At 31.7% G+C, this 57,012-nt stretch carries 57 protein-coding genes, 6 tRNA genes, 2 rRNA genes, 3 pseudogenes and 1 riboswitch (1 of these 69 only partly in view); of the genes and pseudogenes, 45 read left to right on the top strand and 23 right to left on the bottom strand.

From position 1 onward, the window contains the following. Positions 1-150 (top strand): 23S ribosomal RNA (locus tag AJ884_RS06120); it begins 2,917 nt to the left of the window's first position. 295 nt (positions 151-445) lie between these two features. Further along, a 5S ribosomal RNA gene (gene rrf, locus AJ884_RS06115) occupies positions 446-562 on the top strand. A 180-nt stretch (positions 563-742) separates the two neighbouring features. On the opposite strand, the gene murD is transcribed toward rrf, so the two are convergent. Beyond that, positions 743-1,951, bottom strand: coding sequence for a UDP-N-acetylmuramoyl-L-alanine--D-glutamate ligase (murD, locus tag AJ884_RS06110; protein WP_070233364.1), 1,209 nt, complete (start codon positions 1,949-1,951; stop codon positions 743-745). Then, positions 1,951-3,012 carry a phospho-N-acetylmuramoyl-pentapeptide-transferase gene (gene mraY, locus AJ884_RS06105; RefSeq protein WP_070233365.1) on the bottom strand — a complete coding sequence of 354 codons (1,062 nt, stop codon included), beginning with the start codon at positions 3,010-3,012 and terminating at the stop codon, positions 1,951-1,953. The genes murD and mraY overlap by 1 nt, the downstream gene beginning before the upstream one ends. A gap of 79 nt (positions 3,013-3,091) precedes the next feature. On the opposite strand from mraY, the gene gpmI reads away from it, so the two are divergent. The 7 genes and pseudogenes from gpmI to sdhE all read left to right on the top strand — a co-directional run bounded on the left by gpmI (position 3,092) and on the right by sdhE (position 9,800). Next, positions 3,092-4,570 carry a 2,3-bisphosphoglycerate-independent phosphoglycerate mutase gene (gene gpmI, locus AJ884_RS06100; protein WP_070233366.1) on the top strand — a complete coding sequence of 493 codons (1,479 nt, stop codon included), beginning with the start codon at positions 3,092-3,094 and terminating at the stop codon, positions 4,568-4,570. After that, positions 4,554-4,653, top strand: a pseudogene (locus AJ884_RS10260) (3-ketoacyl-ACP reductase). The gene gpmI and the pseudogene AJ884_RS10260 overlap by 17 nt, the downstream one beginning before the upstream one ends. Beyond that, on the top strand, positions 4,643-5,386 hold the full coding sequence (gene fabG, locus AJ884_RS06095) for a 3-oxoacyl-ACP reductase FabG (RefSeq protein ID WP_002934631.1): 744 nt from the start codon (positions 4,643-4,645) through the stop codon (positions 5,384-5,386). Before AJ884_RS10260 ends, fabG begins: the two are co-directional and overlap by 11 nt. Positions 5,387-5,392: 6 nt before the next feature. Then, entirely contained in the window at positions 5,393-5,803 is a 411-nt protein-coding gene (locus AJ884_RS06090; protein ID WP_074470178.1) for a pyridoxamine 5'-phosphate oxidase family protein, read from the top strand. Between the two features lie 338 nt (positions 5,804-6,141). Beyond that, entirely contained in the window at positions 6,142-7,977 is a 1,836-nt protein-coding gene (gene sdhA, locus AJ884_RS06085; protein WP_002857383.1) for an 8-methylmenaquinol:fumarate reductase flavoprotein subunit, read from the top strand. After that, positions 7,974-8,939 (top strand): 8-methylmenaquinol:fumarate reductase iron-sulfur subunit, encoded by a 966-nt coding sequence (gene sdhB / locus AJ884_RS06080; protein WP_002854950.1) that lies wholly within the window; start codon positions 7,974-7,976, stop codon positions 8,937-8,939. The genes sdhA and sdhB overlap by 4 nt, the downstream gene beginning before the upstream one ends. A gap of 3 nt (positions 8,940-8,942) precedes the next feature. Further along, positions 8,943-9,800 (top strand): 8-methylmenaquinol:fumarate reductase membrane anchor subunit, encoded by an 858-nt coding sequence (sdhE, locus tag AJ884_RS06075; RefSeq protein ID WP_053872494.1) that lies wholly within the window; start codon positions 8,943-8,945, stop codon positions 9,798-9,800. 23 nt (positions 9,801-9,823) lie between these two features. On the opposite strand, the gene tenA is transcribed toward sdhE, so the two are convergent. Continuing rightward, the gene (gene tenA / locus AJ884_RS06070; protein WP_079860124.1) at positions 9,824-10,492 is read right to left on the bottom strand and encodes a thiaminase II; all 669 of its coding nucleotides are present in this window, start codon (positions 10,490-10,492) and stop codon (positions 9,824-9,826) included. Between the two features lie 109 nt (positions 10,493-10,601). On the opposite strand from tenA, the gene acpP reads away from it, so the two are divergent. The 5 genes from acpP to AJ884_RS06045 all read left to right on the top strand — a co-directional run bounded on the left by acpP (position 10,602) and on the right by AJ884_RS06045 (position 15,898). After that, positions 10,602-10,835, top strand: a complete 234-nt coding sequence (gene acpP / locus AJ884_RS06065) for an acyl carrier protein (protein WP_002854831.1) — start codon at positions 10,602-10,604, stop codon at positions 10,833-10,835. A gap of 25 nt (positions 10,836-10,860) precedes the next feature. Further along, complete coding sequence (locus AJ884_RS06060; RefSeq protein ID WP_002882383.1) at positions 10,861-12,075, top strand: beta-ketoacyl-ACP synthase II; 1,215 nt, start codon at positions 10,861-10,863, stop codon at positions 12,073-12,075. A gap of 1 nt (position 12,076) precedes the next feature. Continuing rightward, a complete protein-coding gene (locus tag AJ884_RS06055) occupies positions 12,077-13,015 on the top strand; it encodes an acetyl-CoA carboxylase carboxyltransferase subunit alpha (RefSeq protein ID WP_002854780.1) in 939 nt (312 codons plus the stop codon). A 152-nt stretch (positions 13,016-13,167) separates the two neighbouring features. Further along, on the top strand, positions 13,168-15,219 hold the full coding sequence (locus tag AJ884_RS06050) for a TonB-dependent receptor domain-containing protein (protein ID WP_070233436.1): 2,052 nt from the start codon (positions 13,168-13,170) through the stop codon (positions 15,217-15,219). Between the two features lie 82 nt (positions 15,220-15,301). Further along, a complete protein-coding gene (locus AJ884_RS06045) occupies positions 15,302-15,898 on the top strand; it encodes an NUDIX domain-containing protein (RefSeq protein WP_070233369.1) in 597 nt (198 codons plus the stop codon). A 31-nt stretch (positions 15,899-15,929) separates the two neighbouring features. On the opposite strand, the gene AJ884_RS10305 is transcribed toward AJ884_RS06045, so the two are convergent. The 4 genes and pseudogenes from AJ884_RS10305 to rpmB all read right to left on the bottom strand — a co-directional run bounded on the left by AJ884_RS10305 (position 15,930) and on the right by rpmB (position 17,631). Continuing rightward, positions 15,930-16,364, bottom strand: a complete 435-nt coding sequence (locus AJ884_RS10305; protein ID WP_373604568.1) for a CZB domain-containing protein — start codon at positions 16,362-16,364, stop codon at positions 15,930-15,932. Further along, a pseudogene (locus tag AJ884_RS10300) lies at positions 16,362-16,616 on the bottom strand (methyl-accepting chemotaxis protein); the annotation flags it as partial. The pseudogene AJ884_RS10300 and the gene AJ884_RS10305, both read right to left, overlap by 3 nt. Before the next feature lie 420 nt (positions 16,617-17,036). After that, the gene (locus AJ884_RS06035) at positions 17,037-17,252 is read right to left on the bottom strand and encodes a YdcH family protein (protein ID WP_002855201.1); all 216 of its coding nucleotides are present in this window, start codon (positions 17,250-17,252) and stop codon (positions 17,037-17,039) included. 184 nt (positions 17,253-17,436) lie between these two features. After that, positions 17,437-17,631: a 50S ribosomal protein L28 gene (rpmB, locus tag AJ884_RS06030; protein ID WP_002854974.1), complete on the bottom strand. Its 195-nt coding sequence runs from the start codon at positions 17,629-17,631 to the stop codon at positions 17,437-17,439. Positions 17,632-17,770: 139 nt separating this feature from the next. Here rpmB and rpe point away from each other — a divergent pair, with 139 nt between their 5' ends. The 3 genes from rpe to thiC all read left to right on the top strand — a co-directional run bounded on the left by rpe (position 17,771) and on the right by thiC (position 20,651). Beyond that, a complete protein-coding gene (gene rpe / locus AJ884_RS06025; protein WP_070233370.1) occupies positions 17,771-18,418 on the top strand; it encodes a ribulose-phosphate 3-epimerase in 648 nt (215 codons plus the stop codon). Then, on the top strand, positions 18,415-19,176 hold the full coding sequence (locus AJ884_RS06020; protein ID WP_070233371.1) for a 3'-5' exonuclease: 762 nt from the start codon (positions 18,415-18,417) through the stop codon (positions 19,174-19,176). The genes rpe and AJ884_RS06020 overlap by 4 nt, the downstream gene beginning before the upstream one ends. A 21-nt stretch (positions 19,177-19,197) precedes the next feature. Further along, a riboswitch (TPP riboswitch) is annotated at positions 19,198-19,302 on the top strand. Between the two features lie 56 nt (positions 19,303-19,358). After that, positions 19,359-20,651 carry a phosphomethylpyrimidine synthase ThiC gene (thiC, locus tag AJ884_RS06015; protein ID WP_070233372.1) on the top strand — a complete coding sequence of 431 codons (1,293 nt, stop codon included), beginning with the start codon at positions 19,359-19,361 and terminating at the stop codon, positions 20,649-20,651. Here thiC and AJ884_RS06010 read toward each other — a convergent pair. The 6 genes from AJ884_RS06010 to AJ884_RS05985 are packed head-to-tail and all read right to left on the bottom strand — an operon-like array spanning position 20,643 to position 24,789. Further along, the gene (locus AJ884_RS06010) at positions 20,643-21,161 is read right to left on the bottom strand and encodes a hypothetical protein (protein WP_044779804.1); all 519 of its coding nucleotides are present in this window, start codon (positions 21,159-21,161) and stop codon (positions 20,643-20,645) included. The two genes, thiC and AJ884_RS06010, sit on opposite strands and share 9 nt — an antisense overlap. Next, entirely contained in the window at positions 21,151-21,678 is a 528-nt protein-coding gene (locus tag AJ884_RS06005; protein ID WP_070233373.1) for a hypothetical protein, read from the bottom strand. Before AJ884_RS06005 ends, AJ884_RS06010 begins: the two co-directional genes overlap by 11 nt. Continuing rightward, entirely contained in the window at positions 21,675-22,634 is a 960-nt protein-coding gene (locus AJ884_RS06000; protein WP_044778822.1) for a hypothetical protein, read from the bottom strand. The genes AJ884_RS06005 and AJ884_RS06000 overlap by 4 nt, the downstream gene beginning before the upstream one ends. A gap of 1 nt (position 22,635) precedes the next feature. Continuing rightward, on the bottom strand, positions 22,636-23,265 hold the full coding sequence (locus AJ884_RS05995; protein ID WP_044778821.1) for a lysophospholipid acyltransferase family protein: 630 nt from the start codon (positions 23,263-23,265) through the stop codon (positions 22,636-22,638). Further along, the gene (gene miaB, locus AJ884_RS05990) at positions 23,249-24,550 is read right to left on the bottom strand and encodes a tRNA (N6-isopentenyl adenosine(37)-C2)-methylthiotransferase MiaB (RefSeq protein WP_044778820.1); all 1,302 of its coding nucleotides are present in this window, start codon (positions 24,548-24,550) and stop codon (positions 23,249-23,251) included. Before miaB ends, AJ884_RS05995 begins: the two co-directional genes overlap by 17 nt. Continuing rightward, positions 24,547-24,789 carry an HP0268 family nuclease gene (locus AJ884_RS05985; RefSeq protein ID WP_002851103.1) on the bottom strand — a complete coding sequence of 81 codons (243 nt, stop codon included), beginning with the start codon at positions 24,787-24,789 and terminating at the stop codon, positions 24,547-24,549. The genes miaB and AJ884_RS05985 overlap by 4 nt, the downstream gene beginning before the upstream one ends. Before the next feature lie 127 nt (positions 24,790-24,916). Between AJ884_RS05985 and nusA the strand changes: the two genes are divergently transcribed. Beyond that, entirely contained in the window at positions 24,917-26,005 is a 1,089-nt protein-coding gene (gene nusA / locus AJ884_RS05980; protein ID WP_002859895.1) for a transcription termination factor NusA, read from the top strand. 15 nt (positions 26,006-26,020) lie between these two features. Here nusA and AJ884_RS05975 read toward each other — a convergent pair whose 3' ends face one another. Continuing rightward, a complete protein-coding gene (locus tag AJ884_RS05975; protein WP_070233374.1) occupies positions 26,021-27,208 on the bottom strand; it encodes an MFS transporter in 1,188 nt (395 codons plus the stop codon). 73 nt (positions 27,209-27,281) lie between these two features. Between AJ884_RS05975 and AJ884_RS05970 the strand changes: the two genes are divergently transcribed. From AJ884_RS05970 to recG, 3 genes are read left to right on the top strand one after another with little or no spacing between them, the layout of a single operon-like run. Then, the gene (locus tag AJ884_RS05970) at positions 27,282-28,328 is read left to right on the top strand and encodes a dehypoxanthine futalosine cyclase (protein ID WP_070233375.1); all 1,047 of its coding nucleotides are present in this window, start codon (positions 27,282-27,284) and stop codon (positions 28,326-28,328) included. Next, positions 28,328-29,548: a M16 family metallopeptidase gene (locus AJ884_RS05965; protein WP_070233376.1), complete on the top strand. Its 1,221-nt coding sequence runs from the start codon at positions 28,328-28,330 to the stop codon at positions 29,546-29,548. The genes AJ884_RS05970 and AJ884_RS05965 overlap by 1 nt, the downstream gene beginning before the upstream one ends. Then, positions 29,538-31,361 carry an ATP-dependent DNA helicase RecG gene (gene recG, locus AJ884_RS05960; RefSeq protein ID WP_070233377.1) on the top strand — a complete coding sequence of 608 codons (1,824 nt, stop codon included), beginning with the start codon at positions 29,538-29,540 and terminating at the stop codon, positions 31,359-31,361. The genes AJ884_RS05965 and recG overlap by 11 nt, the downstream gene beginning before the upstream one ends. On the opposite strand, the gene ctb is transcribed toward recG, so the two are convergent. Then, a complete protein-coding gene (gene ctb / locus AJ884_RS05955; protein ID WP_002866981.1) occupies positions 31,358-31,741 on the bottom strand; it encodes a truncated hemoglobin Ctb in 384 nt (127 codons plus the stop codon). The two genes, recG and ctb, sit on opposite strands and share 4 nt — an antisense overlap. Positions 31,742-31,835: 94 nt before the next feature. On the opposite strand from ctb, the gene nssR reads away from it, so the two are divergent. From nssR to AJ884_RS05835, 24 genes and pseudogenes are all read left to right on the top strand, one after another. Further along, positions 31,836-32,432 carry a nitrosative stress-sensitive transcriptional regulator NssR gene (nssR, locus tag AJ884_RS05950; RefSeq protein WP_002871191.1) on the top strand — a complete coding sequence of 199 codons (597 nt, stop codon included), beginning with the start codon at positions 31,836-31,838 and terminating at the stop codon, positions 32,430-32,432. Between the two features lie 15 nt (positions 32,433-32,447). After that, a complete protein-coding gene (locus AJ884_RS05945; RefSeq protein WP_070233378.1) occupies positions 32,448-33,149 on the top strand; it encodes an amino acid ABC transporter permease in 702 nt (233 codons plus the stop codon). Continuing rightward, on the top strand, positions 33,142-33,798 hold the full coding sequence (locus AJ884_RS05940) for an amino acid ABC transporter permease (protein WP_070233379.1): 657 nt from the start codon (positions 33,142-33,144) through the stop codon (positions 33,796-33,798). Before AJ884_RS05945 ends, AJ884_RS05940 begins: the two co-directional genes overlap by 8 nt. Before the next feature lies 1 nt (position 33,799). Then, positions 33,800-34,560 (top strand): annotated as a pseudogene (locus tag AJ884_RS05935) (amino acid ABC transporter ATP-binding protein). Positions 34,561-34,651: 91 nt separating this feature from the next. Then, positions 34,652-34,727 (top strand) — tRNA-Thr (locus tag AJ884_RS05930). Between the two features lie 49 nt (positions 34,728-34,776). Next, positions 34,777-34,862, top strand: a tRNA-Tyr gene (locus tag AJ884_RS05925). 6 nt (positions 34,863-34,868) lie between these two features. Beyond that, positions 34,869-34,945: transfer RNA gene (locus tag AJ884_RS05920), tRNA-Gly, on the top strand. A gap of 103 nt (positions 34,946-35,048) precedes the next feature. Further along, positions 35,049-35,123, top strand: a tRNA-Thr gene (locus tag AJ884_RS05915). Between the two features lie 68 nt (positions 35,124-35,191). Next, entirely contained in the window at positions 35,192-36,391 is a 1,200-nt protein-coding gene (gene tuf, locus AJ884_RS05910; RefSeq protein WP_002855271.1) for an elongation factor Tu, read from the top strand. Between the two features lie 52 nt (positions 36,392-36,443). Then, positions 36,444-36,602 (top strand): 50S ribosomal protein L33, encoded by a 159-nt coding sequence (gene rpmG, locus AJ884_RS05905; RefSeq protein WP_002793551.1) that lies wholly within the window; start codon positions 36,444-36,446, stop codon positions 36,600-36,602. A gap of 12 nt (positions 36,603-36,614) precedes the next feature. Continuing rightward, positions 36,615-36,690: transfer RNA gene (locus tag AJ884_RS05900), tRNA-Trp, on the top strand. Between the two features lie 18 nt (positions 36,691-36,708). Further along, on the top strand, positions 36,709-36,888 hold the full coding sequence (gene secE / locus AJ884_RS05895; protein ID WP_002854985.1) for a preprotein translocase subunit SecE: 180 nt from the start codon (positions 36,709-36,711) through the stop codon (positions 36,886-36,888). 9 nt (positions 36,889-36,897) lie between these two features. After that, complete coding sequence (gene nusG / locus AJ884_RS05890; RefSeq protein ID WP_002851098.1) at positions 36,898-37,431, top strand: transcription termination/antitermination protein NusG; 534 nt, start codon at positions 36,898-36,900, stop codon at positions 37,429-37,431. A gap of 25 nt (positions 37,432-37,456) precedes the next feature. Further along, the gene (gene rplK / locus AJ884_RS05885; RefSeq protein ID WP_002779452.1) at positions 37,457-37,882 is read left to right on the top strand and encodes a 50S ribosomal protein L11; all 426 of its coding nucleotides are present in this window, start codon (positions 37,457-37,459) and stop codon (positions 37,880-37,882) included. 54 nt (positions 37,883-37,936) lie between these two features. After that, on the top strand, positions 37,937-38,638 hold the full coding sequence (gene rplA / locus AJ884_RS05880) for a 50S ribosomal protein L1 (RefSeq protein ID WP_070233380.1): 702 nt from the start codon (positions 37,937-37,939) through the stop codon (positions 38,636-38,638). A gap of 151 nt (positions 38,639-38,789) precedes the next feature. Beyond that, positions 38,790-39,269: a 50S ribosomal protein L10 gene (rplJ, locus tag AJ884_RS05875; RefSeq protein ID WP_002858610.1), complete on the top strand. Its 480-nt coding sequence runs from the start codon at positions 38,790-38,792 to the stop codon at positions 39,267-39,269. 20 nt (positions 39,270-39,289) lie between these two features. Next, entirely contained in the window at positions 39,290-39,667 is a 378-nt protein-coding gene (gene rplL / locus AJ884_RS05870; RefSeq protein ID WP_002854820.1) for a 50S ribosomal protein L7/L12, read from the top strand. Positions 39,668-39,775: 108 nt separating this feature from the next. Continuing rightward, positions 39,776-43,912 (top strand): DNA-directed RNA polymerase subunit beta, encoded by a 4,137-nt coding sequence (gene rpoB, locus AJ884_RS05865; protein ID WP_072225851.1) that lies wholly within the window; start codon positions 39,776-39,778, stop codon positions 43,910-43,912. Continuing rightward, positions 43,905-48,458, top strand: a complete 4,554-nt coding sequence (rpoC, locus tag AJ884_RS05860) for a DNA-directed RNA polymerase subunit beta' (protein WP_070233381.1) — start codon at positions 43,905-43,907, stop codon at positions 48,456-48,458. Before rpoB ends, rpoC begins: the two co-directional genes overlap by 8 nt. A gap of 119 nt (positions 48,459-48,577) precedes the next feature. Next, the gene (rpsL, locus tag AJ884_RS05855; protein ID WP_002782934.1) at positions 48,578-48,964 is read left to right on the top strand and encodes a 30S ribosomal protein S12; all 387 of its coding nucleotides are present in this window, start codon (positions 48,578-48,580) and stop codon (positions 48,962-48,964) included. A 69-nt stretch (positions 48,965-49,033) separates the two neighbouring features. Then, positions 49,034-49,504 (top strand): 30S ribosomal protein S7, encoded by a 471-nt coding sequence (gene rpsG, locus AJ884_RS05850; protein WP_002779471.1) that lies wholly within the window; start codon positions 49,034-49,036, stop codon positions 49,502-49,504. 12 nt (positions 49,505-49,516) lie between these two features. After that, positions 49,517-51,592, top strand: a complete 2,076-nt coding sequence (fusA, locus tag AJ884_RS05845; RefSeq protein ID WP_002779472.1) for an elongation factor G — start codon at positions 49,517-49,519, stop codon at positions 51,590-51,592. A 28-nt stretch (positions 51,593-51,620) separates the two neighbouring features. Continuing rightward, a tRNA-Arg gene (locus AJ884_RS05840) sits at positions 51,621-51,697 on the top strand. Positions 51,698-51,877: 180 nt separating this feature from the next. Further along, positions 51,878-53,080, top strand: coding sequence for a tyrosine-type recombinase/integrase (locus AJ884_RS05835; protein WP_002875038.1), 1,203 nt, complete (start codon positions 51,878-51,880; stop codon positions 53,078-53,080). On the opposite strand, the gene AJ884_RS05830 is transcribed toward AJ884_RS05835, so the two are convergent. The 8 genes from AJ884_RS05830 to AJ884_RS05800 form a co-directional block, all read right to left on the bottom strand. Then, on the bottom strand, positions 53,077-53,247 hold the full coding sequence (locus AJ884_RS05830; RefSeq protein ID WP_002864902.1) for a helix-turn-helix transcriptional regulator: 171 nt from the start codon (positions 53,245-53,247) through the stop codon (positions 53,077-53,079). The genes AJ884_RS05835 and AJ884_RS05830 overlap by 4 nt on opposite strands. Beyond that, a complete protein-coding gene (locus AJ884_RS05825) occupies positions 53,240-53,782 on the bottom strand; it encodes a pentapeptide repeat-containing protein (RefSeq protein ID WP_070286506.1) in 543 nt (180 codons plus the stop codon). The genes AJ884_RS05830 and AJ884_RS05825 overlap by 8 nt, the downstream gene beginning before the upstream one ends. A 1-nt stretch (position 53,783) precedes the next feature. Next, on the bottom strand, positions 53,784-54,494 hold the full coding sequence (locus AJ884_RS05820) for a Rha family transcriptional regulator (protein WP_070286505.1): 711 nt from the start codon (positions 54,492-54,494) through the stop codon (positions 53,784-53,786). 130 nt (positions 54,495-54,624) lie between these two features. Next, a complete protein-coding gene (locus tag AJ884_RS09640; protein ID WP_002810092.1) occupies positions 54,625-54,786 on the bottom strand; it encodes a YlcI/YnfO family protein in 162 nt (53 codons plus the stop codon). A 13-nt stretch (positions 54,787-54,799) separates the two neighbouring features. Then, entirely contained in the window at positions 54,800-55,069 is a 270-nt protein-coding gene (locus AJ884_RS05815; RefSeq protein ID WP_002861638.1) for a hypothetical protein, read from the bottom strand. Beyond that, positions 55,062-55,385 (bottom strand): hypothetical protein, encoded by a 324-nt coding sequence (locus AJ884_RS05810; protein WP_002861639.1) that lies wholly within the window; start codon positions 55,383-55,385, stop codon positions 55,062-55,064. Before AJ884_RS05810 ends, AJ884_RS05815 begins: the two co-directional genes overlap by 8 nt. Before the next feature lie 50 nt (positions 55,386-55,435). After that, entirely contained in the window at positions 55,436-56,275 is an 840-nt protein-coding gene (locus AJ884_RS05805; protein ID WP_002861640.1) for a hypothetical protein, read from the bottom strand. A gap of 53 nt (positions 56,276-56,328) precedes the next feature. Then, positions 56,329-57,012, bottom strand: a 684-nt coding sequence (locus AJ884_RS05800) for a DNA-methyltransferase (protein WP_070286504.1), incomplete at its 5' end; no start/stop codon positions are given.

Genomic DNA, 57,012 nt, shown 5'->3' with positions numbered 1-57,012 from the left:
GATAAACGCTGAAAGCATCTAAGCGTGAAGCCAACTCTAAGATGAATCTTCTCTAAGCTCTCTAGAAGACTACTAGTTTGATAGGCTGGGTGTGTAATGGATGAAAGTCCTTTAGCTGACCAGTACTAATAGAGCGTTTGGCTTATCTTTAATAAAGCATCACTTCCTTGTTAAGGTTTTTATAAAGCTTTGAATGTTTTATATGAAATATTTATATAAACATTATGTTTTTAAGCTAATAAAATCTTTCAAGTAAAGTTTATATTAGAACTTGCTCTTAACATTGTTTTTTAAGTATTCTATATAAAAACTTATCAAAGATAAAAGATAAGTAAAGAAGAAAGAAAAACAAAAGAAGAAAGAGAATAAAGAAAAAAGTAAAGAAATAAAAAGATTAAGCTTTATTTTTTAAATTCAATCTTTCAAAGAATATTTAAATAACAATGTCCGTGATTATACAGATGTGGAAACGCCTTGCTCCATCCCGAACCAAGAAGCTAAGCACATCGTGGGTGATGATACTACGCCTTACTGGCAGGGGGAAAGTAGCTCATTGCGGACTTGTTAAATGTCTTCATTGCTTACTTTATATATAAATCCTATGTTTATTTTTATTGTTGTTTTAGATGGTGCTTAGAATCGTGTTTAAAAAAGAGTTTGTTGCTGGTTAAGGTTTTTAAGAGAATAGGGTGTTTTTAGGAGTTTGGAAGGTTTAGTATATTTGTATGGATTGTAAAATAAATTAAATTTTATTCACACATTCTTTAAAGACTTTTCCACGCTCTGCGTAAGAGTTGAACTGATCTAAACTTGCACAAGCGGGACTTAAAAGAGCCACTTCATTGTCTTTTAAGTGATTTGAAATTTCATTTACAGCTTTAGATAAAACTTCACATTTATAGGCTTTCAAATTCGCTTTTTTTGCATAATCAAGCATTTTTTCGGTACTAATACCTATAGCATAGAGTTCTATATCAAATCCTTTCATAAAATCAAATAAATTGCTAAGATCTACACCCTTATCATCTCCCCCTATGATGAGATGAATTTTTTTATCTTTATAGCGACTAAGTGCAGCCATTACCGCACTTTCATTTGTAGCTTTAGTGTCATTTACCCAAAGCCTATTTTGACTGTCTTTAAGCTCTTCGAGTTTATTTTTTTCCATTACAAAGCTATTTAAAAGCTCATAGCTTAAAGTATCAAGTAGAATTTTTTCTATAGCTAAAGCCATGATAGCATCGAGTAAAAAAGGACTTTTAAAGGAAATTTTTTCCGTATCAATGCCAAATTTAACAGCTAGATCTTTTTCATCTTCATAGCTTATTTTATGAGCTTTTGTTGGAGTATTTGCATAAATTTTAGGCAGTATTGCTACATCACATTCATTCATTCTTTTTAAAACGCTTAGCTTATCTTGAACATAATTATCAAAACTTCCATGCCAAGAAAGATGATCAGGACTTATAGGTAAAAGTGCATAAATTTCAGGTTTAGCTTTATGAGTGTAGTGTAGGGTGAAAGATGAAGTTTCAAGTATCCAAAGTTTTGCATAAGGATCAAGCTCTGCTAAAGGAGTTCCAACATTTCCACCCATAACAGCACCAATGTGTGATAATAAATGTGTAGCCATTTGAGTGGTAGTAGTTTTGCCATTGGTTCCGCTTATCCAAACGGATTTTGGCATGATATCATAAAAAAAGTCATATTCGCTTTGTAAATTTTTTGCTTTTTGAATGAGTTTGTGCTTTGGTGGAAAACCTGGACTAGGAATTTCAATATCGCTTAAATTATCATCAAAATCATTAGGATTTAAAAGTAAATTTCCTAGTGTATCTTTTTTTGTTTCTGTAAAATGATCATCATAGATATCAAAAGGCCCAAATTTATCTACCAAATTTTCAGCAATAGCACGTGTGGTTTTTCCGTATCCAAAAAGTGAAATTTTCATTATCTTAGCTTTATTGATGCAAGTGCAAGTAAATTTGAAAGTAGGGCTATCATCCAAAAACGCACTATAATTTTATTTTCTACCCAGCCAACTTTTTCAAAATGATGATGAATAGGTGCCATTTTAAAGACTCTTTTATTAAAAATTTTAAAACTTCCAACTTGTAAAATTACAGAAACAGTTTCAAGAACAAAAACAAAACCTATGAGTAAAAGTAAAATTTCATTTTTGCTAATGATAGCTAAAAATCCTATGAATCCACCTAAAGCTAAACTTCCGCTATCCCCCATAAAAACCTGCGCAGGATAACAGTTGTACCATAAAAATCCCATTAAAGCACCGATTAATGCAGCGCAAATAATCACCACTTCACCAAGTCCTTGAATTTTTGGCAAAAGTAAATATTCACTATAATTTAAATTTCCGCTCAAATATAAGAATATCCCTAAAGTAGATAAAGAAAAAATACTTGGAACTGTAGCTAAGCCATCAAGTCCATCGGTTAAATTTACAGCATTAGAGCTAGAAATTAAAACCAAAATCCAAAAAGCAATGGCAAAAATTTCCATATCAAAAAGAGGGTGTTTATAAAAAGGTATAAAAAGTTCCGTGCTAAGCTCTGAACTAAAATATAAAGGTAAGATGCAAATAAGTCCAGCGATGATTTGTGCTAAAAGCTTCATTCTTGGACTAAGTCCTGAATGATTATCTTTTTTTAGAACTTTGCCTAAATCATCTATGAGACCTATCAAACAAAAAAGTATCAAACAAAGTAAAGCACTTATAGCAAAAATATTATCAAATTTGATACAAAATAAACTTGCAATTACTGCAGAACTGATGAAAATAAGCCCACCCATGGTTGGAGTATGGCATTTGGTTTTATGAGTTTTTGGGGCGTATTCGTAAATAGGTTGACTAGCATTTTTAGCTTTTGCCCAAGTAATAAATTTAGGCATTAAAAATAAAGACAAACATAAAGCGATAAAAAATGCAAATCCTGCACGCACACTAATATAAGTAAAAAAAGCATAATGACTTAAATCTGAAAGATAATACAAAACCTAGCCTTCTTTTTGGTTTTTAAAAGTTTAATTTTAGTAAAATCTAACCAAAAAAATTCTTATAAAAGAGAGAAAAATGAAGCAAAAATGCGTTTTAATTATTACAGATGGAATAGGGTATAATAAGAATAGTAAGTTTAATGCTTTTGAAGCAGCTAAAAAACCAAGTTATGAAAAGCTTTTTAAGGAAGTCCCAAATTCTTTACTAAAAACGAGTGGTTTAGCTGTAGGTTTGCCAGAAGGGCAGATGGGAAATAGTGAAGTAGGGCATATGTGTATAGGAAGTGGGCGTGTTATTTATCAAAATTTAGTGCGTATTAATAAAACCATTGAAAACAAAGAACTTGAAAAAAATGAGAATTTACAAAAACTTTTAGCAAAATGTAAAAGAGTGCATATTATAGGGCTTTATAGCGATGGCGGGGTGCATTCTATGGATACGCATTTTAAAGCCATGCTTGAAATTTGTGCGAAAAATGGCAATGAAGTTTTTGCTCACGCAATCACTGATGGGCGTGATGTAAGTCCAAAAAGTGGCTTAAATTTCATAAAAGATTTAAAAGAATTTTGTGAAAATTTAGGCGTGCATTTTGCTACGCTTTGTGGGCGTTTTTATGCTATGGATAGAGATAAGCGTTGGGATAGGGTGAAAGAATATTATGAGTGCTTGTTAGGTAAGGCTTATAAAGTGCCAAATTTATTAGAATACCTACAAAAATCTTACGATGAAAATATTACTGATGAGTTTATTAAAGCAGCTCAAAATGAGAATTACAAGGGCATGAGAGAAGAAGATGGTATTATCTTTATCAACTTTAGAAATGATAGAATGAAACAACTTGTTGAAGTGTTAAATTCCAAGCATTTTAAAGAGTTTGAACGCGAAAAAATCTTTGAAAATTTACTTACTATGAGTGTTTATGATGATAAATTTAAACTCCCTATGCTTTTTGAAAAAGAAAAAATTGAAAATACTTTAGCTCAAGTGATTTCTAAAGCAGGGCTTAGTCAGCTTCATACCGCAGAAACCGAAAAATATGCTCATGTAACTTTCTTTTTTAATGGCGGGAAAGAAGAGCTTTTGGAAAATGAAACAAGGGTTTTAATCCCAAGTCCTAAGGTAAAAACTTATGATGAAAAACCCCAAATGAGTGCTTTTGAAGTGTGTGATGTAGTGAAAAAAGGCATAGAAAAGGGTGAGGATTTTATAGTGGTAAATTTTGCAAATGGAGATATGGTTGGACATACAGGTAATTTTAATGCTGCTATAAAGGCTGTTGAAGCGGTGGATATTTGTTTGGGCGAGATTGTAGAATGTGCAAAAAAGCATGATTATGCTTTTATCATTACAAGTGATCATGGAAATTGCGAGGCTATGCAAGATGAAAAAGGAAATTTGCTCACCAATCATACCACTTTTGATGTTTTTGTTTTTGTGCAAGCAAAGGGAGTTTCAAAGATTAAAGATAATATGGGGCTTAGTAATATCGCTGCAAGCGTGCTTAAAATTTTAGACTTAGAAATTCCAAAAGAAATGAATGAGGCTTTATTTTAGTTTGTTTGCCTTTTTTTATAAGAAATTTGTTAAGATTGCAATTTTTAAAATTAAACTTATTAAGGATAGATAATGAAATTTAGTGGAAAAAATGTTTTAATTACTGGAGCAAGTAAGGGAATAGGTGCTTCTATCGCAAAAACTTTGGCGGGTTTTGGACTTAAAGTTTGGATTAATTATCGTTCAAAACCTGAACTTGCAGATGCTTTAAAAGATGAAATTATTGCAAGTGGTGGCGTTGCTGCTGTGATTAAATTTGATGCAAGCAAAGAAGATGAGTTTGAAAATGGTGTAAAAACCATAGTGGAGAGCGATGGAGAGTTAAGTTATCTTGTAAATAACGCAGGCGTTACAAATGATAAACTTGCTTTAAGAATGAAATTAGAGGACTTTAGTGGCGTTGTGGATACGAATTTAAGCTCAGCTTTTTTAGGTTGTAGAGAAGCTTTAAAAACCATGAGTAAAAAACGCTTTGGTGCTGTTGTGAATATCGCTTCTATTGTCGGAGAAATGGGTAATGCTGGACAAGTAAATTATTCTGCTAGTAAAGGTGGAATGATAGCTATGACTAAATCTTTTGCTAAAGAAGGAGCAAGTAGAAATTTGCGTTTTAACTGCGTAACTCCAGGTTTTATAAAAAGCGATATGACTGAAGTTTTAAGCGATGAAATCAAACAAGCTTATCAAGATAATATCCCTTTAAAACGCTTTGCAGAACCTGAAGAAGTGGCTAATTGTGTAGCGTTTTTACTTAGTGATTATGCCTCTTATGTGACAGGTGATGTGCTTAAGATTAATGGTGGTTTATATATGTAAGGAAAAATGATGGATTTAAAAGAAATAGCACAATTTTTAGATGATAATGCACCGGCATTTTTAGCCACTTTAGGAACTTGTGGAAATCCTAGAGTGCGTCCTATACAAAGTCCATTGCTTATGGGAGATAAAATTTATTTTTGCACAGCAAATACAAAAGGACTTTTTAAACATATAAAAAATTATAATGGTATTGAATTTTGTTCTTGTGCAAAAGATGGGACTTTCTTAAGACTTAGAGCTAATGCGGTTTTTGAACCAAATTTAGAAGTTAAAAAAATGATGTTTAAAAAATATCCTTATCTTGTAAATCTTTATGAAACTCCGCAAAATCCAAAATTTGAAGTTTTTTATCTTGATAATCTAAGTGCTAGAATGCAATTTATGAATGGAGAATTTAAGCTTTTTAAGGCTTAATGATTTGATAATTTTATTAACTATATATTAATTAATATAAATATTATCTTAATTAATATTAACTTTTTGTTATTTTTTTAAGGTATAATCATTCCGTTTAATTTGCAAGGAATAGATTATGATATATTGCAAAAATTTTTTAATATTTATTTTATTATATTCATCTATCTTCTTTGATTACTTATCTTATGCTTTTTTATATTTACTAAATTATAAATTTGTTTTTAATCCATTTTATATTGAAAGGAGAGTTTGTTTTTGGATTTTTGGCATGCGGTTATGTAAGATTGACTTACATTAAAAAATTATTATTAATTTTTTTAAATAAGGAGAATGATATGGGTGAATTTTCTAGAAGAGATTTTATAAAAACAGCCTGTATTAGTGTAGGAGCTTTAGCTGCAAGTTCAAGTGGAGTTTATGCTTTAGATGATTCATCTAAGATGGATAAAGATACAAATTTACCTTCTTGCGATGTTTTGGTAATTGGATCAGGTGGAGCAGGTTTGCGTGCTGCAGCCGCAGTGAGAAAAGAAAATCCAAAATTAAGCGTTGTAGTAGCTACAAAGATGATGCCATCGCGTAACGCAACTTGTATGGCAGAGGGTGGAATTAATGGAGTTACTGATTTTTCTAATGGAGATTCTTATAAATTACATGCTTATGATACTATTAAAGGTGGAGCTTACTTGGTAGATCAAGATGCAGCTTTAAAATTTTGTGAATTAGCTGGAAAGGCTATTTTTAATATGGATTTTATAGGAACCTTGTTTTCAAGAAATGAGCAAGGTGGAGTAGCTCAGCGTTTAATGGGAGGAGCTTCTAAAAAACGCTGTAACTATTCTGCAGATAAAACAGGTCATATTTTAATGCATTCTTGTTTAGATGATGCTATTAGTAGCGGTGTGAAATTTTTAATGGATCATGAGCTTTTGGATATAGGTGTTGTGGATGGAAAATGTGAAGGTGTCGTTTTAAGAGATATACAAAGCGGTGGAATTTATCCTGTGTTATGTAAAGCTTTGGTAATTGCTACAGGGGGATACACAAGGATATTTTATAATAGAACTTCAACTCCTTTTATTGCCACAGGAGATGGTGTGGCAGCTGCTCTTAGAGCAGGACTTGGTTTTGAAGATCCTGAGATGATACAATTTCACCCAACAGGAGTTGCAAATGGTGGAACTCTTATTACAGAAGCGGCGCGCGGTGAAGGGGGATATCTTTTAAATAATCGTGGTGAGCGTTTTATGAAAAATTACCATGAAAAAATGGAGCTTGCACCGCGAGATGTGGTTGCGCGTGCTATAGAAACAGAAATTCGTGAAGGTAGAGGTTATGGTGAGGGACTTGGAGCTTATGTTTTGTGCGATGTACGCCACTTAGGAAAAGAAAAAATTTTAAAAGATTTACCAAAAATTCGTCACACTGCAATGCTTTTTGAAAATATTGATTTAGTAGATACTCCTGTACCTATCCGTCCAACGGCGCATTATTCTATGGGTGGAATTGAAGTGGCTAAATTTGAAGATATGAGTACTAAAATTGCTGGAATTTATGTAGGTGGAGAAGCTTCTTGTATTTCTATACATGGAGCTAATAGACTAGGGGGAAATTCTTTAGCCGATGCAGTTGTAACGGGGCATTTAGCAGGTATTGGTGCGACAAATTATGCCAAAGATGCAAGTTTTGGAAAAGGGGCAAAAACTCATGAACTTGCTCAAAAATGGCAGGCTAGATTTAAAGAAATTACAAATAATGGCGGAAATGGTCAAGAAATGTATGAATTGCGAGAAGAGCTAGGAAGTCAAAATTGGGATAATATGGGGATTTTTAGAACTCAAGAAAAACTCGATCTTCTAGCAAAAAATTTAGAAGATATACAAGCAAGATATGAAAAAATTCGTATTCCAAATCCTAATGAAGTGATGAATACTGCTTTTACAGATTATGTAGAGCTTGGTAATTTGATTTTACTTTCTCGCTGTGCTTGTTTAGCAGCTAGAAATAGACTTGAAAGTCGTGGGGCTCATACTAGAGAAGATTATCCAAAGCGAGATGATAAAAATTTCTTAAAACATAGCATTGTAAATTTAGAAAATGATGAATTAAAGCTTAGTTATAAAGATGTCGTGGTAACTGAGTTTTCACTTGATGGAAGGAGAGTACAATGAAAATCATCATAGATCGTTTTAATGGCAAGGAAAAATATGAACAAAGTTATGATATTGATGATAAGGATATACAGGGAAAAACTCTACTCTCTCTTTTGCTTTTTATTAAAAAAACAAAAGATATTACTCTAAATTTTACCGCATCTTGTCAATCTGCGATTTGTGGGGCTTGTGCAGTTCGTGTGAATGGGCATTCTTATCTTGCTTGTGATACTAAAATGCAAGATTTGTTAAAAGAATATGATAATCCTTCAAGTATACGCATTTCTCCGCTTGGAAATTTTAGAGTAATTTCTGATTTAATTGTGGATTGGGAGCCTTCTATAGAAAATTTAAGAAAAATTCGTCCTGCCATGGTGGCAAAAAATGAATTTTCAGCGGAAAAGGGCTGTAAACAAAGTCAAGAAGAATTTGATCGTATTAGCAAGCAATGGGATTGTATTTTATGTGGTAGCTGTGCTTCAGAGTGTAATAAATTAGAAGCAGATAGTAGCGATTATATGCAACCTTTTGTTTTTACTCATGCTTGGCGTGCAGCGGCAGACTCTCGAGGTAAGGATCCTATGTTGCATGTAAAACCTAGTGTAATGAATGGACTTTGGCTTTGTGTTCATTGTCAAGAGTGCGCTGATCGTTGTCCAAAGGGTATAAGTTCAGTAAGTGATATAGCAAATTTAAGAGTGATGGCGATTAAAAAAGGTTTAAATGAAGGCTTAGGGCCTGATCATGCTGAAGCTTTTTATAAAGATTTAGTTGAAGGTTCAGGACGTTTGAATGAAATTTATCTTGCTTTGCGTTCTGAGGGTGTTATAGGTTCTATGGGCAAAACAGATATAGCTTTTAAACTTATGCGCGCAGGAAAAATGAATCCTATGCATGTTTTTGGCGAGGATGAAATAGAAGGGCATAAAGATTTGGTTAAAATGATAAAGGCGGCACAAGAAGCTGCTGTTAAGGAGTAAAATATGCAAAAAGAATACGCTTTTTTTCCAGGTTGTGTTTTATCTCAAGCTGCAAAAGAATCTAAAATTTCACTTGAAGCTATTGCACCTATTTTGGGTTGGAAATTAAATGAAATTAAGGGATGGAGTTGTTGTGGGGCTTCTCAAGCGCAGTGTGTTGATCCTATTGCGACTTTGGTAGCTAATGCAAGAAATATTGCTTTAGCAGAAGAGATGAAAATGCCAATGCTTACAACTTGTAGTACTTGTATGCTAACTTTAACTAAAGCAAAAAATACTCTTGATAAGGGTGCAAAAGAACGCATAAATACTTTTTTAGCACAAGGTGGAATGAAATATCAAGGTTCAACACCTATTACAAGTCTTTTGTGGGAGCTTTATGAGGATTTGGATAATTTAAAAAGCAAGGTGAAAAAGCCGCTTTCAAATTTAAAAGTAGCTTTATTTTATGGTTGTCATAGTTTGAGACCTGAAGATGCTTTCGGTAAAAAAGAAAGTTCAACCAATCCAAAAAGTTTTGAAAGTGTAGTAGAAGTTTTAGGGGCTAAAATAGTTCCTTTTGAAAAACGCCTTGATTGTTGTGGTTTTCATGCTTCTTATCCTGCAGAAAAATCTGTGAAAAAAATGTCTAGTCAAATTGTCAATAATGCAAGTGAAAATCAAGCTGATTGTGTTGTAACACCTTGCCCACTTTGTCAAATGCAGCTTGATATCTATCAAGAAAGATTTCAAGATTATACTAATTCTAAAGCAAGATTGCCTATTATTCATTTATCACAATTAGTAGGACTTGCATTAGGACTTTCTAAAGAAATGGTTGGTTTAGATTATAATATTATTGATGCAAGTAAAATTGCATAAAAACATGGGCAAAAAGCCCATGTTTAAAGATTTAATTCCATTCTTAAAGAATGCTCCCAAAAAGCCACTTCTAAGCGTGTTACAGTATGAAAAATTTCGCTGAGTTTTTGGAATTTTTGTGCACTAACACTTGAAGTATAAGAATTAACAAAATCTTCAAATTCTTTAGCTTCATTTTGAAAATTTTCACTTCCATAGGTCAAAATCCATTCCTTGTAAGGATGATCTTTTAAATTTTCATTTTTTAAACGATTTATAATTTCAGCACCTATTTTTGCATAGCCTATAGCGCAAGCACTAAGAGCAACTAATATATCTAAAAAATCTCCATTTTCACCTACGCTTAACATATAACGCGAATAGGCTATATTGACTAAACTTTCATCTTTTATATCGAGTTCATCTGCATTAATGCCAAGAGATAAAATTGCACGATGAAGCTCCATTTCTCCTTCAACTATATAATTTTGAAATTTTATAGCAAAACGAAGTTCTTTTGCGGTATTTGAGTTAAGTGCTAATCTTGCATAACATTTTGCGTAATTAAGCAAATAAATATAATCTTGCTTGAGATAAAAAAGAAAATTTTCTTGCTTTAGGCTTTTATCTTCCAATTTTTTAACAAAATCATGATGTAGATAAGCATTCCAAATTTTTTGATTTTCTTTGATTAAATTAGAGAAAAGCATCATTTTTCCTTTATGTTTTAATATTTTATTTTCAAGTATAATGAAAAACTATAAATATTTTAAGCTTTTTATAGTAAAATACGCTTTATTTTAATTTTTTGAAGGAGAACAAATGGCAACATTTGATGATGTAAAAGCGGTAGTAGTAGAGCAATTAAGTATTGATGCAGATGCAGTTAAAATGGAATCAAAAATTATTGAAGATTTAGGTGCTGATTCTTTAGATGTTGTAGAGCTTATTATGGCTTTAGAAGAAAAATTTGAAGTAGAAATTCCAGATAGTGATGCTGAAAAATTAATTAAAATTGAAGATGTTGTAAATTATATTGACAATCTAAAAAAATAATTTTTTTCTTGCAAGGAGCTTATTCTTGAAAAGAGTTGTAGTTACAGGTATTGGTATGATCAATGCCCTTGGTTTAGATAAAGAAAGTTCATTTAAAGCAATTTGCAATGGAGAAAGCGGAGTAAATAAAATTACTCTTTTTGATGCCACAGACTTTCCTGTTCAAATTGCAGCTGAAGTTAAAAATTTTGATCCATTAGAGGTTGTTGATGGCAAAGAAGTAAAAAAAATTGACCGTTTCATACAACTTGGAATTAAAGCAGCAAGAGAAGCAATGCAGGATGCTGGATTTAGTGAAGAATTAGACAAAGAAGAATTTGGCATTGTTTCGGCTGCTGGTATCGGAGGTTTGCCTAATATAGAAAAAAATTCCATTATTTGTTCCGAGCGAGGTCCGCGTAAAATTTCCCCTTTTTTCATACCTTCAGCACTTGTAAATATGTTAGGAGGTTTGATTTCTATAGAGCATGGACTTAAAGGGCCAAATATTTCTTGTGTTACAGCTTGTGCAGCAGGAACTCATGCTATAGGAGAAGCTTATAAAAGTATAGCTTTGGGAAATGCTAAAAAGATGTTAGTCATAGGTGCAGAAGCTGCGATTTGTCCTGTGGGTATAGGTGGTTTTGCTTCAATGAAAGCTTTATCAACTAGAAATGAAGATCCACAGCATGCTTCAAGACCATTTGACAAAGAAAGAGATGGTTTTGTCATGGGAGAAGGTGCTGGAGCTTTAGTTTTTGAGGAATATGAAGAGGCTAAAAAACGCGGTGCTACAATTTATGCTGAATTAATTGGATTTGGAGAAAGTGCAGATGCGCATCATATTACTTCACCAACTTTAGATGGGCCTTTAAGAGCTATGAAAAAAGCTTTAAATATGGCAGGGAATCCAAAGGTAGATTATATCAATGCACATGGAACTTCAACCCCTGTAAATGACAAAAATGAAACAGCAGCAATTAAAGAGCTTTTTGGCAATAATATCCCGCTTATAAGTTCCACCAAAGGACAAACAGGTCATTGCTTGGGTGCTGCAGGTGCAATTGAAGCAGTTGTTAGTGTTATGGCTTTAAGAGATGGGGTAGTTCCACCTACAATCAATCAGCTTGTAAAAGATGATGAATGTGATCTTGATTATGTTCCAAATATATCAAGAAAAGTAGATTTAAAAGTGGTGATGAGTAATTCTTTTGGTTTTGGTGGCACAAATGGCTGTGTTGTATTTAAAAAAGTAGATTAATATGGCTTCTTATTTAGATTTTGAAAAAAATATTCAGCAAATTGATGAGGACATTATCAATGCTCAGATTAAAGGAGATACTGAAGCTGTATCGATTTTAAAGAAAAATCTTGAAAAAGAAATTTCTAAAACTTATAAGAATTTAAGCGATTTTCAACGTTTGCAATTAGCGCGTCATCCAGATCGCCCTTATGCTCTTGACTATATTGAACTTATTTTAAATGACGCTCACGAAATACATGGTGATCGTGCCTTTAGAGATGATCCTGCTATTGTTTGTTTTATGGGTTATTTAGGAGAGAAAAAAATAATTGTAATTGGTGAGCAAAAAGGACGTGGAACAAAAGATAAAATCGCTAGAAATTTTGGGATGCCACATCCTGAAGGATATCGTAAAGCCTTAAGAGTAGCAAGACTTGCAGAGAAATTTCAAATTCCTATTTTATTTTTAATAGATACTCCAGGTGCTTATCCTGGAATAGGTGCTGAAGAAAGAGGGCAAAGTGAAGCTATCGCTAGAAATTTATATGAATTAAGTGATTTGAAAATACCGACCATTGCTATAGTTATCGGAGAAGGTGGTAGTGGCGGGGCGTTAGCTATAGGGGTTGCAGATAGACTTGCAATGATGAAAAATTCTGTTTTTTCAGTAATTTCTCCTGAAGGTTGTGCTGCAATACTTTGGAATGATCCTGCAAAAAGTGAAGCTGCAACCAAGGCTATGAAGGTAACGGCTGATGATTTAAAATCTCAAGGTTTAATTGATGATGTTATAGATGAGCCTACAAATGGTGCACATCGTAATAAAGAAGCTGCAGCAGTAGCTATTGCTGATTATGTAAAAAAATCTCTAAATGAACTTGAAAATATTGACGTACGAGAACTTTCTGCAAATCGTATGCAGAAAATTTTAAAGCTTGGAGCCTATCAAGAGGCTTAGGCTTTTACTTCGCTTTTTTAAATAATTTTATTATTTATAATTGTTATCAAAATTAAGTTAATTAAAAGTATTCTTTTTTTATACTTCAAAAATGATTTTAAATATCAAAATAATTATTTTTTAAAGGAATTAATTTGACTCAAATTAAAAATATGAAATTTAAAAAAAGTTTACTGTGTTTTTTAATTTTATCTGGAGCTTTGTTAAAAGCAGAAGAAAAATATCAACTTAATGATGTTGTGGTTAGTGCTAGTGGTTTTGAACAAGATTTGGTTGATGCGCCTGCTAGTATTTCTATCATTACAAAAGAAGAGCTTGAAAAAAAGCCAATTAAGGATATAGGGGAGGCTATAGGAGATATTCCAGGTGTAGATGTGACTATGAATAAAACAGGCACTTATGATTTTAGCATACGAGGTTTTGGTAGTTCTTATACTCTAGTTTTAATTGATGGAAAACGTCAAAGTGTTGCAAATGGGTTTTATGATAATGGTTTTAGTGGCAGTGAGTCAGGATATCTACCACCTTTGTCTATGATAGAGCGTATTGAGGTTATACGTGGTCCAGCTTCTACACTTTATGGCAGTGATGCTGTAGGTGGTGTGATAAATATTATCACTAAGAAAAATCCTGATAAGACTGAGGCAAATATAGAATTTAACACTCTTTTACAACAGCACTCTAATCACTATGGCAATGCTGGGGGATTTAATGCTTATGTGGCAACTCCTTTGATTGAAGATACATTATCAATTTCTGCAAGGTTGAAGTATTATGATAAGGCAACTTCTGATTTAAAATGGCCTACACCGGTTTGGAATAGTAGTCAACAAAGACCTGATAATTATCAAATTGCTAGTCATAGTCCAGGTGCTTTTACTAGTTTAGGTTTTGGTTCTAGGCTTAATTGGACAGTAAATGATAAAAATAATATATATTTTGATATAGAACGATATATTAATGAAATTTCAGTGAATTCTACAAGTAGTAGGGCTATTAAAAGCGAAAGACAACTTTTTAAGGATAATATTGTTTTAAATCATGATGGTAACTATGATTTTGGTTCAACTAACTCATATTTACAATATGGTAGTACTAAGGATAAAGAATTACATAGTCAAATTTGGGTAGGAGAAGGTAAGGTTGTTTTACCTTGGAATTTAGGTCAGTACGGTAATTTAGTAAATACCTTTGGTGTAAGGATTGATTATGAGATGTTAAAAAATGATCAAGCAAGCGCAGGTAGTCAAATAAGAGGTAAAAATCTTGATCAAACCACGGTTGCGCTTTATGGGGAAAATGAGTATTTTATAACAGATGATTTGATTTTTACTACAGGTTTACGTTATATTTATAGCGATTTGTTTGATTCTGAATTTACGCCTAGGGTTTATTTGGTTTATCGCTTAAATGATAATATAGCCTTTAAAGGAGGTGTTTCAAAAGGCTATAAAACTCCTGCTGCTAAGGAGTTGACAAATGGATATTATAATTATAGCAATGACAATGCTTATTTTGGAAACCCTGACTTAAAACCAGAAGAAAGTATAAATTATGAATTGGGTGTTGATTTTAGGATATTTGATTTTGCACATTATTCTATCACAGGATTTATTACTGATTTTACAAATCAAATCAGTAGTGAAGATTTAACAGGTCTATTAAATGGTATTAATTGCGATGATAATACTTGTACGCGTCCTATTAATCTTGGAAAAACACAGACTAAAGGTGTAGAATTTGCATTTAATACCAAAACTTACAATGGCTTTAGCCTAAATTCAAGTTATACTTTTATGGATAATCACTACAAAGATGGTCAAAAAAATTGGTTTGGTGGTGATAGAATAGAAAATTTACCAAGGCATATAGCAATGTTAAAATTAAACTATGAGCGAGGTAAATTTAGTTCCTATATAAAAACACGAGCAAGACTTGATACTATAGCTAAAGCAAAAGGTGGCGGTAATGGTAGTCTGCCATGGCAAAAATATAAGCCTTTTTATATAGTAGATTTAGTGATAAATTATAAAATTAATAAGCAATCTAGCTTAAGTTTTGCAGTACAAAATCTTTTTGATAAAAATTTCTTTGATCCGCAAGTTACTAAATGGGATGGGGCTAATCCTGCTGGATATGCAAATCGTTATCAAGACTATACAGAAGGAAGGAGTTTTTGGTTGAGTTATAAATATGATTTTTAATTTTTTAAGGCTTTAATCATCTTTATATTTTCAAAAAAGCAAAAATAAAGTACAATGTGAAAAATAAATAAAAGGTTTTATTATGGCGTTTAAAAATTTAAAAGAACTTTCTTTTGAAAAATCAAATTATATTAAGCCTAAGAGATTTGCTTATGAAAGTAATGGTAAGTTTTGTACTTGGGATTTTATAGAATCTAAAGATAGTGTTTCAGTGCTTTTGTATCATAAAGAATTAGAAAGTTTTATTTTTGTACGCCAATTTCGCATACCACTTTGGTATCATCAAATGCATGATAAAGATTATGTAAAAGATGATAATATGGGCTATACTATAGAGCTTTGTTCAGGACTTGTAGATAAAAAATTATCTTTAGAGGAAATAGCAAAAGAAGAATGTATAGAAGAACTAGGGTATGCTCCTAGAAATTTAGAAAAAATAGGAGATTTTTATATAGGGTTTGGTTCAGGTGTAAGCAAGCAAAGCTTTTATTTCGCAGAAGTTGATGAAAAAGATAAAATTTCTTCTGGAGGTGGAGTTGGTGATGAAGAGATTGAAGCTGTTTATGTTAAGGTGCAGGATTTTGAAAAAAAATGTAAAAATATGATAAGAACGCCTTTGCTTGATTTTGCTTATATGTGGTTTTTAAAGGAAAAGTGGGGAAAATTAAAGATTATTTAGGTTAAACCTTAAAAAGGTTCAACCTAGGATTTTAATGATCTGACTCATCAAGCATTTCTTTAAATACATTGAAAAGATCAAGCGATGCATTTTCAGCAACTTCACATTTATTAATTATGCTGTGTTGAGTAATATCTTTGCTAATATCTTCTGTATTTGCTATTGTTATAGCATTATTCATATTTTCATGAACTTTTTCATGTGGCTCGTTAATTTTTAAGAAGCTTTTATTTTGTCCAAATCTTTCTTTTCCTGTGCTAGCAAGCCATTTTCCTAAGCGACAAGATGTATGATCGGCTAATTGCTTTCCTGATTTGGAAAAAATTTCTTTATAAGCATTTAGTTTAAAAGCTATATGATCTAATTTTGCTAAAGATACGAAAGCTTCTGAAGCGATACCAACTGCATTTGAATTGGTAGAATGCGCTTCATTTACTAAGTGAGTAAATTTTTCGGAAAAACTCATAATATGAGCATTAGAATCTATAGAAATTTTTTCAACTTGCTCACTTTGAGTATACATTTCATTTGCATTTTGCTTTAGAAGGTTGATATTCATTTCAACTTCTGTGGTTGCTTTTTGTGTTTTTTCAGCTAGTTTTCTTACTTCATCGGCAACAACAGCAAAACCACGCCCATGTTCACCTGCGCGTGCAGCTTCTATAGCAGCGTTAAGAGCTAAAAGATTGGTTTGATCGGAAACATCTTTAATTAGATTAATTACATTAGTAATTTCATCCACACTTCTATGTAATGTTCCTGCAACATCTCTTGTTTTATTGGCTGATTCTGTAATATCCCCTAAGGAAGCATTGATAGAATTAGCAATATGGTTAAGTTCATCCATTTCAGCAAGAGAAGTTTTAGAATAGCTAGAGATAACTTCTGCCTTATTTACATTTTCTAACATATCGCCTTGAACAATAGTAATATTTTTTAAAACCCCAGTTAATAAAACATTTAAAAGATCTGTTTTAAGTTTAGACTCTAAAGCCGCTTGTTCTAATGATGTAATTTTATTTTTTAATTCTAAATTTTCCGATTGAAATTTTTCAATTTTATGTGCAAGATTTTTATTTTCTTCTTCAAGTTTTTGAAGATCAGAATGGTTTATTTTACTTCCAAACATTGTTTTGCCTTATTTTTTATAATTTGCTAGATATTGGCTAAGTTCATCTTTTACATGAAGCTTTTCTTTTTTTAAGGTTGAAATTTCCATGCTGCTAAGAGAAGTTCTACCTTCTTCTGCATCTTTAATCATGTCATCAAGTTCATTATGACGATCAAATAGTTTATCAAAATGAGCATCTTTACCTTTTAGCTCTGACATTAATTCTCTATATTCATGTAGCATAAACTCTCCTTGTATTAGTGAAATTTAAAATTCATTTAATAAGGTATTTTACACTATTAAAAGATATTTTTGGCTTAAAAAATAATAAACTTAATAATAATTTTTAAATGTGTGTTATATAAGTGATTTATTAAATTTTATTTTTAAATTTGAAATATTAAAATTGAGGAATAAATCCTCAAAATTATTTAGAATTTTGTTTTTTTAGAGTTCTCAGAGTAGAAGCTGCAATTCTCATTTTTCTCGTGGTGCCATCTTCTAAAGTTACACGAACTGTTCTGAGATTAGGTAAAAAGCGTCTTTTTGTTTTATTGTTAGCATGGCTGACATTATTACCCACCATTGGACCCTTGCCTGTGATTTGACATACTCTTGCCATTTTCTTGTCCTTATGAAAATTTTTAAATGGAGATTTTATCAAAATTAAGCTTAAAATATTCCATAATTTATAGTTTTTTTAATATATAAGTCGATAAAATATTATTTATCACATTTATATATAGTTTAAGGTTTTGATCATGTATGTAGCTCCAAGTTTATTGTCTGCAAATTTTTTGAAATTAGAAGAAGAAGTTAAAGCTATTGAAGCTGCAGGTGCGGATCTTTTGCATATTGATGTAATGGATGGACACTTTGTTCCAAATTTGACTTTCGGACCTTGCGTGATTGAAAAAATTTCAACTATTAGTAAGTTGCCATTAGATGTGCATTTGATGGTTAAAGATGTAAGTAAATTTATAGATCTTTTTATCCCTTTGAAACCAAAATTTATTTCTTTTCATATGGAAAGCGAAGTTCATCCTATAAGACTTTGTGAATATATAAGAAGTCAAGGAATCCATCCTGCTATTGTTTTAAATCCACACACTTCTATTGATTCTATTAAACACATGCTAGAATTTGTAGATATGGTACTTTTAATGAGTGTTAATCCTGGGTTTGGTGGGCAAAAATTTTTACCTTTAGTACATGAAAAAATCAAAGAATTGCGCCAAATGATTGATAAAAAAAATGCTAAAGTTTTTATAGAGGTTGATGGTGGTGTTAATGGTTTAAATGCTAGCGATTTAGAAGAGTCCGGAGCTGATATTTTGGTGGCTGGAAGTTATATTTTTTCTTCTAATGATTATAAAACTGCAATTTCATCTTTAAAGCTTGAATTTTGAGTTTACAGCAAATTGATCAGATTATTTCTATATTAAATAAGCAAAGCAAGCCTTATGATTGGGTGATGCAAGAGTTTGCCAAAGTTGAAGAATTAAAAAATTTTAATTTAGATTTAGAAACTTTTGAGCTTTTGGGTTTGGGCTTAACTTTGAATAAAGATAATATTTTTACCCTTAAAACACGCACAACAAAAATTAAAGATGAAATTTTTTGTATAGTAGATATAGAAAGTACTGGTGGGGTAAGTAAGGGAGAAATTTTAGAAATTGGAGCGGTTAAAATTCAAAACTCTAAAGAAATTGGACGCTTTCAAAGTTTTATTAAAGTAAAAGAAATTCCAGAAAATATAACCGAACTTACGGGTATTATTTATGAGATGGTGGAAAATGCTCCAAGTTTAGCAAAGGTTTTAAGTGATTTTAGGCTTTTTTTAAAAGACAGTATTTTTGTAGCGCATAATGTGCGTTTTGATTATAGTTTTATTTCTAAGGCTTTAAATGAGTGTGGTTTTGGCATTTTGCTTAATCGTCGTATTTGCACTATAGAATTTGCACAATGTTGTATAGAAAGTCCAAAATATAAACTAGAGGTTTTGAAAGAATTTCTTGGCGTGGAAAATACGCATCATAGGGCCTTAGATGATGCTTTGGCAGCTACTGAAATTTTTAAATATTGCCTTGGAAAACTTCCTTATCATATAAAAACTACAGAAGAACTTATAAATTTTACAAAAACTGCACGCATAAAGCAAAAATAAATATTTAAAGTGTATAATTAAAACATAAATGACGGGAGCTTGTGTAACAGGCTGAGAGTAAGCTAAAAGCTTAGACCGAACCGGATCTGGATAATGCCAGCGTCGGGAAGATTTATAAATTTCAATACTTTAAAAATTTATACTCACCCTTCATTTATCCAAATTTTTTAAAGGATAAATTTATGAAAACTCAAATGAATTATGCCAAAGAAGGTGTTTTTACTAAAGAAATGCAGATTGTTGCACAAAAAGAAAATTTAAGTAAAGATTTTTTGCTTGAAAATATTGCTTGCGGTAAAATTATTATCCCTGCAAATATTAATCATAATAGTCTTGATCCAAATGGTATAGGTTTTGGATTGCGTACTAAGGTTAATGTAAATTTAGGAGTTTCAAATGATTGTGTTGATTATAGCGAGGAAATGAAAAAAGTAGAGCTTGCTCATAAATTTGACATAGAAGCGATTATGGACTTAAGCAATTATGGCAAAACAAGTCGTTTTAGAGATGAGCTTGTTAATGTTTCAAAAGCTATGATAGGAACAGTTCCTGTATATGATGCAGTAGGATTTTTAGAAAAAGATTTAAAACAAATTAATGCCAAAGACTTTTTAGATGTTGTATATCATCATGCTAAAAGTGGGGTTGATTTTATGACAATTCATGCAGGTATTAATTCTCGCGCAGCGCATATTTTTAAACAAAGTAAAAGACTTACAAATATAGTTTCAAGAGGAGGCTCTGTGCTTTATGCTTGGATGATGATGAAAGATGCTGAAAATCCTTTTTTTGAGTATTATGATGATTTGCTTGACATTTGTTTAAAATACGATGTAACTTTATCTTTGGGCGATGCTTTGCGTCCTGGCTCTACTCACGATGCAAGTGATGGGGCGCAAATTTCAGAACTTATAGAATTATCATTCCTTACTCAAAGGGCTTGGGATGTTGGGGTTCAAGTAATGATAGAAGGTCCAGGGCATATGGCTATTAATGAAATAGAGGCAAATATGCAATTAGAAAAGCGTTTATGCAAAGGAGCGCCTTTTTATGTCTTAGGACCTTTGGTAACAGATATTGGCGCAGGGTATGATCATATTAGTGGTGCTATTGGAGGAGCTGTGGCTGCAGCTAGCGGTGCTGATATGCTGTGTTATGTAACACCTGCTGAACACTTAAGACTTCCAAATTTAGAAGATGTTAGAGAGGGTATAGTTGCGACTAAAATTGCAGCTCATGCGGGAGATATAGCTAAACTTCCAAAAGAAAGAGCAAGAGATGATGAGATGAGTAAGGCTAGGCAAGAGATAGATTGGGAGAAAATGTTTAAACTTGCTATTGATGGAGAAAAGGCCAAAAAAATGTTTAATGAGCGTCGTCCTGATGATTTAAACTCATGTTCCATGTGTGGAAAAATGTGTGCAATGAATACTATGAATCAAATTTTAAAAGGCGAAGATGTGAGTTTAGCTTGAATAAACTTTGAGAGTAAGATCTATAGAGATACCTTGCTCTCCTGCTTTAAGATTAAGTGGATAATCAAGCTTGATTAAGTTATTATAGTTTTTTAGAGCATCAATAAAATCATAAAGCCTTCTAGGATTGTTCATTGTCGCTTTAATGGCTAAGCGGTTTTTTAGATATTTTTCTTGTTTTTCGGGCTTAGTTTCTTGAATTTTTACATTTTGAAAATATTTTTGTAAAAAAGTATCAAAATTTCCTATATTAAAATTTTGCTCAAATTGCTCTAAACTTTTGTTGTTTTCGCTTCTTAGAGTTGATATTTTATCTTCACTAAAGTCAAATTTTGATTTAGCGGCTTTTAAGATAGCAAGTTGTGAGTTTTCTCTAAGATTTGCTTGTTTGTAATTTTTTAATGTCGGTAAAAGTAAAAATAAGATCAAGGCTGTGCAAACGCTTATAAAACTTAACGCGCAAATGATAAGCTTTAATAAATCAATTTCTTCTAGGCTTTTATCTTTCATCTGCAACTCCTGGAATTTGTTTACTAATACTAACAAAACGATACCACCCATTATCTAAGCGATAATAGGTTGTATAGCTTTGATCAAAGATGCTTTTTAAAGGGGTTTCTAAAAGTAGAGTAAACATTTCTCTTGTAGGAGTGACTCCGATAAGTTTTAAGGAATATTCGTCTTGTTCAACACTTTCAAGAGTAATATTATCAGTTTTTACAATAATATCAAATAGATTTCTTAAGCTTTCTTTAATAATTTGATTTTGAGTGTTAAAATTTTTCGCTATTTGGCTTTGATCAAATAAAATTTCATAAAGCATTTCATTTTGCTTAGTTTGATTTTGAAGCACTATAACTTGTTGTTTTTCATCATCGATAGAGCTATTGATTAATGCAATTTTTATTGTATATGTAAAATATACTAGCAAGATAAATAATATACTAAAACCAAAAAGTCCTAGCCAAATTTTATCAAAGAGTGTGAAAATAGGTTTTTTTCTTGGCTGTATGAAGCTATAACTCATTTAAGCTCCTTTCGCATCAATTCTATCATAAGATCTAAGGTGTTGATTTGTTTTGTTTTTATCTCTAAAAAAGTTTCACTTTCTAAAAAATCAATAGCACTTATGTTAATATCTGATTCGCTATATAATAAAATACCATTGATAAATACCCCAGCATATTTATCATCATTATAAAATTTTTCAATGCTCGTAATAATATAACGGCAAAGTTCCATATCATTGCTAAATTGATTTAATTCATCAAGATTAAAATTATCATTATTATCTAAAGTTTCAAGATTATTTTCTTGATCAAGTAGGTCAAATTTATTATTTAAGGCTTCATTGAAGTTATCTAAGGTAACTTCAGTATCATCGTTGTTGTTTTCAATTTCTTGATTATCTTCTGATGGAAGTTCAAGCTCTAAACCTAATTCTTGCTCAAATATTTTAAAATCACCGTATAAGATAGTATTGCCTTTAGCAACAATAATTGCCAAAAGATGTCCTTGCTTAAATCCATAAAGTAAGATTTGATCATCAGGCTGTTTTTCTTTTTGTATATTGTAGTAAAGAAGAGCAAAAGGGGAATATAAAAAATCTAAACCTCTATATTCTTCAAAAAGCTCGCTATAATATTCCACATGTTCGGTAGCTGTATAAACAAGGGCATTATTAAACAAAATATGCTGTAAGCTGATTTTTCCTATATTAAAGTGCTCACAATCTTGAATATTTGTACTAGGTATTAATCCTTGTTCTTTGGCGTCTAAAAATAAAGCAGTGTGGTAAAATAAGAAATGTTTGCTTAAATTTTTTATGTATTCTAATAAATTTTCACTTTTATCAAAAGTTTTTTCATTGCTACTGATTAGTTTACTTCCTCTATAAATAGAAGCTTTCACAATATTTTTTTTATCTTCTAAAATAATACTAATAAAAAGTTGTGGAAATATTTTTTTAAGTAAAAACAACATTTCATTCCTTAAATTGATCAGCTAAGCTAATTTTATCAAATTGTTCCATTAGAAATTCTTTAGCTTTTTCTTTATCTAAAGATAAAATATCCAAAGGTTCACTTAGACTATAAGTAATCTTACTAAAAGGTTTTGGCAAGATCATCTTATCCCAACTTTTAAATTCCCAAAAACGATTTGCTTCATAGTTTAAAATTCTTATCTTTAGTCCTTTTTTTTGAGCTAAAATGATGGAACCATCTGAAATACTATGATAAGGCCCTCGTGGACCATCGGGCGTGATAACTATATCGTCATTTTGTTCTAAAACTTTAAATGCAGCTCTAAGTGCACCGCTAGCACCCCTTGAAGTGCTTCCTCTTACGGTATCAAGACCGAAAAGCTTGATGATTTTTGCAATTTGTTCTCCATCTTTATGGTGAGAGATCATGACATAGGCTTTTTTATTTTTTTGTCTATAATGTCTAAACGCAAAAGGCATGAGTGCTAATTTTCCATGCCAAAAAAGTATCACACCAGCTTTACGGTCAACTTTTTCACCTTTATAGTGCTTTTTACAGCTTAAAAAAATAAGCCATTGCAAGATGAAAATTATATATGTTAAGCAATGGATTTTAAACGATTTCCCCATATAAAACCATACGCTTTGCATTAGTGATTTTTACTTCTTTAAATTGCCCTAAAAGTTCTTCGCTACCTTCAACTTGAACTAAAAAATTATTATCTGTTCTTCCAGCAATGCTATTGCCTGCTCTTAATTCTTCAAATAAAACTTTAAAAGTTTTATTTTCTTGTTTTTTTACAATTTCATCTAAAATTTCACTATGACGATTTTGTAAGGTGCTAAGTCTTCTTGAAGCTGTTTCTTCATCGATTTGATTAGGCATGGTTGCGGCTTTTGTTAAAGGGCGTTTGGAGTATTTAAAAGAAAAAATTTGTTCAAAACGCACTTTTTCCAAAACATCCATAGTTTCTTCAAAATCTTTTTCACTTTCCCCTGGAAAAGCTACAATAATGTCTGTAGAAATGCTAACATTTGGACAAAGTTCTCTAAGTTTTAAAGCTCTATTTAAATACCATTCTTTAGTATAGCCACGCTTCATAGCTTTTAAAATTTCACTTGAGCCGCTTTGTAAAGGCATGTGCATGGATTTGCAAACTTTTGGATTATTGGCAAAAACTTCTAAAAATTTATCATCCATATGCAAAGGATGTGGACTTGTAAAGCGAATGCGTTCCAAACCTTCTATAGTGCTAAGTTCTTCTAAAAGATCTGAAAAGTCCATTTTTTTATGTTCGTTTCTAAATCTTTTGCCGTAGTTATTGACATTTTGTCCTAGCAAGAAAATCTCTTTAGTGCCTTTTTCAACGGCTTTTTGAGCTTCTTTGTAGATGATGTTAAAAGGTATGGAAATTTCATCTCCTCTAGTATGTGGCACTATACAATAAGTGCAGTGTTTATCACAACCTATGGAGATATTAATATAGGATTTATAAATACTATTTCTAAAATCTGCAAAAGCAAATTCACTTTCATCATAGTCTATGTCCACCCCCATAAATTTTGGAGTTTTTATAGCTTGAGTGATTTTGGAAATATTTCTTGCCCCTAGAACAAAATCCACATAAGGAGCACGTTTGAAAATTTCATTTCCCAAATGTGATGCAGTGCATCCACAAACTCCTATTTTAGCACCTTCTTTTTTAACTTTTTCAAAGCCACCCACTTCTGAGAAAAGTTTATGCACAGGTTTTTCACGCACTGAACAAGTATTAATAAGAATAAGATCTGCTTCTTTGATATCTTCTGTTAGTGCGTAATTTTCTTTTTGTGTTAATTCTGCGATCATATGCTCAGAATCTCTGACATTCATCGCACAACCTAAAGTTTGGATAAAAAGTTTTTTAGCACTCAAAGAATATGTACCTCATACATAAAATCATTATCATCAAGTCCGTATTTTACGGTTCTATGATAAATGCTTACTCCTTTTTTTTCAAAATGATTTACAAGGGCAATGAGTTGTTTGTGTGTATTATCTTTATCAAAATAAAAAAACTTTTGTCCTTCTTTTTCTATAGCCTCTTCGATTTTTTCTAGGCTAATATTTTTAGGTTTTTCATTAATCAAAGTTCTTGCCAATTTTAATTCCATAGCTAAATCCTTAAGAATTTTCATTTTAATCTGTAATTTTAGCAAATTTTACTTTTAATTAAACTTATTAAGGATATAATTTTTACCTACATTATTTAAATTTCCCACAAAAAAGGTTTTATAAAATATGGAAAAGATAGCAGATATTATCGAATCTATTGCTAATGAAAAAAATTTAAACTTAGAGAATGTAAGAGAAAAGGTAGCTACCGCTTTAATCAATACTGCAAAAAGAATTTATGGACAAGAATATGAGTTTTTTGTGGATCCTAAAAATTTAAATCTTTATCAAAAAATTACCATAGTAGCAGATAATGACGAGAGATTACAAAATAAAAGTGAGAGTTTTATCGCGTTAAGTAAGGCAAAATCAGAAGCTCCAGATGTTGAAATAGGAGATGAATTAACCTATGAATGTTCTTTGGAAAATTTAGGAAGAACTGCGGTAAATACCTTGCATAAAGAACTTGAATATCATATACAAAAATTATTAGAACAAACTATTTTTGAAAAATATAAAAACAAAGTAGGGCAAATGGTTTTTGGTACAGTTGTTAGAGTGGATAATGAAGAAAATACTTTTATTGAAATAGATGAATTAAGAGCTTTTTTACCAAGAAAAAATCGCATTAAAGGGGAAAAGTTTAAAATAGGTGATGTGGTAAAAGCTGTGATACGCCGTGTTTATACAGATAAGGGTATTAAAATCGAGCTTAGTCGTACAAGTCCTAAATTTTTAGAATGTTTACTTGAAGCTGAGGTTCCAGAAATCAAAGATGGTTATGTCAATATTATAGGATGTGCTAGAATTCCAGGTGAAAGAGCAAAAATCATTCTTCAGGCCAATGGAGCAAATATCGATCCTGTAGGTGCTACAGTAGGTGTTAAAGGTGTAAGAATTAATGCAGTAAGCAAAGAGCTTCATAATGAAAATATTGATTGTATAGAATTTACAAATGAGAGTGAAATTTTAATTTCTCGTGCCTTGGCTCCTGCTATTGTAAATTCTGTGAAAATTGAAGATAAAAAAGCTATTGTAAGTTTAAATAGCGAACAAAAAAGTAAAGCTATAGGAAAAAATGGTATTAATATTCGCCTTGCTTCTATGTTAAGTGGTTATGAAATAGAGCTCAATGAATTAAGCTCATCGCAGCTAAATAATGCCATCAGCAATGAAGAAGCAATGAAAAATCTTCAAGATTTATTTAAAATTTAAAATATTTGTGAATTTTCACAAATATTTTTTATAAAACCACTTCCAATAAAATGCCGCAAAGATAAAAATCATACCCAATAAGCCTGTAATTAGTTCTAAACTCAAGCCTATTTCAAATAAAAAGCCCATAAGCATTGAAATAATAGCGCTAAAACTAAGATAAATCATATCTGTATAAGCGATCACTCTACCATGATATTCTTTGTCAGCATTTTTTTGTATCATAGTGTAGGTGTAAGCCCAAAGTGCTGAGGTAAAAAAACCTGCGCCAATTAAACCTAAAAAAGAAATATAAAAATTAAATTGAGTTAAAGCCCAAAGTATAATACCTAAGCCTTGACCAAGATACATGTAAAATAAATTTTTATCATTAATAAATTTGCTTAAAACCATAGGTCCTATAGCTAAAGAACAAGCACGTACTGCATTTAAAAACCCTATTACTAAAGCAGCAGATAAAACTTCTTTATATTGATGTTGCGCTAAAAGCGTAACCAAGGTTTCATAAGCAGTTAAACCTATAAAAGCGTGAAGCAAGATAAGATGAAAAATTATTTTATTATTTAAAACATAGAAAAATCCTTCTTTTATCATGGTAAAAAAGCGACTTTGTGTTTTTTGATGAAAATCAGGAATGCTTAATCTTACTAAAAAAGAAATGCCTATGAGTATAAGTACACAGTCAAATAAAAAAGCGGTTTTAACTCCTAGAAAATAAATAAAAATTCCCGCACTTGCCATACCTGCTGTATAAGAAATCGCCCAAATGACACTGTGCATTTCATTAGCGAGTTTAAGTTCTTGAGGGGTTAAAATTTTCGCCAATAAACTCATTTCAGCTTGAAAATAAATCGAAGCAACGCAAAGTCTTATGAAGATTAAAATAAACAAAAGCCAAAGTATGCTAAGACTTGTGACAAAAATAAGACAAAAAATAGAAATTAATTCTATGCTAATCATACTGAGTAAAAGTTTTTTAGGTTTATTTTTCTCTACTATGACGCCATTAATAGGAGCAAGTAAAACTCCAGGTAAAAAAGCAAGCATAGCACTTGTAGCTGTTGCCCAAGTAGGAGCATTAAGCTCAACCAAAAGGGTAAAAACCCCCGTTTGAGAAAACCATGCTCCAAAATATACTATAAACTGAACCGAAGCTAATATTCTGATATTTTTATTATTTTTTAATAGTTCAATGTAATTCATAAGCGAAACTATAGCATAATTTATATTTTAAATGCTATAATTATTTTAATTATGTAAAAAACAAGGAAAAATTTTGAAAAGACTGGATAAAAAAGAAGCTTTAGATTTATTACATCATGCGAGTTTAACTGAACTTGGAGAAATGGCTTATAAAAGAAAATTAGAACTTCATCCTGAAAAAATTACCACTTTTGTTGTGGATAGAAATATTAATTATACCAATGTTTGTTGTATTGATTGTTCTTTTTGTGCTTTTTATCGCCATCATAAAGAAGATGATGCTTATATTTTAAGCTTTGAAGAGATAGGCAAGAAGATAGAGGAGCTTGAAGCTATTGGGGGTACACAAATTCTTTTTCAAGGTGGGGTGCACCCAAAATTAAAAATAGAATGGTATGAAGAATTAGTTTCTTGGATAAAAGAACATTATCCAAATATCACTGTGCATGGTTTTTCAGCGGTTGAAATCGCTTATATTGCAAAAGCATCTAAAATTTCCATCACCGAAGTTTTAAAAAGATTACAAACTAAGGGTTTATTTTCTATACCGGGAGCAGGTGCTGAGGTGCTAAGCGATAGGGTGCGTGATATTATCGCACCCAATAAATGTGATACAGTTACTTGGTTAGAAGTACATCGCCAAGCTCATAAAATCGGCATGAAAAGTACAGCTACTATGATGTTTGGAACGGTTGAAAATGATGAAGAAATCATCGATCATTTTGAACATTTAAGAAAATTACAAGATGAAACAGGGGGATTTAGGGCTTTTATTTTATGGAGCTTTCAAAGTGATAATACTGCTTTAATCCAAAAACATCCAGAGATTATGAAACAAAGTTCTAACAAGTATTTAAGACTTTTAGCTTTAGCAAGACTTTATTTAGATAATTTTAAAAATTTACAAAGTTCTTGGGTAACTCAAGGCTCACTTATAGGCCAGCTTGCTTTAAAATTTGGGGCTAATGATTTAGGCTCAACCATGATGGAAGAAAATGTAGTAAGTGCTGCAGGAGCAAGTTATAGAATGAATCAAGATGAGATGATAAGGCTGATTAGAAGTTTAGGCGAAAATCCAGCTAAACGCAATACCGCTTATGAAATTTTAGAAAGGTTTTAATGCAGTATTTAGAGAGTAGGGGTGTTAAAATCCCTTTTATTTTTGAAAAAAATTCTGATTTTCCCATTGTTGTTTTAAAGCTTGTTTTTAGAAATTGCGCTAGAAGTTATGATGAAATAGCAGGCTTGGCTAAGATGTTTTCACGTATTTTAAATGAAGGCGTGGATGATAAATTTTTTAAGGATTTAGAATTTAGAGCGATAAATTTAGAGGCAAGTAGTGGTTTTGAAAGCTTGGAAATCAATCTTTCTTGCTTGAAAGAAAATTTTGATTTTGCTTTAAAGAGTTTAGAAAAATTGCTTTTAAAACCAAGAATGGAAGAAAAAATTTTGCAAAAATTAAAAATCAATGCTTTAGGTGAACTTGCGAGTAAAAATAGTGATTTTGATTATTTAGCAAAAAATTTACTCAATGCTCAAATTTTTAAATGTAAAGAATTTCAAAATCCAAATGATGGAGATGAAAAAAGTATAGAAACTTTGTCTTTAAAAGATTTACAAAATTTTTATAAAAATTTTATCCATCTTAGTGATTTGGTTGTGATTTTAGGAGGAGATTTAGAAGAAAAACAAGCCAAGGAAGATCTTTTAAAACTCTTATCAAAACTTCAAATAGGTAAGAAAAATACTCCAAAAAAATATGAGTTAAGCAAAAACATCAAAGATGAAATTTTGCTACGCCCAGAAAGTGAACAAGCTTATATTTATTTTGCTACGCCTTTTTTTGCCGATTTTAAAGATAAGGATTTATATCTTGCAAAAATTGCTTTATTTGTGCTAGGACAAGGGGGATTTGGTTCAAGGATTATGGAAGAAATTCGTGTTAAAAGAGGTCTTGCATACTCAGCTTATGCTATGCTTGATATGAATATGTCTTTTTCTAGAGTTTTTGGATATTTACAAACTAAAAATGAAAGCGCTAAAGAAGCTAAAAAAATTGTAAAAGAGCTTTTTGAAGATTTTATAAAAAATGGCATGACTCAAAACGAACTTGATCAAGCTAAAAATTTTCTCATAGGATCAACTCCTTTGCGTTATGAAAGCTTAAGCAAGCGTTTATCTATGGCCTTTAATGAATTTTATCAAGGTTTAAATTTGGGATATTATAAAGAAGAGTTAAAACTTATGGAAAAGGTTAAACTTGAAACCATCAATGCTTATATTAAAAAACATCAAGAGCTTTTAAATATAAGTTTTGCAAGCATACAAAATGAAAATTAAAGAAAGTGATTTTGAATTTTTTAAAAAATTAAAAATTAGAAGTGCTATTGATTTAGCGCTTCTTTTACCTAAAAAAATTGAAAATTTAAATCCAAGTAAAAATCCTAAAGAAAATGAAATTTGCACCCAAAAAATCACTATAAAAAGCGTTAGTTCAAGAAAAAATCAACTTTTTGGTTTGGGTTTTTGTGAAGAATGGCAAGAAAATATCTCTTTTGTATTTTTTCATCCTAGGGCTTGGCATTTTGGGATTTTTAAGGTAGGAAAAGAGCTTATTTTTAATGCTAAACTCTCGCGTTTTAATCACACTTGGCAATTTAACAATCCTAAAATTTTAACTTCTTTTGAGGGTTTTAGTCCAAAGTATCAAATTTTAGGTTTAAAAGATACAAAAATTGCTGCTTTTATACATAAATATCTTAACTATGAAAATTTAAAAGAAAGTGGCATAGAGGATAAATATATACATTTTCTTTTAAATCTGCATGCTTATGATGAAAAAAGTTTTTTTATGTTTGAAAATTTGCAAAATTTTAGCAAAGATTTAAAATACATAGAAATATATAATTTTTTAAAGCGTTTAAAAGCTAAAAAAACGCATTTTAAAGCTCATCAAATCAATGTTTTTAATATAGCCAATTGGCTTAAAGATTTGCCTTTTTCTCTTACTAAAGATCAGCTTAACGCCTTAAAAGATATAGAAAAAGATTTGCATTCAAAAGAAGCTAAAAGGCGTGTGATTATGGGTGATGTAGGGTGTGGTAAAACCTTGGTTTTGCTTGGTGCGGCTTTGATGGTTTATCCTAAGCAGGCTATTTTAATGGCACCTACTAGTATTTTAGCGTATCAGCTTTATGAAGAGGCTAGGAAATTTTTACCTGATTTTATGAATATTTTGTTTATTAAAGGGGGTAAAAAAGAAAAAGATTTAGAACAAAATATCCAAAAAGCAAATCTTATCATAGGCACTCACGCTTTAATTCATTTAGAAAGTCATAATGCCGTACTTGTAATGATAGATGAACAACATCGTTTTGGGTCAGCTCAGCGTGAAAAAATTCATTCTTTAAATAAGCAAGAATTTACCCCTCATTTTATACAGTTTTCGGCTACGCCTATTCCAAGAACTTTAAGCATGATACAATCTGAACTTTTAAATTTTAGTTTTATTAAGCAAATGCCTTTTAAGAAGGATATTGCAACTTATTGTATACAAAATGAAGGTTTTTCTAAGCTTAGCGAGAAGATCAAGGAAGAAATTGCTAAAAATCATCAAATTATCATTATTTATCCCTTAGTGAGTGCTAGTGATAATATTCCTTATCTTTCTTTGGAGCAGGCTAGGGGGTATTGGCAGAGTCATTATGAAAAAGTTTTTGTAACTCATGGAAAAGATAAACAAAAAGATGAAATTTTAGAGCGTTTTAGAGATGAGGGAAATATTTTATTAAGCACTACAGTGGTGGAAGTGGGCATTTCTTTGCCAAGATTGAGTATGATAGTGATTGTGGGAGCGGAACGTTTAGGACTTGCTACCTTGCATCAACTTCGTGGTCGTGTAGGTCGTATAGGGCTTAAAAGTACTTGCTATCTTTATACTAAGCTTAAAGAAATTCCGAGTCGTTTAAAAGAATTTGCTAGCACTTTAGATGGGTTTAAAATAGCAGAACTTGATCTTAAAAATCGTTTGAGTGGAGATTTGCTCGATGGTTTTATGCAACATGGAAATGAGTTTAAATTTTTTGATTTTTCTAAGGATGAGGAGATTTTACAAAAGGTAAAAAAAGATTTGGCAAAAAAATTGCCAAATTAATGTCCACCATATTTATAAAGCATATTTTGAAAATGTGAAGCTATCATTTGTGCACGCTGTAAAATAACTGCTTTCATTTCTTCATTATAAACCATATTTAAACTTTCTTCAAAAAGTCCTAGCCAAACTTCAAAAAATTCTTGAGGAAAAGGAGGTAAATCTAGATGCTTTTTTAAGGGTTGCCCATTATAATCACCTTCTCCTAAAAGCATGCCTGCCCAAAAATTTCCTATTTTTGCTTTATGTTCTTTCCATTCTTCATCACTTGTTCCAATAGCATTGTTAAAAATAGGGCCCAAATCCTTATCTTTTCTAACTTTTTCATAAAATATTTCCATGAGTTTTGCTATGCTTTCTTGATTAATTGTTTCAAATTTCATATAAGCCTTTCTTAAATGTTAATTTTATGGCGTTAATATAGCAAAAATAAGATAAATTAAATTTAACATAAGTTAAGAATGGAAAATGTATATAATGAAAGATTATTTAGAACTTTTATCTAGTGTAGGAAAATTAAAAAAATTTCAAAAAAATAGTATTTTATTTTATGAAGGCGAAGAGGCTAAAAAATTTTTTATTTTACTCAAGGGAAAAATACGCATTTATAAAAGTACAGCAAGTGATAAAGAAATTACTTTGCATTATTTTAATCCTCTAAATTTTATAGCAGAAATGCCTGCTTTTAAAAAATTAAATTATCCTGCTAATGCTATTTTTGAAGAAGATGGAGAAATTTTGGAAATTGATTTTATTAATTTTCAAAATTTATGCAGTGAAAATAAAGAATTCAATTTTTTACTCATCAGTTCACTTTTTGATAAAATTAAAATTTTAGAAAAGAAATTATCTCAAAATGCATTAGATTTAAGGACGAGATTATTAAAGTATCTTTTGGAAAATGAAAAAAATTTAGATACAATTTCGCAAAAACAAATTGCAATTGATTTAAATGTTAGAGCACAATCTTTATCTCGAGTGTTAAAAGAACTTAAAATTTCAGAACTTATTGATACAAAAAAAGGTAGAATTGAAATTTTAAATAAAGATATGATCATGAAAGAACTTTGGTAAAATTTAAGGTAGAGAATGGATTTTGATTTTATATTAGCTCAAGCTCCTGCTTTTTTAACAGCTGCTTGGCTTACGATAAAACTAAGCTTTTTTGGAATTATTTTTTCTTTGATAATAGGCTTGTTTTGTATTTTAATGAGTTATTTTAAAATAAAAATTTTAGAAAATATTTGCAAGCTTTATATAGAGTTTTCAAGAAATACGCCTTTATTAATTCAACTTTTTTTCTTATATTATGCTTTACCTAAATTTAATATACATTTAGAACAAATTCCACCGCTTAGTGTGATTTGTTTAAGCGTAGAAGAAACTTTAAGACCTTCTTTTGCTTGTGCTATAGTAGGACTTAGTTTTTTAGGGGGTTCTTATATGGCTGAGAGTTTAAGGGCGGGATTTGAAGCCATAAGAAAACAGCAGTTTGAAGCCGGACTTTCTTTGGGTTTTTCAAAATTTGGAAATTTGCGTTATGTGATTTTGCCGCAAGCTTTGGCTATTTCTATGCCAAGTATTAGTGCTAATATTATATTTTTAATCAAAGAAACTTCAGTGGTTAGTATTATTGCCTTGCCAGATTTGGTGAATTTAATGAAGAGTTTAAATTCTTTAACCTATAAGACAGATGAGCTATTGTTTTTGTTGTTTATGGGATATTTGTGTATTATTTTGCCTTTGTCTTTTATTTTGCTAAAGTTTGAAAAAAGGTTGTTTCATGCTTGAACTTTTAAATACCGATACGCTTTTAAGACTCTGGCAAGGGCTTTTTGTCACTCTTGAAATTTCATTTATCAGCATTATTATTACTTCGATAGGTGGGTTGTTTTTGGGAATTTTAATGAGTTTTAAAAATACCTATATCTATGCTTTTTGTCGTTTGGGTTTAGAATTTGTACGTGTTATGCCACTTTTAGTATGGCTTTTTGTGGTGTATTTTGGTTTTCCTAGATGGTTTGGGTGGGATTTGAGTTCTGTAAGTGCAGCTATTATTGTTTTTAGCATTTGGGGTTGTTTTGAGATGATGGATTTGGTGCGTGTTTCCTTGCAGAGTATTCCAAAGCATCAGTATGAAAGTGCATCATCTTTAGGTTTAAATACGGTGCAAAGTTTTGTTTATATTATTATTCCACAAGCTATGCGTCGTTTAACTCCTATGAGCATGAATTTACTTACTCGTATGATTAAAAGTACAACCTTTGCTTATTTAATCGGAGCGGTAGAGCTTGTCAAGATAGGGCAACAAATTATAGAATTTCATAATAAAAATGATTTTGCACCTTTTATTATTTATGGTTTGATTTTTTTTATCTTTTTTATACTTTGTTATCCTATCACTTTATATTCAAGAAAATTAGAGAAAAAATGGAGCTAAAATGAGCATACTAAAAATAGAAAATTTACAAAAGTATTATGGTTCGCATCACGCCTTAAAAGATATTAATTTAGAAGTTAAAGCCAAAGAAGTTGTGGTGATTTTAGGTCCTAGCGGATGTGGAAAATCTACGCTTTTGCGTTGTATTAATGGGCTTGAAGAGATTGCAAGTGGTAATATTTATGTTGATAATGAGAAAATAGATAAAGATTTTAAAGAATGGCCAAGAATGCGTCAAAAAGTTGGCATGGTTTTTCAATCTTATGAACTTTTTGAGCATTTAAGTGTTGAAGAAAATATACTTTTAGGACCCATGAAAGTACAAAAAAGAAAGAAAGATGAGGTTTTAAAAGAGGCTAAAATTTGGCTTGAAAAGGTGGGACTTTTGCATAAAATTCATGCTTATCCAAGAGAGCTTAGTGGAGGACAAAAGCAAAGAATTGCCATAGTAAGAAGTTTATGTATGAATCCTGAGTTAATGCTTTTTGATGAGGTTACAGCAGCACTGGATCCTGAGATTGTTAGAGAAGTTTTAGAAGTGATGTTAAATCTTGCAAAAGAGGGTATGACTATGCTTATTGTTACTCATGAAATGGGTTTTGCTAAAGCTGTAGCAGATAAAATTATTTTTATGGATGAAGGAAAAATCATCGAAGAAAATGATCCTAAAAGTTTTTTTGAAAATCCAAAAAGCGAAAGAGCAAAGAAATTTTTAAATTTGTTTGATTATCATAAATAGATAAAAATAATATTGGTTTATGATAATAAACTTTACAAGACTAAAATTTTATAGAAAAACTAAAAAAGTCTTGACAAAAATTTTTTTTTGAGTTATAATCTCACTTTTATTTTTGCTGGTTTAGCTCAGTTGGTAGAGCAGCTGCCTTGTAAGCAGCAGGTCGGGGGTTCAAGTCCCTTAACCAGCTCCATTTATTTTAGCAGTGTTTGACCAGAATATTGAAAAAGCAATATTTTTATGGTGAGTTACTCAAGTGGCCAACGAGGGCAGACTGTAAATCTGCTGGCTTTCGCCTTCCGTGGTTCGAATCCACGACTCACCACCATGCTTTGCGGGAGTAGCTCAGTTGGCTAGAGCATCAGCCTTCCAAGCTGAGGGTCGCGGGTTCGAGTCCCGTTTCCCGCTCCAATAATTTAAAAGAACTGGGAGCTGTATTTTAAAACCTTTAACTTACAGTATATATCCCATTAAGAGTTTTTGTTGTCTGTTATTGTGTATAATTTTTCTGAGCGCTCGTATGGCTCAGAGGTAGAGCACTCCCTTGGTAAGGGAGAGGTCGCGGGTTCAATTCCCGCTATGAGCTCCATGAATTGAAAAAATTATATAGATATAAGACTTGCTTTGCTCAATTTATTTTTTATACGGAGGAAAAAAATGGCTAAAGAAAAATTTTCACGTAATAAGCCACACGTAAATATTGGTACTATTGGTCACGTTGACCATGGTAAAACTACTTTAACAGCTGCTATTTCTGCTGTTCTTTCTAGAAGAGGTTTAGCAGAGCTTAAAGATTATGATAATATCGATAATGCTCCAGAAGAAAAAGAGCGTGGTATTACTATTGCTACTTCTCATATTGAATATGAAACAGACAATCGTCACTATGCACACGTTGACTGCCCAGGTCACGCAGATTATGTTAAAAACATGATTACAGGTGCTGCACAAATGGATGGAGCGATCTTGGTTGTTTCTGCTGCAGATGGCCCTATGCCACAAACTAGAGAGCACATTCTTCTTTCTCGTCAAGTAGGCGTTCCATATATTGTTGTTTTTATGAATAAAGCAGATATGGTTGATGATGCTGAACTTCTAGAGTTAGTTGAAATGGAAATTAGAGAATTATTAAGCTCTTATGATTTCCCAGGCGATGATACACCTATTATTTCTGGTTCTGCTTTAAAAGCTCTTGAAGAAGCTAAAGCTGGACAAGATGGTGAATGGTCAGCAAAAATTATGGATCTTATGGCTGCAGTTGATAGCTATATTCCAACTCCAACTCGTGATACTGAAAAAGACTTCTTGATGCCAATTGAAGACGTTTTCTCAATTTCAGGTCGTGGTACTGTTGTTACAGGTAGAATTGAAAAAGGTGTTGTAAAAGTAGGTGATACTATCGAAATCGTTGGTATTAAAGATACTCAAACAACAACTGTAACAGGTGTTGAAATGTTCAGAAAAGAAATGGATCAAGGTGAAGCAGGAGATAACGTAGGTGTTCTTCTTCGTGGTACTAAAAAAGAAGAAGTTATCCGTGGTATGGTTCTTGCTAAACCAAAATCAATTACTCCACACACTGATTTCGAAGCTGAAGTTTATATCTTAAATAAAGATGAAGGTGGTAGACATACTCCATTCTTTAACAACTATAGACCACAGTTTTATGTAAGAACAACTGATGTTACAGGTTCGATTAAATTAGCTGATGGTGTTGAAATGGTTATGCCAGGTGAAAATGTGAGAATTACTGTAAGCTTGATCGCTCCAGTAGCACTTGAAGAAGGAACTCGTTTTGCTATTCGTGAAGGTGGTAAAACTGTTGGTTCAGGTGTTGTTTCTAAAATTATTAAATAATTTAATAAAGCCAAGTTAAAAGCTTGGCTTTAATTTTTTAAGGAAAATTGAAATGAGAATTAAAGTTGGTTTAAAGTGTGAAGAATGTGGTGATATTAATTATAGCACCTATAAAAATAGTAAAAATACTACTGAAAAATTAGAATTAAAAAAATATTGCCCAAGATTAAAAAAACATACACTTCACAAAGAAGTTAAGCTAAAAAGTTAAGCTTGCGCCCTTAGGGCAATAGCTCCAACGGTAGAGCACCGGATTCCAAATCCGATGGTTGGGGGTTCGAATCCCTCTTGCCCTGCCATAATTAAGGTTTAAATAAATGGAAAAATTAATAACTTATTTTAAATTATCAAAAGCCGAATTAAGGAAAGTAATTTTTCCTTTAAAAGAACAGGTAAGAAATGCCTATATTACAGTTTTTGTGGTTGTTGCGGTAATTTCTTTGTTTTTGGCGTTAGTGGATTGGCTTATGTCCTCTATTGTTTCTGCGATCGTATAAGGAGAGTAAATGAGTACTCATAAATGGTATGCAATTCAAACTTATGCTGGCAGTGAAATGGCAGTTAAAAGAGCCATTGAAAATTTAGTAAAAGATAACGGAATTGAAGAACAACTTAAAGAAATTGTTGTTCCAACTGAAGATGTTATTGAATTTAAGAATGGAAAGGAGAAGATTAGCGAAAGAAGTTTGTATTCAGGATACGTTTTTGCACTTCTTGATTTAAATACAGAGCTTTGGCATCGCATTCAATCTCTTCCAAAGGTTGGTCGTTTTATTGGAGAATCCAAAAAGCCAACCCCTTTAACAGAAAAAGATATTAATTTGATTTTGGAAAAAGTTCACAATCGTGCAGCGCCTAAACCAAAGATTTCTTTTGAAGAAGGGGAAAATGTGAGAATCACAGAAGGGCCATTTGCAAACTTTACTGCAATTGTAGAAGAGTATGATATGGTTCGTGGTTTATTAAAATTAAATGTTTCTATTTTTGGACGCTCAACTCCAGTGGAGATCTTATATTCTCAAGTTGAGAAAATAATTTAATTTATATCAAGTAAGGAGATTTGTTATGGCTAAAAAAGTCGTAGGCGAAATTAAATTGCAAATTGCTGCCACAAAAGCAAACCCATCACCACCTGTTGGTCCTGCTTTGGGTCAGCAAGGTGTTAATATTATGGAGTTTTGTAAGGCTTTTAATGAAAGAACAAAAGATATGGCAGGTTTTAATATCCCTGTTGTCATCACTGTTTATGCAGATAAAAGTTTTACTTTTATTACAAAACAACCACCAGCTACGGATTTGATCAAAAAAGCAGCTGGAATTTCTAAAGGTACGGATAATCCACTTAAAAATAAGGTAGGCAAGTTAACCCGTGCTCAAGTTTTAGAAATAGTAGATAAGAAAATTGCAGATTTAAATACTAAAGATAGAGATCAAGCTGCTAAAATTATTGCAGGTTCAGCTCGTTCTATGGGTGTTGAAATCGTAGATTAATCCTTTCACCGCCAAGGTAAAAGGCGGTAGCACTTTAAAATGCGGAGAAAATAAATGGCTAAGATAGCAAAAAGATTAAAAGAATTATCACAAAAAATTGATTCAAATAAAGAGTATGCTTTAAGCAATGCAATTGATACAATAAAGACTTTAAAGTCTGCTAAATTTGATGAGACTGTAGAAATTGCTTTAAAACTCAATGTTGATCCAAGACATGCAGATCAAATGGTAAGAGGATCTGTTGTTTTACCTGCTGGAACGGGTAAAAAAGTTCGCGTTGCTGTAATTGCAAAAGACGCAAAAGCTGATGAGGCGAAAAATGCTGGTGCAGATATTGTGGGTAGCGATGATTTAGTAGAAGAAATTCAAAAAGGTAATATGAATTTTGATGTTTTGATTGCTACTCCAAATTTAATGGGACTTGTTGGTAAAGTTGGTAGAATTTTAGGGCCAAAAGGTTTAATGCCAAATCCTAAAACCGGAACAGTGACTATGGATGTTGCTCAAGCAGTTAATAATGCAAAAAGTGGTCAGGTAAATTTCCGTGTTGATAAGCAAGGAAATATCCATGCAGGTCTTGGTAAAGTAAGTTTTTCCAAAGAACAATTATGGGACAATGTTAGCACTTTTGTAAAGGCAATTAACAAACACAAACCTGCCGCAGCTAAAGGTAGATATATTAAAAATGCGGCTTTATCTTTGACAATGAGCCCTTCTGTAAAGCTTGAAACACAAGAATTGCTTGATATGAAATAAGAGTTGCTTTTTTGCAACTCTTTTGTTTTAAAATAAACATTTGAAAAAATTTTTGATTTTTTGAGATGTTTATTTTAGATTGAAGATAGTCGAGGCGTAAGCTTAATTGGATTTCCACTCTACTTGAAATCTCAATCGGAAAGGAGAAAATGTGACTAGAAGCGAAAAAGTTGAGATTATTGCTAAACTTGAAGAAGGTTTTAAAGCTAGTGAAGCTATTGTAGTTTGTAATTACAGAGGTCTTAGCACAAAAAAACTAGAAGAGCTTAGAAATAATGCAAGAGAAAACAATGTAAAAGTTCAAATTGTTAAAAATACTTTGGCTAACATTGCTCTTAACAATTCCGGTAAAACAGGTCTAGTTCTTAAAGATACAAATATTTATCTTTGGGGCGAAGATCAGCTAAGTGTTTCAAAAGTAGCTGCTAAATTTGAAGAAAATAACGATAAATTTGAAATCAAAACAGCTCATATTGAAGGCGAAGTTGCAGATGTTGCTAAGGTTAAAGCTCTTGCTAAAATGCCTTCACGCAATGAGTTGCTTGCTATGCTTTTGCAAGTTTGGAATGCGCCAATTACCAATTTCACAATAGGTTTAAATGCGCTTAAAAATAAAAAAGAATCTGAATAAATTAAATAAAAGGATAAAAAATGGCAATTTCTAAAGAAGATGTATTAGAATATATTTCAAATTTAAGTGTTCTTGAGTTATCAGAACTTGTAAAAGAATTTGAAGAAAAATTTGGTGTGTCTGCTGCTCCTGTAATGGTGGCTGGTGGTGCTGCAGCTGGTGGTGCTGCAGCTGCTGCTGAAGAAAAAACTGAATTTGATATCGTTTTAACTGATGGCGGTGCTAAAAAGATTGAAGTTATTAAAATCGTTCGTGCTCTTACAGGCCTTGGTCTTAAAGAAGCAAAAGATGCAGTTGAGCAAACTCCTTCAACTCTAAAAGAGGGTGTGGCTAAAGCTGAAGCTGAAGAAGCTAAAAAACAACTTGAAGAAGCTGGTGCTAAAGTAGAACTTAAGTAATTTTAAGCTTTAAAGTTAGAAGAAGATTTGCCAAGGCAAGTCTTCTTTTTTTATTTTTACCTAATTTTTAGGTCTTCTTTTTTAAATTTACAAAATTTACCATGAGGTATGTGCGATATGTTAGATAATAAATTAGGAAATCGTTTAAGAGTAGACTTCTCAAACATTTCAAAACAAATAGAAATCCCAAATCTTCTACAATTACAAAAAAAGAGTTTTGATTATTTTTTAAATCTTGATAATGGTGAAAGTGGTATAGAAAAAGTTTTTAAATCAATTTTTCCTATTCATGATCCGCAAAATAGATTGAGTCTTGAATATGTTAGTAGTGAAATAGGCAAGCCAAAATATACCATTCGCGAATGCATGGAAAGAGGTTTGACTTATTCTGTAAATTTAAAAATGAAAATCCGTCTTACTCTGCATGAAAAAGATGAAAAAACAGGGGAAAAAGTTGGCGTAAAAGATATTAAAGAACAAGAAATTTATATCCGCGAAATTCCTTTAATGACAGATCGTGTATCTTTTATCATTAACGGGGTTGAGAGAGTGGTTGTAAATCAATTACATAGAAGCCCTGGTGTTATTTTTAAAGAAGAAGAAAGTTCAACGGTTGCAAATAAGCTTGTTTATACAGCACAAATTATTCCTGATCGTGGTTCGTGGCTTTATTTTGAATACGATGCCAAAGATGTTTTGTATGTAAGAATCAATAAGCGTAGAAAAGTTCCTGTAACTATGCTTTTTAGAGCTTTAGGGTATAAAAAACAAGATATTATTAAGTTGTTTTATCCTATTCAGACTATACATGTGAAAAAAGATAAATTTTTAACAGAATTTAATCCAAATGATTTTATGGATAGAATAGAATATGATATTAAAGATGAAAAAGGAAAAATCGTTCATCAAGCTGGAAAAAGACTTACAAAGAAAAAAGCAGAACAGCTTATTAAAGACGGTTTAAAATGGATAGAATATCCTGTAGAAATTTTACTTAATCGTTATTTAGCAAATCCTATTATTGATAAAGAAAGTGGAGAGGTTTTATTTGATTCTTTAACTTTGTTAGATGAGAGTAAGCTTGCTAAGATTAAAGAGCAAAAAAGTTTTGATATAGCAAATGATTTGGCTAATGGCGTTGATGCGGCGATTATTAACTCCTTTGCTCAAGATGGAGAAACTCTAAAACTTCTTAAACAAAGTGAAAATATCGATGATGAAAATGATTTAGCTGCGATTAGAATTTACAAAGTTATGCGCCCAGGTGAACCTGTGGTAAAAGATGCAGCGAAGGCTTTTGTAAATGATTTATTCTTCAATCCTGAAAGATACGATCTTACCAAGGTAGGTCGTATGAAAATGAACCATAAGTTAGGTCTTGAAGTGCCTGAGTATGTTACTGTTTTGACTAATGAAGATATTATTAAAACTGCAAAATATTTAATTAAAGTAAAAAATGGTAAAGGACATATTGATGATAGAGATCATTTAGGAAATCGTCGTATCCGTTCTATAGGTGAACTTTTAGCCAATGAACTTCATTTAGGTCTTGCAAAAATGCAAAAGGCGATCAGAGATAAATTTACTTCTTTAAATGCGGATCTTGATAAAGTAATGCCTTATGATTTAATCAATCCTAAAATGATTACTACAACTATCATTGAATTTTTTACAGGAGGTCAGCTTTCGCAATTTATGGATCAAACCAACCCTTTAAGCGAGGTTACTCATAAGCGTCGTTTATCAGCGCTTGGTGAAGGTGGACTTGTAAAAGAAAGAGCAGGTTTTGAAGTGCGTGATGTTCACGCGACGCATTATGGTAGAATTTGTCCAGTTGAAACACCTGAAGGTCAAAATATTGGTTTGATTAACACTCTTTCTACTTATGCAAAAGTAAATGAACTTGGCTTTGTTGAAGCACCATATAGAAAAGTTGTAAATGGTAAAGTGACTAATGAAGTTGTTTATCTTACAGCGACACAAGAAGAAGGCTTGTTTATCGCACCAGCTTCAACTAAGGTTGATGCTAAAGGCAATATAGTAGAAGAATTTGTTGAGGCTAGACAAGATGGTGAAACTATACTTGCAAGACGCGAAGAAGTGCAATTAATCGATCTTTGCTCAGGTATGGTTGTTGGGGTTGCAGCTTCTTTGATTCCGTTTTTAGAGCACGATGATGCAAACAGAGCACTAATGGGTTCAAATATGCAACGTCAAGCTGTGCCACTTCTTACTGCTTCAGCTCCGATAGTAGGAACAGGTATGGAACAAATTATTGCGCGTGATGCTTGGGAAGCTGTTAAAGCAAAGCGTGGCGGTGTGGTTGAGAAAGTGGATAATAAAAGCATTTTCATTTTAGGTGAAGATGATAAAGGTCCATTTATTGACCATTACACTATGGAGAAAAATTTAAGAACCAATCAAAATACAAATTATATTCAACATCCTATTGTTAAAAAAGGTGATATAGTAAAAGCAGGACAAATTATCGCAGATGGTCCTTCTATGGATCAAGGCGAACTTGCTATAGGTAAAAATGCTTTAATCGCTTTTATGCCTTGGAATGGTTATAACTATGAGGATGCTATAGTTGTAAGTGAGAGAATTATTCGTGAAGATACCTTTACAAGCGTGCATATTTATGAAAAAGAAATTGAAGCAAGAGAACTAAAAGATGGTATAGAAGAAATTACCAAAGATATCCCAAATGTAAAAGAAGAAGATGTTGCACATCTTGATGAGAGCGGTATTGCAAAAATTGGTACCCATATCAAACCAGGTATGATTTTGGTGGGTAAGGTTTCTCCAAAAGGTGAGGTTAAACCAACTCCTGAAGAAAGACTTTTAAGAGCGATTTTTGGAGAAAAAGCAGGACATGTTGTGAATAAATCACTTTATGCAACCGCTTCTTTAGAGGGCGTTGTTGTGGATGTTAAAATTTTCACTAAAAAAGGCTATGAAAAAGATGATCGTGCAATAAAATCTTATGATAAGGAAAAAATGGCTTTAGAAAAAGAACATCATGATAGACTTTTGATGATGGATAGAGAAGAAATGCTTCGTGTTTGTGCTCTTCTTTCCAAAGCCCCTTTAAATAGCGATCAAAAAATTGGAGATAAAAATTATAAAAAAGGACAAACCGCAGATATTAGCGAACTTGAAAAAATCAATCGTTTTACTTTAACAACTTTGATTAAAGCTTATTCTAAAGAGATTCAAAAAGAATACGATGATTTAAAAAATCATTTCCAAAATGAGAAGAAAAAATTAAAAGCAGAACACGATGAAAAGCTTGAAATTTTAGAAAAAGATGATATTTTACCAAGTGGGGTAATTAAGCTTGTTAAAGTTTATATTGCTACAAAGAGAAAGCTTAAAGTCGGTGATAAAATGGCAGGACGTCACGGAAACAAAGGTATAGTTTCAACTATAGTTCCTGAAGTGGATATGCCTTATTTACCAAATGGTAAAAGTGTGGATATTGCACTTAATCCACTTGGCGTTCCAAGTCGTATGAATATAGGCCAAATTTTAGAAAGCCATTTGGGTTTAATTGGACTTAGACTTGGAGATCAGATTCAAGAAATTTTTGACAGAAAGCAAAAAGATTTTCTTAAAGAATTAAGAGCAAAAATGCTTGAAATTTGTTCTATTCCAAGACTTGCAAGCGAAAAAGAATTTATTAAAAGCTTAAGCGATGAAGAGCTTTTAAACTATGCTAGAGACTGGAGTAAAGGAGTTAAATTTGCTACTCCTGTTTTTGAAGGTGTAAATATAGAAGAATTTAGCAAGCTTTTTGAAATGGCCAAGATAGATATGGACGGCAAAACAGAACTTTATGATGGACGCACGGGTGAGAAAATCGCAGAGCGTGTTCATGTAGGATGTATGTATATGCTAAAACTCCACCACTTGGTTGATGAGAAAGTTCACGCAAGAAGTACAGGACCTTACAGCTTAGTTACCCAGCAGCCTGTGGGTGGTAAAGCACTCTTTGGGGGACAAAGATTTGGGGAGATGGAAGTTTGGGCACTTGAAGCTTATGGAGCGGCTCATACTTTAAGAGAAATGTTAACTATCAAATCAGACGATGTAGAAGGTAGATTTAGCGCTTATAAAGCATTGACAAAAGGTGAAAATGTTCCAGCAACGGGAATCCCTGAAACATTTTTTGTATTAACCAATGAGCTTAAATCTCTTGCTTTAGATGTTGAGATTTTTGATAAGGATGAAGATAATGAGTAAATTTAAAGTAATAGAAATCAAAGAAGATGCAAGACCTAGGGATTTTGAAGCGTTTCAACTAAGACTTGCAAGTCCTGAAAAAATCAAATCATGGTCTTATGGAGAAGTAAAAAAACCAGAAACTATCAATTATAGAACCTTAAAGCCTGAAAGAGATGGGCTTTTTTGTGCAAAGATTTTTGGACCTATAAGAGATTATGAATGTCTTTGTGGTAAGTATAAAAAAATGCGTTTTAAAGGTGTTAAGTGCGAAAAATGTGGTGTTGAAGTAGCAAATTCAAAAGTGCGTCGTTCTAGAATGGGACATATTGAGCTTGTAACTCCTGTGGCTCATATTTGGTATGTTAATTCTCTTCCGAGTCGTATAGGAACGCTTTTGGGTGTTAAGATGAAAGATCTTGAGCGTGTGCTTTATTATGAAGCTTATATCGTTGAAAATCCAGGTGATGCTTCCTATGATAACGAAAGTACTAAAAAAGTAGAATATTGTGATGTTTTAAACGAAGAGCAATATCAAAATTTAATGCAACGCTATGAAAATAGTGGCTTTAAAGCAAGAATGGGTGGAGAAGTTGTTCGTGATTTACTTGCAAATTTAGATCTTGTAGCGCTTTTAAATCAGCTTAAAGAAGAAATGGCGGCTACAAATTCAGAGGCTAAGAAAAAAACCATCATTAAGCGCTTAAAAGTTGTAGAAAATTTCTTAAATTCAAATTTAAACGCCAATACCGATAGCGATGAAGCTGTACCAAATCGTCCTGAATGGATGATGATTACAAATCTCCCAGTTTTACCGCCAGATTTGCGTCCTTTAGTGGCTTTAGATGGTGGGAAATTTGCAGTTTCTGATGTGAATGACTTATATCGTCGTGTTATCAATAGAAATACACGTCTTAAAAAACTTATGGAGCTTGATGCACCTGAAATCATTATCAGAAATGAAAAAAGAATGCTTCAAGAGGCTGTTGATGCACTTTTTGACAACGGTCGTCGTGCCAATGCTGTAAAAGGAGCAAATAAACGCCCATTAAAATCTTTAAGTGAAATTATCAAAGGAAAGCAAGGGCGTTTTAGACAAAACCTACTAGGTAAGAGAGTGGATTTCTCAGGTCGTAGTGTTATTGTTGTGGGTCCAAAACTTAGAATGGATCAATGTGGTTTACCTAAAAAAATGGCTTTAGAGCTTTTTAAACCACATCTTTTAGCTAAGCTTGAAGAAAAAGGTTATGCAACTACAGTAAAACAAGCTAAAAAAATGATAGAAAACAAAACCAATGAAGTTTGGGAATGTTTAGAAGAGGTAGTAAAAGGACATCCTGTTATGTTAAACCGTGCGCCTACTTTGCATAAACTTTCTATCCAAGCTTTTCATCCTGTTTTAGTGGAAGGTAAGGCTATACAACTTCATCCTTTGGTTTGTGCAGCATTTAACGCGGACTTTGATGGGGATCAAATGGCAGTGCATGTACCGCTTTCTCAAGAGGCTATTGCAGAATGTAAAGTGCTTATGCTTTCATCAATGAATATTCTTTTGCCAGCAAGCGGTAAGTCTGTAACCGTTCCATCGCAAGATATGGTTTTAGGAATTTATTATCTTTCATTGGAAAAAGCAGGTGCTAAAGGTTCGCATAAAATTTGTACAGGCATTGATGAAGTGATGATGGCGCTTGAAAGCAAGTGTTTGGATATTCATGCGAGCATACAAACTATGATAGATGGTAGAAAGATTACTACTACAGCAGGAAGATTGATTATTAAATCCATTTTACCTGATTTTGTGCCTGAAAATAGTTGGAATAAAGTCTTAAAGAAAAAAGACATTGCCGCGCTTGTGGATTATGTTTATAAACAAGGTGGTTTAGAGATTACAGCAAGTTTCTTGGATAGACTTAAAAATTTAGGTTTTGAGTATGCAACGAAAGCAGGTATTTCAATTTCGATTGCAGATATTATTGTTCCTAATGACAAGCAAAAAGCTATCAATGAAGCAAAAAAACAAGTAAGAGAAATTCAAAATTCTTATAATCTCGGTTTGATTACTTCAGGGGAAAGATACAATAAAATCATTGATATTTGGAAAAGTACAAACAATGTTCTTTCAAAAGAGATGATGAAGCTTGTAGAAAAAGATAAAGAAGGTTTTAACTCTATTTATATGATGGCAGATTCTGGTGCTAGGGGTAGTGCGGCTCAAATTTCTCAGCTTGCTGCGATGAGAGGACTTATGACTAAACCTGATGGTTCTATTATCGAAACGCCTATTATTTCGAATTTCCGTGAAGGGCTAAATGTTCTTGAATACTTTATTTCAACCCACGGTGCTAGAAAAGGTCTTGCAGATACCGCTCTTAAAACAGCAAACGCGGGTTATTTGACAAGAAAACTCATCGATGTTGCACAAAATGTAAAAATTACCATTGAAGATTGTGGAACGCATGAAGGTGTTGAAATCAATGAAATCACCGCAGATAGTTCTATTATAGAAACTTTAGAAGAAAGAATTTTAGGTAGGGTTTTAGCTGAAGATGTGATCGATCCTATTACAAATTCTGTGCTTTTTGCAGAAGGTACTTTAATGGATGAGGAAAAAGCAAAAATTCTTGGAGAAAGCGGTATAAAAAGTGTCAATATTCGCACTCCTATTACCTGCAAAGCTAAAAAAGGAATTTGTGCAAAATGTTATGGTATCAATCTTGGCGAAGGTAAATTAGTAAAACCAGGTGAAGCAGTAGGAATTATTTCCGCTCAATCTATCGGCGAGCCAGGGACGCAGCTAACTCTAAGAACTTTCCACAGCGGGGGGACTGCAAGTACGGATTTACAAGATAGACAAGTAAGCGCACAAAAAGAAGGTTTTATAAGATTTTATAATCTTAAAACTTATAAAAACAAAGAAGGTAAAAATATCGTAGCAAATCGTAGAAATGCGGCGATTTTGCTTGTGGAGCCAAAAATCAAAACTCCATTTAAAGGTGTGATTAATATAGAAAATATTCATGAAGATGTGATTGTTTCTATTAAAGATAAAAAACAAGAAGTAAAATACATATTAAGAAAATACGATCTTGCTAAACCAAATGAATTAGCAGGTGTAAGTGGCAGTATAGATGGAAAACTTTATTTGCCATATCAAAGCGGTATGCAAGTAGAAGAAAATGAAAGTATCGTAGAAGTGATTAAAGAGGGTTGGAATGTACCAAATCGTATCCCTTTTGCGAGTGAAATTTTAGTAGAAGATGGCGAGCCCGTGGTACAAAATATCAAAGCAGGCGAAAAAGGAACGCTTAAATTTTATATCCTTAAAGGCGATGGTTTAGATAGAGTAAAAAATGTTAAAAAAGGTGATATTGTTAAAGAAAAAGGATTCTTTGTAGTGATTGCTGATGAAAATGATAGAGAAGCAAAAAGACACTATATTCCAAGAGAATCTAAGATAGAATTTAACGATAGTGAAAAAATCGATGATGCAAATACTATCATTGCAAGTGCTCCTAAAAAAGAAAGAAAAGTGATTGCAGAATGGGATGCTTATAATAATACTATCATTGCAGAAATTGATGGTGTTGTAAGCTTTGAAGATATTGAAGCAGGTTATAGTGCCGATGAGCAAATTGATGAAGCTACAGGTAAGCGTTCTTTAGTGATTAATGAGTATTTGCCAAGCGGAGTTAGACCAACTTTGGTAATCGCAGGAAAAGGTGATAAGGCTGCGCGTTATCAGCTTGAACCAAAAACCGTTATTTTTGTTCATGATGGTGATAAAATCGCTCAAGCAGATATTTTAGCAAAAACTCCAAAAGCTGCAGCTAAATCAAAAGATATTACAGGAGGTCTTCCAAGAGTTTCTGAACTTTTTGAAGCAAGAAAACCAAAAAATGCGGCTGTGATTGCAGAAATTGATGGTGTTGTTCGTTTTGATAAACCTTTGCGTTCCAAAGAAAGAATCATTATCCAAGCAGAAGATGGAACAAGTGCTGAGTATTTAATCGATAAATCAAAACATATTCAAGTAAGAGATGGCGAGTTTATCCATGCAGGTGAAAAACTTACAGATGGAGTTGTTTCAAGTCATGATGTGCTTAAAATTTTGGGTGAAAAAGCCTTGCATTATTATTTGATTTCTGAAATTCAACAAGTTTATCGCGGACAAGGTGTTGTGATTTCTGATAAACATATAGAAGTTATCGTTTCTCAAATGCTAAGACAAGTAAAAGTTGTAGATAGTGGACATACGAAATTTATCGAGGGTGATTTGGTTTCAAGACGTAAATTCCGTGAAGAAAACGAAAGAATCATTAGAATGGGTGGAGAACCTGCTATTGCTGAGCCTGTGCTTTTAGGTGTAACAAGAGCAGCGATTGGAAGCGATAGTGTGATTTCTGCAGCTTCATTCCAAGAAACTACTAAAGTTCTAACCGAAGCAAGTATAGCGGGTAAATTTGACTACTTAGAAGATTTAAAAGAAAATGTTATTCTAGGTAGAATGATACCTGTTGGAACAGGGCTTTATGGTGAACAAAATTTAAAACTTAAAGAACAAGAATAAAACTCTATTTTATAGCCCTTCTGGGCTATATTTCTTCATTTTCAATCTTTTTAACTAAAATATAAGCAAAATTTAGATATCATCCAAAGTTTATTACATTTTTAAAGAAAGGAATTATTGTGCCTACCATAAATCAATTGGTTAGAAAAGAGCGCAAAAAAGTTTTAGAAAAATCTAAATCTCCAGCGCTTAAAAATTGTCCACAAAGAAGGGGAGTTTGTACTAGGGTTTATACTACAACACCTAAAAAACCAAACTCAGCGTTAAGAAAAGTTGCCAAAGTAAGACTTACTAGTGGCTTTGAAGTGATCAGCTATATCGGCGGTGAAGGTCATAACTTGCAAGAACACAGCATTGTTTTAGTGCGTGGTGGTAGGGTAAAAGACTTACCAGGGGTTAAATATCACATCGTTCGTGGTGCTCTTGATACAGCAGGTGTTGCAAAAAGAACAGTTTCTCGTTCTAAATATGGTGCTAAACGCCCTAAAGCAGGCGCTGCAAAATAATCATTCATACAGACAAATCCGTTAGATTTGATTTTGTTTGAGTAAAATTTAAAATTTGAAGGAAAAATAATGAGAAGAAGAAAAGCTCCGGTAAGAGAAGTCTTGCCTGATCCGATTTATGGTAATAAAGTAATCACAAAATTTATTAATTCTTTAATGTATGATGGCAAAAAAAGCACAGCTACAACAATTATGTATGGTGCTTTGGAAGCTATTGATAAAAAAGGTGGCGAGAAAAAAGGTATTGATATTTTTAATGATGCGATTGAAAATATCAAGCCTTTATTAGAGGTGAAATCTCGTCGTGTAGGTGGCGCAACCTATCAAGTTCCAGTAGAAGTTCGCCCTGCTAGACAACAAGCTTTGGCGATTCGTTGGATTATTTCTTTTGCAAGAAAAAGAAGTGAAAGAACTATGATTGATAAACTTGCAGCTGAGCTTTTAGATGCTGCTAATAGCAAAGGTGCTTCATTTAAGAAGAAAGAAGATACTTATAAAATGGCTGAAGCAAATAAAGCATTTGCTCACTATCGTTGGTAAGAAGGAGTGTGTATGTCAAGAAGTACTCCTTTAAAAAAAGTTAGAAATATCGGTATTGCTGCTCACATCGATGCGGGTAAAACGACTACATCTGAAAGAATTCTTTTCTTTACAGGCATGAGTCATAAAATCGGTGAAGTTCATGATGGTGCTGCAACTATGGACTGGATGGAGCAAGAGAAAGAGCGTGGGATTACTATCACTTCTGCGGCTACAACTTGTTTTTGGAAAGACCATCAAATCAACCTTATTGACACTCCAGGCCACGTTGATTTTACAATTGAAGTTGAAAGATCTATGCGTGTTCTTGATGGTGCTGTTGCGGTATTTTGTTCAGTGGGTGGGGTGCAGCCTCAAAGTGAAACAGTTTGGAGACAAGCAAATAAATATGGTGTTCCAAGAATAGTATTTGTAAATAAAATGGATAGAATCGGTGCAAATTTCTACAATGTAGAAGATCAAATTCGCAACCGTTTAAAAGCTAATCCAGTTCCACTTCAAATTCCAATTGGTGCTGAGGATAATTTTAAAGGCGTAATCGATCTTGTAACTATGAAAGCTTTAGTTTGGGAAGATGATACTAAGCCAACGGATTATGTAGAAAAAGAAATTCCAGCTGAACTTAAAGAAAAGGCAGAAGAATATCGCACAAAAATGATAGAAGCAGTTTCTGAAACTTCAGATGAGTTGATGGAAAAATATTTAGGCGGAGAAGAATTAAGCCTTGAAGAGATTAAAACAGGGATTAAAGCAGGATGTTTAAGTCTTTCTATCGTTCCTATGCTTTGCGGTACAGCGTTTAAAAATAAAGGGGTTCAACCTTTGCTTGATGCTGTTGTGGCTTATTTACCAGCTCCTGATGAAGTGGCAAATATCAAGGGTGAATATGAAGATGGCACAGAAGTTTCTGTAAAATCAACTGATGATGGCGAGTTTGCAGGACTTGCATTTAAAATCATGACAGATCCATTTGTAGGACAACTTACTTTCGTGCGTGTTTATCGCGGTTGTTTGGAAAGTGGTTCTTATGCGTATAACTCAACTAAAGATAAAAAAGAAAGAATTGGTCGTTTGTTAAAAATGCACTCTAACAAAAGAGAAGAGATTAAAGTGCTTTACGCAGGCGAAATTGGTGCTGTTGTAGGACTTAAAGATACTTTAACAGGGGATACTCTTGCAAGTGAAAAAGATAAGGTAATCCTTGAAAGAATGGATTTTCCAGATCCAGTTATTTCTGTTGCAGTTGAGCCAAAAACTAAAGCTGATCAAGAAAAAATGTCTATTGCTTTAAATAAATTAGCACAAGAAGATCCAAGTTTTAGAGTTTCTACAGATGAAGAAAGTGGTCAAACTATCATTTCAGGTATGGGTGAGTTACACCTTGAAATTATCGTTGATAGAATGCTTCGTGAATTTAAAGTTGAAGCTGAAGTAGGTCAACCACAAGTTGCTTATCGCGAAACTATTAGAAAAACTGTTGAACAAGAATACAAATACGCTAAACAATCAGGTGGACGTGGTCAGTATGGACATGTATTCTTACGCCTTGAACCACTTGAGCCAGGTAGTGGATATGAATTTGTTAATGATATCAAAGGTGGGGTAATTCCAAAAGAATACATTCCTGCAGTTGATAAAGGTGTTCAAGAAGCATTACAAAATGGTGTTTTAGCAGGTTATCCTGTGGAAGATGTTAAAGTAACTGTTTATGATGGAAGTTATCACGAGGTGGATTCATCTGAGATGGCGTTTAAGCTTGCTGCTTCTATGGGCTTTAAAGAAGGCGCTAGAAAAGCAGGTGCTGTAATCTTAGAGCCTATGATGAAAGTTGAAGTAGAAACTCCTGAAGATTATATGGGTGATGTTATTGGCGATCTTAACAAACGCCGCGGTCAAGTAAATAGCATGGATGAGCGTGGCGGAAATAAAATCATTACAGCATTTTGTCCTTTGGCTGAAATGTTTGGTTATTCTACTGATCTTAGAAGTCAAACTCAAGGTCGTGCGACTTATTCTATGGAATTTGATCACTATGATGAAGTTCCTAAAAATGTTGCGGATGAAATCATCAAAAAAAGAAACGGTTAAATTGTTAGCGGGATTTTTCCCGCTTTCTGTCCTCGTAGCTCAGCAGGATAGAGCGCAAAATTCCTAATTTTGAGGCCGTGAGTTCGAATCTCGCCGTGGACACCAAGTAGTAATTCATTAAGTAATATTAAGATACAAAATACACTATTTTAACAACTTTTCTACATTAAAATTTTTCATTATGATTGAAATTTTTTCTATTTTTTCTTATAATTCTGTAGCCATTTATGTAGCCAAAGTAAAAAAGCTAATTCTGGCTACAAAAATACTAAAAAAGGTTTTTTAATGCTAACTCAAAAAGATATAGACAATTTAGAAATAAAAGATAAAAGGTATATGATTAGCGTAGGAGAACCAAAAGAATTATATGTCCGAGTTAATCCAACAGGTAAAAAAGTTTTTTATTTAAGAGCTTCAAAATTTAAAAATTTTATAACAATAGGGGAATGCCAAAAAGGTGTTTTAAATGTTACAAATGCAAGAGAAAAAGCAAAAGATCTTTTAAAATCAATGTATGATGGAAAATTTATCGGCAAAAATGATAAGGTTATGACACTTGAAAAAGCAAATTTTCTTTATGTTGATATAAAATCTAAAAAATTAAATTCAGCTACAATTAAAAAAGAACAGTCAATTTTTAAAAAATATATTATTCCAACTTTGGGACAAAAAGATATAAATGAATTGAAAAAAGATGATTTTTTACCTATTTATGATTTAATGCAGAAAAAAGGAATATACGAAACAATAAATAAAAATATATCTTTGCTATGTAGGATATTTGAGATTAGTAGGCAAAGAGGTGACTTAAAAACAGATATAATACTTCAATTGAAAGATTTAAAGAAATTTTACAATGAAGCAAATCACAATAAAGTTAAACATTTTAAAGCTATAGTAGAAGAACAAGAAATAAAAAATATGTTAGAATGTATGAAAGAATATAAAAATCATCCACGGACAAATACAACTATAATTAATGCAATTTATTTTACGCTTTTAACAGCACAAAGAAGTAAAAATATTCGATTTGCTAAATGGAGTGATATTGACTTTGAAAACAATCTTTGGATTATAAAAGCAGATGAAATGAAAGTAAGAACTAATGGTGATAATATTATCCCTTTAAATAAATATGCTTTAAAGATACTAGATATGCAAAGAATTTTAAATGGAGATAAAAAGTATATTTTCGCTAATAATAATGGAACTATTAGCGAGAATTTTGCTGTAAGATTTTTTAAATTTTATAATTTAGAGCACACTATACATGGATATCGTTCTACTTTTAGAAGTGTTTATACTAATAAAAGCAATGAGTTAATTCAGCAAGGTATTAGTAAAGATATAGCAGAAATGATATTACATCATATAAGCGGTAATGAAATAGAAAGGGCTTACAACAGAGCCAAGGCAATTGATTTAAGAGTAAAACTTATGCAATGGTATGGAAATTACTTAAACTCTCTTTGTGAGTTTTGCTTTTAATGTCTTTTAGCTTTAAGCCATTTTTCTATTTCTTTTATTTCATATCTTATGGATTTTCCTATGCGAATGTAAGGTATTTTACCATCCTGTCTTAACTTAAATAATGATGTTATACTAACTCCTAAATATTCGCTCAATTCTTTTTCTCTAAAATATTTTTTAACCATTTTCAACTCCTAATCTTTTATCTATAATTTCAAAAATAGTATCCTTATAATAATTCCAAAGCCATTTCTGTTCTTCGCCTTCTAAATCATCAACGCTTAAATTACGCCATTCTTTTATTGTTTTAGTATCACAGCCTAAATTCATCATAGTTTTTGTAAAAGTCATAACATAGGTATCCAAGACAACGCTAAAGATATTTTTCATATCTCCTATACAATCCCTAAGATCTACATTTTCAAATATACAATTTTCAAATTCTGTTCTTAGAAAATTACAAAAATGGAAACTTGCTCCACTAAAATCGCAATCTATAAAAGATGTATTTTTACTTGAAATATCATTTAAATTAGCATTTTTAAAACTAGCTCCATTTATAAATGCATTATTAAAATCTAATCCACTTAAATTTATATTTTCCAAGTTTGCATCATTTAAAGAAATCCCTTCTAAAATACAATACTCAACTAATTCTTTTTCACTTTTTCTATCATCTTCTATAATGATAGTTTTATCTAATCTTTTTAAAACTCCCAATTTATCTCCTTAATATTTTTTTCCATTTTTCTTCGTATTCTTCATAATTTTTCCAATAAATAAGCTCTTTTTCAAGCTTATTTAAAACAGCTTCAAAAACAGTATCTTTACCTATTTTTTCTGCAACTAAACTCATTTCCCATTCTTTTATACAAAGAATTCTGTAATCTTTTGCTAGTATTTTTCTAAGCTCTAGCAATTCTTCATTGCTAAGTTTTCTTTTAAAGCTTAACTTATTTTTATTTTCTAAGTCATATTTTAGGGCTTTGATTTTATTTTCATAATGTTCCTTTTGTTGTTTTAATTGAGATTTATAACCTATTTTTTGATGATGATTTAAAGAATTAAGCCTTAGATTTTCATCGCTTAGGGTTTTAAATCTAGCTTTTTCTTGTTCTTGTTCTAGACTTCTAAGCTTTTCTTTCATTTGATAAAAAGCAAAAACTAAAACTTTTTTAGCATTTCTAACACTTTCGCTATTTTTCATATAAGTTAAAAGTAGCGTTGCTTGCTGTTCGTTCAGATAGTAAATCTTTTTGTTAGTCTTTGCTATTTTTTGAAGTTCAAAGCCTAGTTTCCCAAAACATTCTAAATCTTGCTTGTAATTTCTTATAAGTCTTTGTATGGAATTTATATCTACTTTAGATATTGTAGAAATTTTATTTTGGTCTGTAACTAAACCGCCATTTAAAGAATAAACTAAATCATTCATAATATAATCCTTTTTCAATGTTTAATTATTGAAATAATACTATATTAAGAATGATTTGTCAATACTATTTAATTATTTTTTCATAAAAATAATAATGATGTAGCATTGAAATTAGATTAACGCTCGGATTTTAAATCCGTTCGTTTTTAATATCATCAATAAAAAGATACATTATATACTGGTTTAAAGACACTCCAGCTTTTTCAGCTTTTTTTTCTAGTTTGTCTTTTAGCTCATTTGGAATTTTAATCTGTAAATTATAACTCCCCTTACTTTCTTTCTCTTCTGCCATATTACTCCTTTCTTTAAATAAATTTATAAATAATAAAAGCTAATGCTATTATAATCAACCACATGTATATTCTATCGTAATTATTTTTTATAAAAAATACATATTTGTTTTTCTTTTTTAATAACTCCCTTTCTCTATCCAAAGCTTCAAAATATAATTTATCATTTTCTTCCTCGTAAATTTCTATTTCTTGTTTTAATTTGTTGTTTTCTTCTATTAGTCTATTATTTTCATTTTCATAATCTTTTATCTCTTCCTCTATTTCTTGTAATGTTTTATTCATACTTATGCCTTTTATTAATCTTTTTGAGCAATAAGTCTCTTTTGTTTAGCAATTCTTCATTTTCTTTTCTTAGTTCTTCGTTTTCTTTTTTAATAATTTCTAATTTGCTTAATGCCTTTTTCTCTTTAGATGGCATAAAAAAAGCAATAATATAAATTGGACTCAATAATAAGTGCAATAATATTTCAAACAAAAAACTTATAATTCCAATAGGTATCATTAACAAACATCCTAAAAGACTATCAGCTTCTCTTTTATATCCAAGAATAGCTAAAAGTATCAAAAATAAAAGTATTGCTATAATTACTTCAATCATCTTTAAATATTTCTTTTCTATATTTTTCTAAGTTTTGCATTAATTCTCCTTTATTTAAATAAACTTTTTTCTTGTGTATAACTTGGCTCAATAATGCCTTTGATATCTTCTAAAAAATATTCATTTTCTAAAACTTCCAAATCTTTGCTAATATAGGTTTTAGAAATTAAAACGCCTTTTATCTTATCCCCGTAAGATAGTTTTATACTTCTGTCTTTGAGTTTGTTTTTAAAATTTTCATCATTGATTTTAACTTTTATAACCTTGTCGTTAATAATTTCCCATTTACTTTCTCCGGTTAAATCTGGCTTTTTTATTATAAACGCACCTTGCATTTTACTTATTTGCTCCTTAACTCCATCAGCTGTTTTTGGGTTATAATCAAATGTTTCACTTATTCCATATACTTTTTCTTCAAATATTATCATAGGTTTATGTTTAAACTCCTTTGCTTTATGTGTTAGATCTGATACACAGGTTAATAGATTGGTTTCATTATTGTTGTATCCAAAATCTTTTAAGTCGCTTTTTTCTATAATGTTTTTATATTCTTTTGGAATATCTTGGCATTTTTTATCTTGTATTTTCTCTAAAATCATTTTTTTAGATTTTATAAGCAAATCAGCAAGTAATTCTCTCGGATTGCTAATATAATGTTTTATATCATCATCGCTTATTTTGTTAAGTTTTTCAGCAATCCATATTCTTATAGAGCCTTTTTCTATAGATTTAATTTGAATATTTATATCAATTTCTATACCAAAAACAGATACTAATGAATTATTCAACTTATCAATACTTAGTAAAAAATCTGTAATTTTTTGGAAAAATAATGTAGCATTTTCTTCATTAAAATATTCAAATCTTAACTCATAAGTTTGTTCTGACATGTATTTCTTTCTTTATTAATAATTATTCTTTTATTATTTTATCAAAATTTTACTTAAGCAAATAGACTTCTTTCTATATGTTTAAACATAATTTCATTAGCACTTTTAAAAAAGTCTTTTTTAATCTCAAAGCCATAAGCTTTGCGGTTTAAATTTGTCGCTGCTAAAAGAGTGCTACCACTTCCAGCACATGGATCTATAACAACATCACCTGCATCTGTAAAAATAGTGATTAATCTTTCTAGTAATTTAACAGGCTTTTGTGTGGGATGTACTTTAGGAATACCTTCATCTTTTTGCCAATCCATGCAGTTATAAATCATCTTTCCATCATTGTTAAATTTTGGAAGTTTTTCACGATATAAGATTAAAGCATATTCACAATTTCCAACTATTTTCATATTTGCTTTTAAAACTTGAGATGATCCTTGTTTTCTAAAAACCAAATTTATATAATGATTAAAGCCATATTTTTTAGCTACTTCAATTAACATTGTTTGTTGTTCAAAAGAGCAAAAAACAATCATGCAAGGACTTTTACCGCATTCTTTAGGTTCTTTTATAAGCATTTTAGAGCAAAAGTGCATAAATTCGCTAACTCTAAAATCATTATCTGTATCAAAAAACGCCTTGTTTGCTTTTTTGCTTTCTCCATTTTTATTATCCCCATTTATATACCATTCAGGAGATGAAGCATAAGCATTGTTGCCTAAATTATAAGGAATATCAGCTATTAC

Origin of the sequence: Campylobacter sp. BCW_6463 (genome assembly GCF_001762785.1) — a bacterium.
Lineage (GTDB): Bacteria > Campylobacterota > Campylobacteria > Campylobacterales > Campylobacteraceae > Campylobacter_D > Campylobacter_D jejuni.
Note: the sequence above shows the minus strand (reverse complement) of the source record. Positions and strands in the feature narration are given on the sequence as shown.

What these genes read in the sequence shown, in the direction of transcription:
- AJ884_RS05940 (WP_070233379.1), top strand. Translation starts at nt 33,142, where the DNA reads ATGCTTGAACTTTTAAATACCGATACGCTTTTAAGACTCTGGCAAGGG.
- secE (WP_002854985.1), top strand. Translation starts at nt 36,709, where the DNA reads ATGGAAAAATTAATAACTTATTTTAAATTATCAAAAGCCGAATTAAGG.
- AJ884_RS05820 (WP_070286505.1), bottom strand. Translation starts at nt 54,494, where the DNA reads ATGAATGATTTAGTTTATTCTTTAAATGGCGGTTTAGTTACAGACCAA.
- rplA (WP_070233380.1), top strand. Translation starts at nt 37,937, where the DNA reads ATGGCTAAGATAGCAAAAAGATTAAAAGAATTATCACAAAAAATTGAT.
- AJ884_RS06045 (WP_070233369.1), top strand. Translation starts at nt 15,302, where the DNA reads ATGGCGTTTAAAAATTTAAAAGAACTTTCTTTTGAAAAATCAAATTAT.
- AJ884_RS06055 (WP_002854780.1), top strand. Translation starts at nt 12,077, where the DNA reads ATGGCTTCTTATTTAGATTTTGAAAAAAATATTCAGCAAATTGATGAG.
- rpmB (WP_002854974.1), bottom strand. Translation starts at nt 17,631, where the DNA reads ATGGCAAGAGTATGTCAAATCACAGGCAAGGGTCCAATGGTGGGTAAT.
- thiC (WP_070233372.1), top strand. Translation starts at nt 19,359, where the DNA reads ATGAAAACTCAAATGAATTATGCCAAAGAAGGTGTTTTTACTAAAGAA.
- AJ884_RS06000 (WP_044778822.1), bottom strand. Translation starts at nt 22,634, where the DNA reads ATGTTGTTTTTACTTAAAAAAATATTTCCACAACTTTTTATTAGTATT.
- rpsG (WP_002779471.1), top strand. Translation starts at nt 49,034, where the DNA reads ATGAGAAGAAGAAAAGCTCCGGTAAGAGAAGTCTTGCCTGATCCGATT.
- AJ884_RS05965 (WP_070233376.1), top strand. Translation starts at nt 28,328, where the DNA reads ATGCAGTATTTAGAGAGTAGGGGTGTTAAAATCCCTTTTATTTTTGAA.
- AJ884_RS06010 (WP_044779804.1), bottom strand. Translation starts at nt 21,161, where the DNA reads ATGAAAGATAAAAGCCTAGAAGAAATTGATTTATTAAAGCTTATCATT.
- fusA (WP_002779472.1), top strand. Translation starts at nt 49,517, where the DNA reads ATGTCAAGAAGTACTCCTTTAAAAAAAGTTAGAAATATCGGTATTGCT.
- acpP (WP_002854831.1), top strand. Translation starts at nt 10,602, where the DNA reads ATGGCAACATTTGATGATGTAAAAGCGGTAGTAGTAGAGCAATTAAGT.
- sdhB (WP_002854950.1), top strand. Translation starts at nt 7,974, where the DNA reads ATGAAAATCATCATAGATCGTTTTAATGGCAAGGAAAAATATGAACAA.
- AJ884_RS05830 (WP_002864902.1), bottom strand. Translation starts at nt 53,247, where the DNA reads ATGGTTAAAAAATATTTTAGAGAAAAAGAATTGAGCGAATATTTAGGA.
- rplL (WP_002854820.1), top strand. Translation starts at nt 39,290, where the DNA reads ATGGCAATTTCTAAAGAAGATGTATTAGAATATATTTCAAATTTAAGT.
- AJ884_RS05815 (WP_002861638.1), bottom strand. Translation starts at nt 55,069, where the DNA reads ATGAATAAAACATTACAAGAAATAGAGGAAGAGATAAAAGATTATGAA.
- sdhA (WP_002857383.1), top strand. Translation starts at nt 6,142, where the DNA reads ATGGGTGAATTTTCTAGAAGAGATTTTATAAAAACAGCCTGTATTAGT.
- rpoC (WP_070233381.1), top strand. Translation starts at nt 43,905, where the DNA reads ATGAGTAAATTTAAAGTAATAGAAATCAAAGAAGATGCAAGACCTAGG.
- nusG (WP_002851098.1), top strand. Translation starts at nt 36,898, where the DNA reads ATGAGTACTCATAAATGGTATGCAATTCAAACTTATGCTGGCAGTGAA.
- AJ884_RS06005 (WP_070233373.1), bottom strand. Translation starts at nt 21,678, where the DNA reads ATGAGTTATAGCTTCATACAGCCAAGAAAAAAACCTATTTTCACACTC.
- rpmG (WP_002793551.1), top strand. Translation starts at nt 36,444, where the DNA reads ATGAGAATTAAAGTTGGTTTAAAGTGTGAAGAATGTGGTGATATTAAT.
- sdhE (WP_053872494.1), top strand. Translation starts at nt 8,943, where the DNA reads ATGCAAAAAGAATACGCTTTTTTTCCAGGTTGTGTTTTATCTCAAGCT.
- AJ884_RS05810 (WP_002861639.1), bottom strand. Translation starts at nt 55,385, where the DNA reads ATGATTGAAGTAATTATAGCAATACTTTTATTTTTGATACTTTTAGCT.
- nssR (WP_002871191.1), top strand. Translation starts at nt 31,836, where the DNA reads ATGAAAGATTATTTAGAACTTTTATCTAGTGTAGGAAAATTAAAAAAA.
- recG (WP_070233377.1), top strand. Translation starts at nt 29,538, where the DNA reads ATGAAAATTAAAGAAAGTGATTTTGAATTTTTTAAAAAATTAAAAATT.
- AJ884_RS05835 (WP_002875038.1), top strand. Translation starts at nt 51,878, where the DNA reads ATGCTAACTCAAAAAGATATAGACAATTTAGAAATAAAAGATAAAAGG.
- AJ884_RS10305 (WP_373604568.1), bottom strand. Translation starts at nt 16,364, where the DNA reads ATGAGTTTTTCCGAAAAATTTACTCACTTAGTAAATGAAGCGCATTCT.
- rpe (WP_070233370.1), top strand. Translation starts at nt 17,771, where the DNA reads ATGTATGTAGCTCCAAGTTTATTGTCTGCAAATTTTTTGAAATTAGAA.
- murD (WP_070233364.1), bottom strand. Translation starts at nt 1,951, where the DNA reads ATGAAAATTTCACTTTTTGGATACGGAAAAACCACACGTGCTATTGCT.
- AJ884_RS05975 (WP_070233374.1), bottom strand. Translation starts at nt 27,208, where the DNA reads ATGAATTACATTGAACTATTAAAAAATAATAAAAATATCAGAATATTA.
- nusA (WP_002859895.1), top strand. Translation starts at nt 24,917, where the DNA reads ATGGAAAAGATAGCAGATATTATCGAATCTATTGCTAATGAAAAAAAT.
- rplK (WP_002779452.1), top strand. Translation starts at nt 37,457, where the DNA reads ATGGCTAAAAAAGTCGTAGGCGAAATTAAATTGCAAATTGCTGCCACA.
- AJ884_RS05995 (WP_044778821.1), bottom strand. Translation starts at nt 23,265, where the DNA reads ATGGGGAAATCGTTTAAAATCCATTGCTTAACATATATAATTTTCATC.
- tenA (WP_079860124.1), bottom strand. Translation starts at nt 10,492, where the DNA reads ATGATGCTTTTCTCTAATTTAATCAAAGAAAATCAAAAAATTTGGAAT.
- fabG (WP_002934631.1), top strand. Translation starts at nt 4,643, where the DNA reads ATGAAATTTAGTGGAAAAAATGTTTTAATTACTGGAGCAAGTAAGGGA.
- ctb (WP_002866981.1), bottom strand. Translation starts at nt 31,741, where the DNA reads ATGAAATTTGAAACAATTAATCAAGAAAGCATAGCAAAACTCATGGAA.
- AJ884_RS06050 (WP_070233436.1), top strand. Translation starts at nt 13,168, where the DNA reads ATGAAATTTAAAAAAAGTTTACTGTGTTTTTTAATTTTATCTGGAGCT.
- AJ884_RS05805 (WP_002861640.1), bottom strand. Translation starts at nt 56,275, where the DNA reads ATGTCAGAACAAACTTATGAGTTAAGATTTGAATATTTTAATGAAGAA.
- rpoB (WP_072225851.1), top strand. Translation starts at nt 39,776, where the DNA reads ATGTGCGATATGTTAGATAATAAATTAGGAAATCGTTTAAGAGTAGAC.
- AJ884_RS09640 (WP_002810092.1), bottom strand. Translation starts at nt 54,786, where the DNA reads ATGGCAGAAGAGAAAGAAAGTAAGGGGAGTTATAATTTACAGATTAAA.
- AJ884_RS05945 (WP_070233378.1), top strand. Translation starts at nt 32,448, where the DNA reads ATGGATTTTGATTTTATATTAGCTCAAGCTCCTGCTTTTTTAACAGCT.
- gpmI (WP_070233366.1), top strand. Translation starts at nt 3,092, where the DNA reads ATGAAGCAAAAATGCGTTTTAATTATTACAGATGGAATAGGGTATAAT.
- tuf (WP_002855271.1), top strand. Translation starts at nt 35,192, where the DNA reads ATGGCTAAAGAAAAATTTTCACGTAATAAGCCACACGTAAATATTGGT.
- AJ884_RS05985 (WP_002851103.1), bottom strand. Translation starts at nt 24,789, where the DNA reads ATGGAATTAAAATTGGCAAGAACTTTGATTAATGAAAAACCTAAAAAT.
- AJ884_RS06035 (WP_002855201.1), bottom strand. Translation starts at nt 17,252, where the DNA reads ATGCTACATGAATATAGAGAATTAATGTCAGAGCTAAAAGGTAAAGAT.
- AJ884_RS06090 (WP_074470178.1), top strand. Translation starts at nt 5,393, where the DNA reads ATGATGGATTTAAAAGAAATAGCACAATTTTTAGATGATAATGCACCG.